The following is a 56,164-nucleotide window of genomic DNA, read 5'->3' on the forward strand; positions in this document are numbered from 1 at the left end:
GAGGTACGGGTCCGGCACGACCACAATCAGGCTCACGTCTCCATTCGTGATTTTGGAATCGGTATTCCGGAACACGCCTTTGAGAAACTGTTTACGAAGTTTTATCGGGTCGACAACTCGGATACGCGTAAAATTGGTGGGACCGGTCTTGGGTTGTCCATCTGCAAAGAAATCATCGAATCACACGGCGGTAGCATTGAAGTGGAATCGACTGTCGGAAAAGGATCGACTTTTACATTCACACTAGAATTAGCGGAGGAGATGTCATGAACGATTACGCCTTTACCGGTTTCCCTGGATTTTTAGCTGGAAAATTAATCGAGCATCTCGCGTCGTTACCTCATCAAATCGGGACGATTTATGCATTGCATCTTCCGAGTCAACAACGCGAAGCAGAAGACTTAAGGGACACCTTACTGTCCACGACGTCCCTCGAGCCTCGTCAACTCGTTTTAGTAGAGGCGGATATCACGTTGCCCGAAGTGATTCTCGATCCGATTATGCGGTCTGTCATCGAGCGCGACGTGCATTACGTCTTTCATCTGGCCGCAGCATATGACTTGAGCATTCCGTATGACACCGGGTATCGAATCAATATCCTCGGTACGAAACATGTGACTGCGTTCGCCAAACGCTCAAAACAATTGAAGCGCTATGTATACTTCAGTACAGCCTATATCGCCGGTCGTCGGCAAGGAACCGTGTACGAGAACGAACTATGGCATCGGGCTCGGTTTAAAAATCATTACGAAGCGACAAAATATGAAGCAGAAGCTCTCGTCTCGCGTGAGATGGGTGCAATGCCGATTACCATCATTCGTCCTGGCATTGTGATTGGTCATAGTCGAACAGGAGAAACGAAAAAATTTGACGGTGTCTATTTCGTATTGAAGTTAATGGAGCAATTGAAACAGATGCGACCGCTGCCTTATATCGGACGAGCGAACGTCGAAGTGAATCTCGTCCCTTATGATTACGTGGTGGAAGCGACCGCTTTCTTAGCGCACTCACCAGCCGGAGTGAAGCGAACGTTCCATTTGACGGACCCGTTCCCACACGGTGCGCGTGAAGTGTATCGCATGCTACATGAAACGATGTTTCAACGCCCTCCTCGTGGCACGGTCCCTCACGCTGTTGCGGACGTCGCATTCACGAGCTGGAAGAATGCCGCACAACTCGATGTCCCTCATGAACTGCTGGACTACTTCAAACATTCCGTCCATTTTGATACGACGCAAACGATTCGTGCGCTCGATGGGACCGGAATCGTCTGTCCAGATTTACAAGATTATCTCCCGGAGATCGCCCGTTATTTCATGACACACAAAAAGCCCTGATGCGCTCAGGGCTTGAACTATGATTAGAATCAAAGTGATAAAGCAAGTGTGCGCTGTGAACGAGCGTACACTTGCTTTTTAGATTTCATCCACGTGTCTACGAGACACTCCTTGATCGTGTAGAAGACGCTCAAGGACGAAAATATAGACCAATGCCACGAAGAGTCCCACGATACCAGGGAGAACAGCAACAATCGAATCCTTCAAATATGCTGACGGAATTAAGTAAAGGAAGAGCCATTTCACGCCATTCATCAATATCAATGAAGAGAGCAATACGAGCGTTACCGCTCGTTTCGACACGCCTCCGAAGAATGGACGTCCACTCTTCTCTCCTTTTGTTATACCTAGCCAAGATAACAAGTCAGAATCCTCCTTGATCCATTCATATGACCATTCATTCTTCAACCCATTATATACCAAATATCGAATAGGATGAAGACTATCAACTTCAATATCATAACAACCTTAACTAAAAAAGCTACATTCCTTTATCAGGAATGCAGCCCACAACACACGTTTATCCAATCAAAATCTTTTCTTTCGGATAGCGAATCTTCCGATCGGCTTGTCGCGCGACCGTAAAGAGAATCGTCAAGGATCCGACACGGCCAAGAAGCATCATGAACATGATGAACCCTTTACCGGCAGCATTCAACTCAGCGGTAATGCCCAATGATAACCCGACCGTCCCGAACGCCGACACCGTCTCAAACAAAATGGCGCTCGCTGGAATATGACCGTTCGTCAAAATGACGAGTGTCGTAATGATGAGTATAAAGAAGAAACTTGAGATGGCAACAACGTATGCTTTTTTAATTTGAAATGCATCAATCGTCCGCTCCATGATGACCGTTTCTTTTTTACCTGCAATGAACGCCCACATATCCGCGAAGATGACCGCAAGCGTCGTCACTTTAATCCCCGACCCTGTCGAAGCTGCACCGGCCCCAATATACATCAAAATCAAAATTAAGCCGATTGAGGCAGGCGCCATCATCGAGATATCAATCGTATTGAAACCAGCCGTCCTTGTCGTCACGGCTTGGAAGAACGTCACATGTAACGCTTCACCGATGGACCGTCCATACAGTGCACCTTCGCTCGATACCCACTCAAACATCATAAGCACGAACCACGCTATTCCATTGATCACCAAAAGGGACAAAATCATGATTTTCGAATGAAGGGCGAGACGTTTCCATCCTCTTACCTCTGTCGCGTCGGCGATGGTCGTGAACCCGAGACCCCCAATCATAATCATGAGGGCAATCGTCACGACAATCGCCGTGTTTTGTTCAAACGACATGAGACTGTCCGGGAACAGCGCGAAGCCCGCATTGTTAAAGGCAGAGACAGCATGGAAGAAGCCGTAATAAAGTGCCGCACCGAACGAGTAACTCTCCGTACTATACAGTTCGAACGTCAAAAACAGCATCCCGATAAATTGTACGATAACCGTCGTGAAGACGATATTTCGAACGAGACGAACCGTACCGCCTGGCCCCGCTAAGTTCAACGATTCTTGCAAGAGAATCCGTTGTTTTAATCCAATTTTCTTCCCTAATACGCTCAGGAGCATCAACGCGATCGTCATGAACCCGAGACCCCCGATTTGAATGAGGGCGACAATCACCAATTCCCCAAACAGGTTGAACGACGATCCGATGTCGACTGTCGACAATCCGGTCACTGTTCCTGCAGAAGTCGCGATGAACAAACAATCAATCCAAGAAACTGGCTCTTCTTGTGCAAATGGCATATATAAGAGTGTTGCCCCGATAAAAATCGCAAGTAAAAATCCTCCCGCGATAAAGCGAGCAGGTTTTTCAAACACGACTCGATAAAGTACCTCGATTCGCTTCAAGCGCATTTCACGCGCTGACAGTCTATGTCGCATTACGACATCCCCTTCACATCTGTTATTCTAAGCCTCATGTTACTCCTCGCTTTTCTAAATGCCAACAAGAAAATGTATCTCTAACGCTTTCCTCATTTTTTTGGTATTATGGGAGATAGACTTTAAGAATGTTGAGGAGGTTGAATGAAACCGTGGACCCTAGTACGGTAGATCATTCGATAGAGGATGTCTCGCGAAGGTTGGAGCGCCAATCACAATGTATGCCCGCTCACCTTTATTTTCAGCTAGAAGAGTTACTCAATTGGTCACTTGAGCAAGAAGTCGTGAATCAATTGTACGCATTGTTAAAAAAATACGACGTATTAACCGATATAGAGCGTGAAGAACGAAACATCAGCATTCAAATGCTGATTGATGAAAACGGCGCTTAATCATCGGGAACGCATGTTGCGGGAGACGAGTAGCGTCTCTCGCTTTTTTTGTCCTGATTTATTTCGGAAAGGTGGAAAACAAAGACATGGATGTCGTCACGTTAGTCGGGCTCATACTCGGGTTCCTCACCCTCGTTGGTGGAATGTTATTAAAAGGAGCGGGTATTGCACCGCTGATCAACCCTGCCGCAATCGTTATCATTTTCGTCGGTACAGCTGCTGCGGTCAGTATCGCCGTATCGAAAGAACAGCTTCAAAACGTACCGAAGTTATTTAAAATCTTGTTCAAAAAACAAGAACTTCCAAGTAAATCCGGATTGCTCACACAATTTGTCGACTTGTCGACGCAAGCTCGGAAAGAGGGACTCTTATCCCTAGAAACAGCACTTGAACAAGTCGAAGAACCATTTTTACGCCAAGGTATGATGATGGTCATCGACGGTCAACCTTCTGAATACATTGCGGAAGTGATGTCACGTGATATCGAAAACATGGAACAGCGCCATAAAGCGAATGCCGACATCTTCACCCAGGCCGGGACGTATGCCCCGACGCTCGGGGTACTCGGAGCCGTTATCGGATTGATCGCTGCCCTTAAAGATTTGTCAGATATCGAGAAACTCGGACACGCCATTTCGGCAGCCTTCGTCGCGACACTTTTCGGGATTTTCACCGGGTACGTGCTTTGGTTCCCGTTTGCGAATAAACTGAAGCAATATTCGAAGAGCGAAGTCATCATCAAAGAAATGATGATTGAAGGGATTTTATCGATTCAAAGCGGTGAATCTCCAAAAACGTTAGAAGATAAGCTGTCTGTGTATTTGTCTCCAAAGGAGCGAGCTGACTATGAAACGCAAAAAGAAGCATGATCATGAAGAACACATTCCAGAAGGTTGGCTCATTCCTTATGCCGACTTGTTGACACTCTTGCTCGCGCTCTTCATCGTACTGTTCGCATCGAGTAACATCGACCAAACGAAGCTCGAGAAAATGTCTCGCTCTTTCAACCAGGTGTTCTCTGGAGGCGTCAGTGTCTTCCAAGCTTCGACCGCCTCAAACAGCGACATCAGTCGGACGGATAAAACCAATACGACTGCCAACCCACGCACCTACGAGCTTGCTCAGCTTGATGAGTTGAAGGAAGATGTGAATCAGTACATTAAGAAGAATGGGTTAGAGAGTCAAATTAAAGCGACAATCAACTCGAGCGGTCTCGTCTTAACAATTCAAGATCGTGCCCTTTTCAACTTAGGAGAAGCGACACTGGATGCGGATGCTCGAAATGTCGCTCAAAACATCAGTCAAATCTTAGAGAAGGCTGGGAAGCGAGAAATCGTCGTCTCTGGTCATACCGACAACATTCCAATCAACACGGCGCGTTTCCCATCGAACTGGGAACTCAGTTCAGCACGTGCGACCGCATTCATGCGTGGTTTATTAACGAATGACGCACTGAATCCGGCTCAGTTTACACTTGCAAGCTACGGGGAATTTAAACCGATCGCCACGAATGATACCGAAGAAGGTCGCTCGAAAAACCGACGCGTCGAAGTGTTGATTAAACCGCTCGTCGACTTATCAGAAGGCGAACCGAAGATGATTGAGACGATCACATTACCGAACTAAAATCACCCACTCAAATGAGTGGGTGATTTGTGTTATTGCATCAATTTGAAATAGCGTCTTGCCAGTTCTGTAAGTGGGCTTTCGAACAAGCGTTTCCGCCAGTAGAGATCCGTCACTTTCTTCACCGCTTCACTGCGCGATGGGTAAGGATAAATCATTCGTGACAACTTCCCAATCTTATCGCCCCGTTGCATCGCATAGACGACGATTTGCATCCAGTCACCGGCCGATTCACCGACCGCATGTGCCCCGATAATCTTGCCATTTTTCTTCGTGATGACTTTGACAAAGCCGGCCTCTTGGCGTTCGGCGATGAAACGGTCCACTTCTGACAGTTTCGCTTCATACGTCTCGATGTCATCCCCGTAACGCTCACGCGCTTCTTTCTCGGTCATCCCAACGTGGAACACTTCAGGATCTGTGAACGTGATCCAAGGAAGCTTACTGTAGTCTACCTTGTTCCATAGTCCAAACAGCGCGTTCGCGACAACTGCTTTCCCTTCTTCACCTGCTGCGTGTGTGAACGGGAGCGTCTTGATCGTATCGCCAATCGCAAAGATATGCGGCTGTGACGTCCGATACGAAGAAGAGACGTCGATGTACCCTTTCGTCACTTGAACGTTCGCCCGATCGAGACGGAGCGCGTCGATGCGTGGGACGCGTCCTGTCGCCATAAGGAGTTTATCTGCCTCATATTCGACCATCTCGCCGTTTACCTCTGTCGTAACACGAATACGGCCATCGACTTCATCGACCCGATTGACTTTCACGCCAATTTTCAAGCGCATCGCCATCTCAAGCTGCGATTTTAGGTAAGTGGAGACGTCCTCGTCTTCTTTTGGTAAGAACGCATCCTGTGCCTCGAGTACGGTAACTTGCGATCCGAGTCGCACAAATGATTGTGCTAGTTCGAGTCCTACCGTCCCGGCACCGATAACAATGAGGCTCTCTGGAAGCGTCTCTTCTTCAAAGACCGTCTCGTTCGTTAAGTATGGGACTTGATCTAATCCATCGATTGGAGGGACTGTCGGTTTTGAGCCAGTTGAGATGACAAATTTTTTCCCGATCAATAAATCGTCCCCGACCTTCAATTCAGTCGGGCTTTGGAACGAAGCCTCCCCGATGTATACGTCTACACCGATCTTTTCAAAGCGCTCGGTCCCGTCATGATCTTGGATGATTGCGCGAGCCTTATCGACCCGTGCTTTCGACATTTGATAATGCTCTCCGCCATTGAACTCCGTTCCGAGAACACGTGCTGCGCGCATCATTGCATTCGCTTCTTTCGAAGCGGCAATCAATGCTTTCGATGGCACACATCCGACATGCAGACAGTCGCCACCTAAATGTTTGTTCTTTTCAACAAGCGCGACTTTCACGCCTAAGTTCGCTGCTCCTGCTGCCACTGTCATCCCGGCGGCACCGCCACCGATGACAATCAACTGATAGTCCTTCATCGAATCAACCTCCGGTATCGTTCACTCACATCTTCCATCCGCTTTCGATTCACGCCAAAGTCTGAATAGCCGACACGAGACGCAGACCGAAACTCGACTTGTTGAGTGGAATCATCAAATATAAAATTCACATCATCTTTAAAACGCATCACTTTCGAGGTCACCACATAATGAAGGCCCTCATCCGTTTCTTTAACCAGTTCAGCTCGCGGCAATTGGTTCATTGCCATCTTGATCGCTTCAATCGATTGACCACGACTACCCGCATATGGGAGTGGAGACATGCGCAATTCTTCAATCGAGGTTTGCGTCGAGACGGCGTTTGGACTTCCTTTTAACGGCTTCAATGACTGATTGGCCATAGTAAAAAACCTCCCTCATTCTACATACATCTATATGTAGCCTGAATTCGGGAGGTTTAACCCTATTAATGTAGTTCACTCGGGTCGAGTGGCAATAACACGGTCACGGTCGTCCCATGTCCGACCTCACTTTCGATGACCAGTTTTCCTTCATGTGCCTCAATCAACTCTTTTGAGATGGCGAGTCCAAGACCGCTACTTCCTTCCGTCACGTGGGCCTGATAGAACATCTCCGTAATACGCTGTAAATGCTCACGTGAGATACCAGGACCTTCATCGATAATCGAGATGAAAGCAACACGTTCCGATTGAACGAAACGGATTGTCAACGTTCCACCGTCTGGCGAGAAGCGAATCGCGTTCTCGAGGATGTTCAAGAACACTTGCTTCAACCGATTCTCATCAAACAATCCGACCGACTTTTGAGGATAACGCTCAATGAGCGTGATGTCTTTATCTTCAAGCGACTGTTTTAACTGCAATGTCACCTTTCGTAACAGTGAGACTAAATCTAGTTCCTGACGATACAACACCAATCGGCTCTCTTCGATCTTCGTATAGTCGAGAAGCTGCTCTACGAGACCAATCATGCGCTCTGTTTCGGAATGAATGATACTTAAACCAAGCTCCGTTTCCTCAGATAGCTTCTCATCGCCGCCCCGAATCGTCTCCGTCCACCCTTTAATCGAAGTGAGCGGTGTCCGCAGTTCATGGGATACGCTTGAGAGAAACTCGTTACGTGTCGACTGATGCTGTTGCACTTTAGCACCTAAATACGTGAGTGTTCGAGCCAATGCCCCAAGCTCATGTTTTTCATTCGATTCAACGGCAACGTCGAAATCACCTTGAGCCATCTCATCCGCCGTTTCGATGATTTGACGAATCGGACGGACGAAACGATCAGCGATTCGAATGACGGTATAGAGTGCAAGTAACCAGATCAGGACACCAATCATGACAACGGTCATCCAAATTTCACGGATGAGCGTATCTAAGTCTTCGAGCGGGCGTGTAAAGCTAATCGCAAACTCTGACGTATCGTTCGTCATAATCGGACTGGTCACCGCTAAGTAATGCTCCTCACCGATGTCATAGTCCTGTACGACCGACTCTCCTCGTGAAAGTTTTTCTAATTGTTCTTGTGAAAAAGATGCCTGCCTTGTCCGTTGCCCCGTCGTCTTGACGATGGAACCACTCTGGTCGACAATCGTTAAATCCGTTCCGGGATATCCGAATGTCCGGACAAGGACGGAGAAGGCGCTCGGCGTCTCAAACCCGACCTGGGCTTGAGGATATAGATATGCACTCGTGGTCGCATGACTTAGTAACGCTTCCGACTCATACTCGTAATAGTATCGATATGTCCCGTAAGACAAGACACTGACGAGTAGAAGTAAGACAATCGTCACGACGATCATCATGCGAATGACTAACTGTTGTTTCATGCTTCATGTCTCCGCCATTTATATCCGTGACCCCACAACGTTTCAATATAGATCGGGTGACTCGGGTCATCCTCGATTTTTTGACGCAACCGACGGATGTTGACGTCGACTGTCTTACGGTCACCGAAGTAGTTGACGCCCCATACCGCATCGAGTAATGCATCACGTGACAAGACGATCTCTTCATTTTGGACGAGATGACAAATCAAGTCATACTCCGTCGGCGTCAAATCGATCGATTGACCGTACTTCGTCACTTGCTTCGCCGCAAGGTCGATTGCGAACGGTCCTGACTTCAACCGTTTCGAGTCTTTTCGTTTCACTTTTTCGACGCGACGCAGCAACGCTTGAATACGCGCCACTAGTTCGCCTGGACTGAACGGCTTGGCGATATAATCGTCCGCCCCTTTTCCGAGTCCTTCGATTTTATCTTCTTCGAGCGTTCGTGCCGTCAACATGATGATTCCGACGTTCTCATCGATATCTCGAATGGCCGCACACGCCTCGAACCCGTCCATCTCTGGCATCATGACATCTAATAAGACAACGTCGAACTGTTCACGGTCAAATGCGGTGACCGCCTCTCGTCCATTCGTCGCCTCAAACACATCGAATCCGGCTCGTTTTAAATTGACAATAATGAAGCTGCGAATCGCATGCTCGTCCTCAGCTACTAAAATTCGATTCATATTTACACCTCTTCTAGAGTTCACTTCTCTACATTATAGTTACGTTTTTGCGACAAGGTTGTCAATTGACCTTAAAAAGGTTTAGGATGGAGTCATTAGATTCTGAAGGAGGACCCCCTACTACTATGAGTTACAAAATGATTGTATTGGATATGGATGATACGCTCCTCACGAGCGACCATACGATTTCCCCTAAAACAAAAGAAGCACTTCTCGATGCGCAAGAGCGCGGCTATAAAGTCGTACTTGCGAGTGGCCGCCCGACGTTTGCGATGTGGGATGCAGCCCGTGAATTGGAACTTGCGAAGTACGGTAGCTTCATTTTATCGTTCAACGGTGCCTCGGTCATCAATTGCGAAACGAATGAGGAGATTTTCTCGAGCACGCTTCAACCAGACACAGTCGCCCATCTCCATGATATCAGTGAACGGGAAGGAATCGCGATTCATACGTACGTCGGTAACGAAATCGTAACCGATCGTCCGAACCCATATACCGATATCGAAGGTGAATTGACGGGTATGTCTGTCATCCATGTCGACAACTTTAAAGACGCTGTGACAGCACCTGTCGTCAAATGCTTGATGCTTGCCGACGGTGACACGCTTGCTCCGATTGAAACGAAACTACAAGAAGAGTTGGCCGGGAAGTTGGCCGTCGCTCGTTCAAAACCGTTCTTCCTAGAATTCACGGAAGCCGGTGTCACAAAAGGAACGAGCCTCGCCTTCCTAGCGGATCAACTCGGCATCGCCCAGAAAGAAGTCATCGCTTGCGGTGATGGAAACAATGATTTGACGATGATTGAATGGGCAGGTCTTGGTGTTGCGATGGGTAACGCCAATACGACGGTCAAAGGGAAAGCGGACTTCATTACGAAGTCAAACAACGAAGACGGCATCGCTCATGTCATCGAGACATATATGGCGGACGTACTCGTCACGCAGTAAGCTTCTGATTGTAGAAAGGGAGGAAGTAAGATGAATAAAGGGTTGAAACGCGCTGGAGTCGGCTTGATTGGAACAGCGGTCGCGGGAGCGGCTTATGTGTTCCTATCACCTAAACCAGCAACACGTTTAATCAAAACTTCGTTCGCAGGGGGGAACGAGGTGGAGATGAAGGGATTCGAGGAAGTCGTTCAAAAGACGTCTGTCCGAAAAGACATCGACTACTTGTCCTCTTATGACAACGGAACGTTTGATTTGATTCGCTATGAAGGAGACGGCCGTACGGTTCCGACGATTTTTTGGGTACACGGTGGCTCATTCGTCGGTGGTGACAAATCAGACGTCCTCAAGTACGCGACATCGATTGCGAGTAACGGTTACAACGTCGTCAGCATCAACTATGCGCTTGCGCCTGATGTGACCTATCCGACACCACTTCAACAAATCGAAGAAGCATATTCGTTCATTGCTGAAAACAATGATCGATTCCGCCTCGACTTGGACCGCGTCTTTTTCGCGGGTGATTCGAATGGTGGACAGCTCGTCGCACAGTTTGTTGGCATCCAGTTGAATGACGACTACTCGCCTTCTGCCGAGGTCAGACAAGTCGTACCGAAATCATCGATCCTTGGAGCTGTCTTATTATCTGCTCCACTGGATTTGAAACGGTCTTGGCTCGAGTCATCGAAATCGGTGAATCGCTTCTTGTTCAAACGCATCGGCTGGGCTTACTTCGGCACATACAACTGGGAAACGCTCCCGGTCGTCGCTGAAGCTTCACCGCTCGTCAACGTACCTGCCACGTTTGTGCCAACATTCATCGCCGACGGAAACGATCATTCGTTTGAAGATCAGGCGAAAGAATTTGCGACAATTCTCTCAGGTCGAACAGATGTGACGACTGTGTTTTATGATCAAAACGAACACGAACTTGGTCATAACTATTACTTCGAAATGGACCGACCAGCTGCCAACTCGACGTATCGCCGTTTAATCACGTTCTTGCGTGAAACGACGAATCAATCCGTATAAAAAATAAGCGACGTTCTCTTTTAGGGAACGTCGCTTATTTTTGTTAACGCAACAGTTCGAACGCACGTCCGATCAATTCATTTCGGGATGGAGATGTGTGACGCAACGCTTCAAGGCGTTCAATCAACGCCTGCTTCAGCTCTTCGTCTTCCACTAGTTCCAAACATTCGATGTGTAACAACCACGCGTCTGGATGCTCAGATAAAATGTCTGGAACGAGATCATCAATCGACTCCCCTCGTTCACGCATGAGGTGAATGCGGTTGAACATTGGGTCATCATTCGTCCATACGCGTTCATCTCGCTCGATGATCACGGGCTTTTCAATGATCACCAATTCTTCCACTGTCGTTCCGGGGAATACCGAAGGAAGTGAATCGACGCGTACTTCGAGCGAGTCGAGTGAAATCGTCCGTCCTTCTAGCTGAATCGTCACGTCTTGGATCTTATCGGATGAACATGCTTGACGAATGGTCATCCCTTCGAGGAGATCGTCTCGATTTAGTGCGGATTCCGTATCGTGGACAATGAGAAGTCCGTGACGTTCTCGTTTCGTGAACTGACCATTTTTTACAATCGTGCATTCATCCCATTGGATGAGCGTATGTTCTTTCGACTCTGTCATATGGCGAACGATTCCGACGCGCTCAGAGCCATCTTCGAGTCGAAGCGTCGATTGACTTCCCGACGCCAATGCTTTCGAGACAGATTCAATCCCACCTTTTCGAATCGCCATTCTCCCTTCTAATTCGTCTAAGACGGAAGAGAGCGTCTCAAAGTCTGGAATGACGAACAGTTCTTTTTGCATATTCGTCACGTCTTGCTTCGTCTGTAACGCATGCTCCAAGTCAAATGGATGTTTGACGACCGCGTCGGTCAAGCAGTGACGGCTTTCGCCAACAGATGACAAGAGACCTGCGCCGTAAATCATTGGACGCTCGAGGTCGCCAATCAATCCAAATTCAACCGTCCACCAAAAGATGCGTGCAACTTGTTGCGCCTCTGAAAACCCGGTCACTTGTGCTTTCGCTTCATGGACCGCTCGTTCTGCCGCCTCGATGTCTTGTTCCGTTGAATTGGCATTCTCTTTCACGATCGTCAAGCGTTTCAACGCTGCGAATGAAGCATGCTCTTCCCGGTTCATGAACGCCTTCGCCCCTAGTTGACCGAAGCGTTTGACGATTGCCGAAAATGTCGGGTCCATCAACATCGGTGCGTGGCCTGCCGCTTCATGAATGATATCAGGTGCAGGGCTGTATAAGATATTCTCGACTTTCCGGATATCCGTCGCGACAGGCAACATTCCGTTCCCTTGGAAGTCAAAGAAGGCAACGCCAGGGATGAGTCCATCCACCGCGACCGTCGACCATCCTGCCGCACGCATTTCATCCGTCATCTGTTCGACGTTCGGCAATCGGTCTGGTCCCATTCCCGTCCGTTTTAATCCTTCGATGTAAAACGGATGCGCCTTCCCTTCTAACGTATGCAGGTTCAACCGTAAGACGAAGCGCCAGACAGCGTGATCCGTCGGTGTGTACTCATTGTAGAACTGCGGTGAAATATGTGGGGCAAGATGTGATGGAATCGATTGTGTCAACATGTGAAGTCCTCCTTTAAAGTCAAAAAAGTCCCTATCGATTGAATCGATAGGGACGACAAAGCCGCGGTACCACCCTGGTTGCTAGAGAATCTCTAGCCGCTTAATCCGATAACGGGGGACCGCTCAATCATGAGAGCTCGGGAACTGTAATTCGATTCATCTTTTGGGCGTGTTCGCAGCACCACACGCTCTCTGGGCCAGGGAAGATGTCTCTACTTCGGTTCCTTCTTCGCTTCTATTACGTATACATGTTTATCTTTTATACAGTTATGCTGTTATGCATATATGCTTTTAAGCACTAAAGTGACGTCTTGTTAGTTACTGTATCAAAGGTTTTTCGACACGTCAACAAAAAACAGCCTACGAATTTTCGTAGACTGTCAGAGACACCAATCAATCGGGGACTGACCCCACTCGTTTAGAGCATCATTCACTTGAGAAAACGGCTTTGACCCAAAAAATCCACGATGGGATGATAATGGGCTCGGATGAACGGATGTGAGCACTTTATGCTGCTCTCCGATCCACTTCATTTTTTTCTTTGCGTCATTTCCCCAGAGGATGAATACAATCGGCTCTTCACGACGCCCGAGTCGCTCAATCACCGAGTCGGTGAATTGTTCCCACCCTTTCCCACGGTGTGAGCCCGCCTTCCCTGCTTCGACCGTGAGCGCTGTATTCAAGAGGAGGACTCCCTGTTTCGCCCACTTCTCTAAATTCCCGCTCTTCGGAGTATCACAGCCAATATCATCCTTAAGTTCTTGAAAGATATTTCGTAACGACGGTGGGAATCGCACCCCATCCTGTACCGAAAAACTGAGTCCATGCGCTTGGTTCGGTCCATGATACGGATCTTGCCCTAAAATAACGCATTTCACGTCACTAAATTTCGTGTAAATAAATGCGTTCCAAATGTCTTCCCGATTTGGGTAAACGATCGTCTCTTCATACGCTTGATCGACGAATTGTTTCAACTGTTGAAAATAAGGCTGACTCATCTCATCTTGAATGATGTCTGTCCAATCCCCAAGTAATCGACTCGATAACTGTTCTCCCATTGCATACTCCCCTTTCCTTCTGTATCATACCCAAAATGTATGCATACAAAAAGACGAGTCAATCGACTCGTCTTTCGTATTATACCGTTACTGCGCCTGCAACTTCTTTCGCAAGTGCTTCTGCTTTCGCTTTCGCGTCTGCAACGATTTCTTCGATTTTGTCTGGGTATTGGTTCATCCCTTCAACTGCTACCGTCGTCACTTCAGAAACACCGACGAATGCGAGCGCTTGGCGAAGGTATGCGTCTGCAAAGTTAAGGTCTGTTCCTGTATAGATTCCACCTGTTCCTTGGATGTGGATCGCTTGTTTGTTTTCAAGCAAGCCGACAGGACCTTGCTCCGTGTAACGGAACGTTTTTCCTGCCATGAGTACGCTGTCGAGGAACATTTTCATACGTGCTGGGAAGAAGAAGTTCCACATTGGCGTTGCGAATACATAAAGGTCCGCTTCCATGAACTTCTCGAGCATGCTGCTCATTGTTCCTACTTTTTTCGCTTCTACGTCCGTAAGTGCTTCACCTGACGCGAATTTGCCCCATGCGCTAAGCACGTCTCCGTCGATTTCTTGCACATCGACATCGTAGAGTTCAATTGCTTCTACTTCGAGTGCTGAATTTTCAGCCTTGAGTGTTGATACGAATGTTTCTGCTACTTGTTTGCTGTATGAAAGTTCAGTTGGTTTCGGGTTAGCCGATACATATAATACTTTAGTCATCGTGTAATCCTCCATTTAGGTAATCTCTAATTTTTTTCAATAACAGTTAGAACTATATCATCTGTATATCTCATCGTCAATTATTTTAACTTCAAGATATTAATGAAAAAAGCAACGGGCTTTATTTGCCCGCTGCGTTATAACCGACTCGCTTCAATAACGAAATCAATTGTTCCGTCTCTTCATCACTTAACGGTCCATATATATCTTTGAAGATTTCGATGTGCTGTGGATAGACGACATCCATGAGCGCCTTTCCATCCTCCGTTAACGAGGCATATGTGACTCGACGGTCAGACGGGCAAGCGATTCGTTCAATCAGTCCACGCTTCTCCAACTTGTCGATGACGTATGTCACGCTACCACTTGTAATCAAAATCTGGTCCCCGATTTGTTGTAACGGGGTGTCTCCTCGTTTATACAGTACTGATAAAACACCGAACTCTGTTGAATTTAACTGGTGGCGTCGCAAATCTTCTTTCACACGATCGCTGATGGCATCCATCGTTCGTGCGAGAACGACCCACGCCTTCAATTCAAGGGATTCAATCATGTCGGTTTCACCTCAATTCGTTCATCATATATCACTAGTATAGCAGGACTTATGCAGTATAAGCCGGGAAAAATACTTCGTCAAGGAACTTCTTCGTTGTCGCCTATGTCGGAAACGTTTAGAATGGTAGTATTGTGATTTTAAGAAAGGGTGGACCGTATGCGTGAGTATTACGAAATTTCATTGACGATTAAACGGGAGTTTTTGCATGCTGTCATCGATTTGTTGAATCGGGAAGGCATCGCACCGGACTATGCGCTCGAAAAAGAAGGCGCGGTCTTTTTATTATTCAATCATTTACCTTGGCCAAACGTGACCCGTGAACCGCATGCCGTGGAACGTTTCTTGTTGACGTTAAAACGATCGGACTATTTATTCGTTAAAACGAAACGTAAATCACCGGTCCCTGACCATGAACCCGTCGCGTGCATGGGCGCCCTCGCCTCTCCGTTTCATGAACATCTGCGCATCGAGCTCGCTGTTGATGAGTCTGAAGCAAGTCATTTAGATATGTCCGCATTTCGTCATTATTAAACTCGATAAACGCTCAATTCCCCGTGAAGGTCAGCCCGAAAACGCTGACGGTCATGGGGATTTTTTTAGGAGTAGCCGATTTCGTAGACGGGAATAAAGGACAGTATTCGAACTGAAAAGGAGATATGCCGGAATGGACACAGTCATGTTAATCGTCAATCCATCCTCAGGAAAAGAATTGGGGGAGCAACACGCGACACATGCCGAGAAGGTGTTGCGCGAACGATATGGACACGTCGATGTCCGCTTCACCGAGAAAGAACAAGATGCAACGAATTTCGCACGAGAAGCAGCGGAAAAGCAATATAAAGCCGTCATCGCGATGGGGGGAGATGGAACGTTAAACGAAGCAGTCACTGGACTTGCCGAGGCGCCCCATCGCCCTGACTTCGGAATTATCCCACTCGGTACAGTCAACGACCTCGCCCGCGCACTCGGTGTCCCGAGTGATCCTAAAAAAGCGATTGAAGCACTTCGTGATGCTGAACCGACACCGATGGATATCGGAAAATATGAGAACGGCTATTTTATGAACGTCATCGCGATCGGGCTCATTGCCGAGGCCGTCGATGAAGTGAGTGTGGAAGAAAAGACAAAATGGGGACCGTTCGCTTATTTGATCGAAGGCGTGAAAGCGTTCCGTGAACACAGCCCATATGAGTTGGCGATTGAAAGTGAGGATGGCCAATTTGATGGTGAAGCGTACCTCGTCGTCATCGCCTTGACGAACTCGGTCGGAGGATTTGAGAATTTTGAGCCAGACGCGCGACTGAACGACGGGTTACTGCACGTCTATATTTTTGAAGAGCTCGGTTTAAAGGATGCCCTTCAATTAACGCCTGCTCTCTTCACAGGAAAGTTAAAGGAAACAGATAGCGTCACGTCATTCTGTACGAAACAGGTGAAAGTGGCCTCTCCTGAGTCTCTCCCCGTAAATGCAGATGGCGATACAGGCGGAACGTTGCCATTCACATTTGAAATTTTGCCGAGTCATTTAAACGTGTTGAAACCTGTCTAAGAGAAGGATTTTGATCAATCGAATCGAATGTTGTTAAGCGAGAAAGGAGAATGACTTATCAACATCTCGCTTGTTCCACTTACAACAGCATCCGACGAAATCGTCGACACTTTCAATCGCTGGAATAATGACCCACAGATTGTACACTTGATTCGCCCGAGTCGATCCGAAGAAGAATTGACCGCTCATTATGAAATGACGCTCGATGACTTAGAGGAACGTCTCCTGACACATGACATTTTTCTCATCTACGCAGATGACCATCTCGTCGGCGAAATGAACGTCATGTATGACCCACCCCATCTGTATCATCAAGAACCTGGTACGGCCTGGCTCGGATTTGTCATTGGGGAAGCAATCGGACGCGGGAAAGGTGTCGGCACGGAGGCCCTCCGTTTATTAGAAGAAAGACTACGAGTCCAAGGGACACCACGCATGGAACTCGGCGTATTCGCCTTTAACGATGCGGCCCACCGCCTTTATACGAAGCTCGGTTATGAAGAAATTGGACGAATCGAACAATTCACTTATTGGGACGGTCAATTTTGGTCCGACATTCGCATGGAAAAACGACTCGAGTAAAAAGCCCTTTCACGTGACGTGAAAGGGCTTTGGCTTAGTTGTTCAAGTTCTCGACTTCGACGATTCGGAAGCCTTTTTGTTCAAGCTTGGCAACGACTTTGTTCTTCATGTCTTCTTCACAATCCGGCGGTAACGTCACGAGTACCCGACGCAATACTTTACTTTTCGCATCGAGCGTCATCAAGCTCGCAATTGACGTATACTTGTTCACGATTTTTGTAATCTTCTCGAGCGCGCCCGCTTGCTCGCTCAAGGCAATCGTCAAGACGTAACTACCTGTGTCGCGACTCCACGCCTCTTCAAGCATCCCGAGCATCTTCCCGTGAGGAAGAATCCCATAAAATTCATTGCTTTCGTCTTTTAACACGGCAATGTATGGCAATTCTTTGATCGAGAAAAATACTTCGAAGAAACCATCCGATTCGTGAACATATTTTTGCGTGTTTTTAATGAGCGTCATCACATTATCGTCCATGTTTTCCCCGTTCATTCCATGACGATAAATATGCATCTTATAAATGTTACCGCGGAAAAATTTTCCCGTCTCGTCTAAAACAGGCACACAACGATATCCTGTTTCTTCAAGCGTATGAAGCGCTTCCCGCAATGTTGCCTTTTCACTGATGGTGACAACATCCTTCTTCGGGATACATAAGCTATGCACTAACATGCGTTTTCCTCCTAGCCAAAAATAAAGTGGTCTACACCCTATTCATTATTATTCCCCAAATATGATGAACATCCTGCATATTTTTTCTGAAAAGTTATGGACATGTCTCCTAATCCTCGCATTTGTCGGAATACGAAAAAGTCGTTATAGTGAAACTATCCAAACAGACAAAGGGGATGGACGATTATGACGATGAAAAAAGCATTGACGATTGCCGGTTCTGACACGAGTGGTGGCGCAGGAATTCAAGCCGACCTGAAAACGATGGAAGAACTCGGTGTGTACGGCATGACAGCCTTGACTGTCATCGTGGCACAAGATCCACATAACGCATGGAATCACGAAGTGTTCCCAATCGACACGACATTGATTGAGAAGCAAATCGATACGGTGCTCGCCGGGATTGGAGTCGATGCGGTGAAGACGGGAATGCTTCCAACACCAGAGATCATCGAACTCGCCGCTCGTAAAATCAAAGAGTATGGAATCGAAAACGCAGTCGTTGACCCGGTCATGGCATGTAAAGGTGCGGATGAGATTCTTGACCCGAACGTCGCAGTCGCGATGCGTCAACACCTCGTACCGGTCGCAAAAATCATCACACCAAACTTATTCGAGGCGCGTATGCTCGCTGGCCTCGACAAAACACCATCGACGATGGACGAAATTAAAGAAGCAGCTCGTTTAATCCATGAGCTCGGCGCTGAAATCGTCATCGTCAAAGTCGGTGGCAAACTTGGTTTCGATACAGCGTTCGATGTCTTGTACGATGGAAACGAATTCCGTCTACTTGAAAGCGAAAAAATCGAGCCTGCGTTCACGCACGGCGGTGGATGCACATTCTCTTCTGCTATTGCGGCCTCTCTCGCAAATGGCCATACGGTCGAAGAAGCGATTGAGATTGGAAAAGAATTCATCACAGAAGCAGTTCGTCACTCATTCCGTTTAAACCAGTACGTTGGACCGACGAACCATACAGGGTACCGCAAAAAATTAGCTACACAATCGTAAAAAGATGACCCGGGGCGCTTAGTTTCGGGTCATCCTTTCCATTGGAGGGACAGACGTGAAGGCGATTCAACCTGATCACATTCAGCAATATTTAGACAATCACGTCGCAACACCACTTTTTGTCCATGTTGAGACGACGAACGGTGCCTATGCGACACATAACGACCCGGATTTTCACAACGCCGGGATGTTTATCCGTAATGCCAAAATCGAATATAGCATCGGCCAAATCAAAGGAAACGGGCCTTATCGGGTCGGTTTAAAACTTGATCACGGCTGGCTCTATGTAGAAGGGTTGACCGACTACGAGGTGCATGGCGAACAGTTATTACTCGCTGGTCACGATCGACTCGGTCGCCTGGCGTGTGCGCTGCATATCGATATCAAACCGCTCCCTCAAGGAGCATCGGAGGTGGAGAATCAATGAATGGACCATTACTCGTCATTTTCCCACATCCGGACGATGAGGCGTTCAGCTCAGCCGGAACAATCATCCAACACCGTCAAAAAGGACTCCCGGTCACGTATGTCTGTTTAACACTCGGTGAGATGGGCCGCAACATGGGTTCTCCAATCTTTACGACGCGTGAAGAACTACCTAAAATTCGCAAGCATGAACTAGAAGAAGCTTGTCGCATGATGGGCATCGAAGACCTGCGCATGTGGGGACTTCGCGATAAAACAGTCGAATTTGAGGACGAAGCCGAGCTCGCAGGCCGCTTCCGCGCATTGATTGACGAAGTAAAGCCGGAAACGGTCATCTCGTTCTATCCGGGATATGCCGTTCACCCGGACCATGAAGCAACTGCTCGTGCCGTCGTACGAGCGCTTCAAGAGATGGGGGAGTCACGTCCTGCGTTTTTAGGTGTCGCCTTCGACCGCCGGACAGAAGAAGAACTTGGACAACCTCATGTCATCGTCGATGTAACGAAAGAAAGTGAACAGAAAAAGGATGCTCTATTCGCCCACCGTTCTCAGACAGAAGGGTTGCTTCGTGCGATCGATAACGCAGAAAACGCCCACGTCATGGAGTTACTCCAACGTGAGCGCTTCTATCATTATCCGTTCTCATGATTCATAGGCTAGGCGGGTCATGTAAAGCAAGGCCCCAACGGTCCCAAGACCGATTAACGTTCCGAATACTACAACGATTTGTCCCATAATGTCACCTCTTCTTCAATTTACGGACGTTCTAAATATTTGGTTTCAAACACGTGCGCTTTGCACGTGTTTTTTTTAGAAATATAAAACGTAAATGACGATGGCCAATACGATCCGATAGACCGCGAACGGCATCAATTTCACTTTGTTGATCAGCTTCAAAAAGAATTTGATGGAGAGGAGTGCGAAGAGAAACGCACTCATAAAGCCGACGACAAACACCGGTAACGTCTCGATCGTGAAGTACGTCCACTTGCTATAAAGCGATAACGCACTCGCTCCGAACATGATCGGTACCGCCATGATGAACGTAAAATCCGCCGCTGCCCGATGACTCATCCCAAGGAGGACGCCACCTGAAATCGTCGAACCCGACCTTGAGAATCCTGGCCATAGCGAGAAACATTGAATTAGTCCGACGCCGAGCGCTTGCTTATACGTGATGTCATCGAGCGTGGCGGTCGTTTGGCGTTTTACGCCTGATAAATCTGCCGCAATCATAAAGAAAGCTCCAATCACTAAACCGATCAATACCGTCTTGACCGAGAAGAGGTGTGTATCGATGTAATCTTCGAACATGACACCGAGTAGACCCGCGGGTAGTAACCCGATCAAAATATGTATCAGATTGAATTGTCGCGTTGCCCCGCTCTGTCTGAGTGTGAGTAACGACTTCGGATTCAGTAACGATTTGAACCGTTCTCGAAAGACGACAACGACCGCTAAAATCGAGCCTAATTGAATGACGATTTTAAACGTGTTCGCTACTTCCTGACCTAAAAACTGACTCGAGTTCAACCAAAGCCCGTCCACGAGAATCATATGCCCCGTCGACGAGACCGGAGCAAATTCCGTCAGTCCCTCAACGACACCCAACAAAAAACCTACGAATAACTCATACCATTCCACAATGTTTCTCCTATATTTCTTCTAGATTGTTCTCATCATACACTTCTCATCATCATCTTTCGTCCGTCTTAAGACGTAAAAACAGGCATGGCTTATGGCCCATGCCTGTAGTGATTACGGGTGAGTCGCATGAACGATCCAAACAACGACCCCAATGATTGAAAACGCCAAAAATAGTGACCCTGTCGTCCCTATGATAAAGACAACCCCAAATAAGAGGATACCGAGATGCCATAACATCGACACGGATGATTCTGTCGTCGCTCGAATGGATGAAGGGACCTGATGGTGCAACAGACCGTAATAGAGTGGCTCCATCGTCCCATAGAGAAGAGCCAACAGCCCCATCACACCAATCCCGATTGGATTCGGGAATAGCCCGATGACAAGAAATCCACCACCCATCATCCAACCGAATCGTTTCAACCAACGTTCTGATGGTGCAAAACGTGCGATGGTTCCTGCGAACAGTTGCCCAGGCAACTGAATCAAGAGTAATCCGCTTGAAATGACACCGAACCAATAAATCGGAACGGACACATCGCGTGCGTATAGTTGCCAAAACTCATCGATAAAGTTGAAGGCGGATACCGCCGCCAAAAAGCTGATTGTGACATGCCGAAGTGATTTGTTCGACCAAACGAATTGAAACCCTTTGAACAAATGCCGCCACGTCAAACGCTCTTCCATCTCTCGTTGCGTCGGTTCGACGAGAAATTGGCTACAGACGGTCGCAATCAATAGACTTACGATGGAGAGCTTGTAGTTCCAGTCCAAAGGAAGGTACTGAGCCAACACACTTCCGCTCAATGCCGCTGTAACAGCTGACAAGATTCCAATCGCGTTCAACCTTCCAAGTACCTGTTCGAATGACGAAGCGTCATGACTTTCCTGTAACGATTCATACAGCAAAGCATTCTCTGCCCCACTTCGAATGACTGACCCAACGGCTGAACAACTGATGGCGACAAAGAAACCGGTGAACGTGAACGAATACAAGATGACGACAAACGACAGCCACTCTAATCCGACACCGATTTGGACGAGTCGACGCCGTGCCGTATGGTCCGCCCATACGCCAGTCGGTACTTCTAGCAGTACGATGATGAGCGCATACACCATCTCTAAATAGACGACTTCCTGAATGGTGATTCCTCGTGATTCCCAAAATAGACGTTCAATTACGTAAGCAGGAATCAACCCTTCAAACCAACGAACCCACCCTAATCGGACAACGTTTCGACGAACTTAACTTGGAGAACGTGCTCGTTTTCGCATTTGAATCTCCTCCTTACCTTTCTATTCCCGAAAACACAAAAAAACCACGAGATTCATCCCGTGGTTGACGTGTTATTTCAATAAGTTGAGAATCTCGCGATTGAACGCCGGGATATCGTCCGGTTGACGGCTCGTCACGAGTTGGTTCTGACAGACGACGACTTCTTTGTCCGCATACTTGGCCCCAGCATACTCCATATCGACTTTAATCGATTTGTAGCCGGTCGCGTCACGACCTTCTAGCGTCTTCGCCGTAATCAACAGCTGTGGTCCGTGACAGATGGCAAACACAGGTTTCTTCGCGTCCATGAATGCTTTGGCGAACGAGACGAAACGCTCGTCTTCTCGCAATAAGTCAGGTGAGAACCCACCCGGTAAGAGAAGGGCATCGAAATCTTCTGGCGATACGTCATCAATCGATTGATCGATGTTCACTTTCGCCTCGCCTTGCTTCCCTTCTACCGTGTTGCCTGCTTTCTTCTCGATTGTCACGACGTCATGCCCCGCATCCACTAATGCGTCACGAGGTCCCGTGAATTCTACATCCTCAAACATATCTGTAATGAGCGTTGCTACTTTTGCCATTTCAAAAACACTCCCTCTGTTTGTTTTATGCACATAGGGACTGTTCCACTGGCATGAATCACTTAAACATCACTGCATGCATTCAACGGAACTTCGAGACGTACGGATTGTCGCGTTCAAAAAAACGATACGGGTAGTCACGCGCCTCGCCTGTATTCGGAATGCCGACGCGAGGACCCGCCTCGACAACGATTCCTGTCTCACCTTCAGCGATGTAGAGCGGGTCTTGTTGGAACGAATGTCCGTATAAATCCATCGTGATTCCTAACGCTTTCGTCAACTTACCAGGTCCGTTCGTCTGGTCATATCGCTTCACCCCAGGACGATTCACCGCAATGGAAGTCTGCCCTTGAATCGGCTCAACGGCTCGAATCAAGACGGCTTCCGGTGTGCCCACCGGACCACTGACAACGTTCAGGAGCGTGTGTGTATGCATTTGATACGTGTACACATGCCCGGGTTTTCCGAACATGACTTCTGTCCGCTTCGTTCGACGTCCTCCGAAACTATGTGCCGCTCGGTCGATGGCACCGAGATAAGCCTCTGTCTCGACAATCTTCGCGATGATATCACCTTCCGGATGTCGCCTCACCAAATATTGTCCGAGCAAGGCACGTGCCAAATCGAGTGTCGGTTGTTCATAAAATGCCAAATCGAGCCGCTTCATGGTTCCACCTCCGTTTTTCCTATTTTCTCAAAAGTCATATGGTGCATACAAAAAAGATGCCCTGCATAGCAGGACACCTTGACATTATGATGCGATTTTAAGTGATTCACGTTGCTTCCCCAATCGGATGTATCCCAAGATGACAGAGAAGACCGGGCTGAGCCAGAGGAAGAACGCAAATGGTGCGTACTCCAATACAGGTACACCGAGTGTCGCTGCGAAGAATGCTCCGGAGACACCCCATGGAATGAGCGGGTTGATCACAGTCCCGCCATCCTCAAGTGCCCGTGACAAATAGCGTGGGTCAATCCCACGATCGATAAAGCCTTGTTTGAACGCCTGACCTGGCAAGAGAATCGACAAGTACTGTTCTCCTGCGAGCAAGTTGACACCGATCGAGCTGAGGACGACCGAGAGAACCGAGCTTCCTGGTGATTTCAAACGCTCGAGCAACGATTCAACGATTGCTTGGAACACACCGAGTTCACGTAACAAGCCACCGAATGCGAGGGCGATCAAGACGAGACTGACCGACCAGAGCATCGACTCAAGACCACCACGATCGAGCACCGTCGCAATTGTCTCATTCTCTACACCTGACTTGAATCCAGACTGCATGACACCGAGCCAGTTCGAGATGCTCCAGTTGCCCTGAACGAAACCAGCCGTCAACACACCGGCAAACATTCCGACGAGCATCGTCGGCAAGACCGGCATCCGGCGGAACGCGAGCACTGCGACAAGGACAGGAGCGATCAATGTGAGCCACGAGAGGTTGAAACGTCCACTTAATGCGGCTTGCGCCTCTGCGATTTGTGTCGTGTCAGCACTTTGACCGCTTCGACCGAGGAACGTGAATAAAATCAGTGTGATGATGAACGCTGGAATCGTTGTCCCCATCATGAAGCGAATGTGATCGAACAATTTGACGCCCGCCACTGCTGGCGCAAAGTTTGTCGTGTCCGACAATGGGCTCATCTTGTCTCCGAAGAGGGCCCCCGAGACGATGGCACCTGCAGCGAGCGCTGGCGAGATTCCTAGTGCCGTCCCGATTCCGAACAAGGCGACACCGACCGTTCCGACTGTTGTAAACGCACTTCCTGTGAATGTCGATACGATCATCGTAATCAATAAGACACTCGGTAAGAACCATTCAGCGGAAATTGTATTTAAACCGATAGAGAGGATCGTCGCGACCGTCCCGGACATTTGCCATACTCCGATGAGCATCCCTATCAACAACAAAATCAACACCGGCATGATGGCTTCACGAATCCCGTTGATCATCGCCGTTTCAATCTGTTTGAAGTCGCGTGAACGATAATACGCGTATCCACCTACCATTACCATTGTGCCAAAAATCGCCATATGTGGCGTCGCTTTGGCCAAAAACATCAGTGCGAGCAAGGTGATCCCGCTCATCAACACGACGAATACAGCTTCTTTTCCTTTCATCTGCATCGACGTCCCCTCCTTTCGTTATATCCTGATTATTTATTATTTCGCCTAACCGCTTAAACGCTTTTATGCACAAAAGCATGTCAGTGATGTTTTTTACTATACTCGCTTCCTTTCTCCCTGTCAAACGCCTTTTTATGATAAATTATATGCTTGAGGGTGACCTCCGGAGTTCGTAACCTCCTCCGACATCAAAACTAGCGAAAAGGAAGTGTGCTTCATGCAACACGAAAAAGCATTGGTCGTCTTTAGTGGTGGCCAAGATTCAACGACTTGTCTATTTTGGGCAAAACAACAATTCTCCCATGTGGAGGCGGTGACGTTCGCATATGGTCAACGCCATGATGCGGAAATCGAAGTCGCAAAAGAAATCGCGGCAGAACTCGATGTCCCACACCACATCCTCGACTTGTCCCTACTCGGACAACTCACATCAAACGCGCTCACGAGACACGATCTCGACATCGACAATGCGGACGTCCCAAATACGTTCGTCGATGGACGCAACCATCTCTTTTTATCATTTGCGGCCGTCATGGCCAAACAACTCGGTATGCATCACATCGTGACCGGTGTATGTGAAACGGACTTTTCAGGTTACCCGGATTGCCGAGACCAATTCATTAAATCACTCAACGTGACACTCAACTTAGCGATGGACTATCCATTTGTCATCGACACACCGCTCATGTGGCTCGATAAAAAAGAGACGTGGGCACTCGCCGACGAGCTCGGTGCATTTGACTACGTCAAAGAACGCACGCTCACTTGCTACAACGGTGTCATCGGTTCAGGCTGTGGTGAATGTCCAGCGTGTAAGCTTCGCCAAAACGGACTCACAGCTTATGAGGAGGTGCGCGTATGAAACATGCTCCGTTCCTCGCCCCAACCAGTGTCGAATCGAAACAAGAAGGGTCGCTCATCTATTGCCCGCATCGCGTTCAAATCGTCAAAGAAGTGACGTTCGATGCGGCGCACCATCTTTTTGATTATGACGGCAAATGTCGTGCCCTCCATGGTCATACGTATAAGCTCCAGATGGGTGTCAGCGGCTTTCTCGACAATCGCGGCATGACACTCGACTTTGGTGACTTGAAAAAGATCTTCAAAGAAGAGCTTGAGCCTTATCTCGATCATCGCTATTTGAACGAGTCACTCCCTTATATGAATACGACTGCAGAAAACATGTGCTATTGGATTTTTGAACAGCTGGCGACGCATTTACCGAATGAACGAGACGTCCGTGTCGAGTTCGTGCGTCTATATGAAACGCCGACGTCGTACGCAGAGTTCCGCCGTGAATGGTTGGTGGAATCGTGAAAATCCCAGTTTTAGAAGTGTTCGGACCGACCTTCCAAGGAGAAGGACGTGCCATCGGGCAGAAGACGATGTTCGTCCGGACCGCCGGTTGCGATTATCGCTGTTCGTGGTGCGATTCCGCCTTCACATGGGACGGTTCAGAAAAACCGGACATGTTGACGGCCGACGAGGTGATTGCACGCCTTGACGCACTTGGCATGTACGATTACGTCACCATTTCCGGTGGTAACCCGCTCCTGATTGCGGCCATGGAAGACCTCGTCGTGAAGTTGAAAGAACGTGGCGTCACACTCGCCGTCGAGACACAGGGCAGTCGTTATCAGGACTGGCTTACACAAATCGACGACGTGACCCTCAGTCCGAAACCCCCATCATCCGGTATGAAGACGAATTGGGAACAACTGGACGACATCGTCAATCGATTGCGCCCGGAACAGACGACATTTAAAGTCGCCGTCTTCGATGAAGTGGATCTCGCCTATGCGAAAGACGTGCAGCAACGCTATTCACCGGACGTCATGTATTTGTCTGCCGGTAACCCGGAGCCCGGGGCTGATGGAGACATCACCGATGCCCAGCTCCGTCGTTTAAAACAACTATGGGAAGACGTCGCACGCGACCCATCGTGGCAAAGCGTCCGCGTCCTGCCACAACTACACACATTACTGTACGCCAACGAACGTGGCGTGTAAGGAGAATAATCATGAGACCAGAAGACTTACAAGACCTCTCGCTCCTAGGACAGAAGAGCGTCCCTTATATTTTTGAATACACACCAGACGTCCTCGAGGCGTTCCCGAACCGTCACCCGGAGAACGACTACTTCGTCAAATTCAACGCACCGGAATTTACGTCCCTGTGCCCGATCACGAACCAACCGGACTTCGCAACCATCTACATCTCGTATATCCCGGATGAGAAACTCGTCGAGTCGAAGTCGTTGAAGTTGTATTTGTTCAGCTTCCGAAACCACGGTGACTTCCACGAGAACTGCATCAACGTCATCGGGAAAGATCTCGTGAAATTGATGGAACCGCGCTATCTTGAAGTGTGGGGGAAATTCACACCACGTGGCGGTATCTCAATCGACCCGTACTACAACTACGGAAAACCGGGTACGAAGTACGAAAAAATGGCAGAACATCGCCTGTTCAACCATGACCTCTACCCTGAGACGGTCGACAACCGTTAATCGAAAAGTAGGCGCTCCAAACGGAGTCGCCTACTTTTTTTGATAGCGATGAATCTGTCGTTTGATCGGTTCACGGAACACGGTCGCGATGAGCGTCAGCACGAGCATGATTCCGAACGCCAATGCAATCAGCGTCCAATCTCCGCTCGCGATGCTGCTTCCGAGAAAATTGTTCGCGAACGCCCCAGGAATCATACCGACGACGGTCGCAAACAGATAAGCTGGTACTTTCACTTTTGCCAACCCGGAAGCATAGCTGACCAAATCGAAATTGACGAGTGGGATGAGACGTAAGATGAGTACATAAAAGAATCCGTCCTCTTCGATTTTGTGCTGAATGGCTTCATAGTTCTTCGATTCGAAGTGATGCAAGAAACGATCGCCGAAATAGATGGCCACGTAATACGCGACGAGAGCACTCAGTGTCGCCCCGATGACGGTATAGACGACACCCGGTAAGATCCCGAACGCCAAACCGCCGGCGACCGATAAGACGGACGTCGGAAACAGGATGAGCGGACGCACGGTGAACAAGAGGATGTAAATTAAAGGAGCTAACCAACCGAATCGAATGATATAGTCCCGGATATCGCCTGGACTGACATCAATCCACTGGTAAAGGAACGTCGCCGTCCCGAACAGGAGTAGGACGAGTGCAATCATCCATTGTGCTTTCCATTTCTTCATCGTCCCTCCTCCTTTCTATTTTGTTTTATTCCCGCAATCTGAGATGTCATCCATCTTTTTTCAGTCACCTTGATATGGTACGGTTAGAGAAAGCAGAAGGAGGAAATCGATATGAACCTTGCAGATGCCCTAACGTTAAAACAGTTGCTCCATGAGCAAATCGATACATTGACCGAAGAGATTGAACACGTGGCATTCATCTCGCTTCAAGCGAATGAGTCTATTCCGACGATTCAGTCCCGTTCGCTCCAAGACATCGAGATGGAACTTGAACACATCCGGTTAGACTTACGTCAACTCGACCGCTTGATTCAAGAGGCGAACGTCCGAGCCGTCGTCGAAACGCATGACGGTCCACTCCCGCTCGTAGAGGCCATCGAACTCGCCATTCAGTTGCGTGTCCAGGCGAAGCTTTATGAAAAACTGTCACTTCGTCCGAAGAAAGAATATGTGCATGGGGTTACCGTGATTAAACACGCCTTATACGATCCAGAGCTTTATCGCTTGAAGGCACGCGATATTAAAAAGCGCGCTATTCGAATCGAAAGTGCCATTCAGGCCGTACGCTATCAGACCGACATTGACTTTGATGCTTCACGATATATGTAAAAAAGCGAAGGAATCCCTTCGCTTTTTTACATATGGTCATGGTGGTTGTGGTGGATATCATGATGACTCGATGAAGAAGAACGTCGACGTGGCGGTGCTTCGTCAGCAAATTTTTCCCCATCTAAAATGCCGAGACGCTTGTATTGGCGATCAACCCGCTCTTTCGTCTCTTCGCGAACGGATCTCGACTCCATCACCAATTGATAGCACCCGAGCGCGACACGGAACGGTTCCATCCGTGTCCGTTCAATGGAGAAGGAATCAACACTCTGTAAATAGTCTGCCAATCGCTCGGCCGTGTCATCGTCTGGATCATCGGCGAGCTGCGAGGCGAATCGTTGCAAGTCTTTCAACGTGCTCGATGTTTTAGAATGATGAAAAATCGTTTTAACGAACGCAAAAATAATGAGACCGAAGATAACCATGAACACGATGGGAAACACAGCGAACACTCCGGTAAAGAATGAGTCCCCCATGGAGTCACTAAACGGATCTCCTCCAAATCCAAAAACTGTCATTTCAAATTCCCCCTTTTTCTTTATGTACGTTCATTCAGTCGAATCGGTTTCACCAAAAAACCGCGATCATTCGACCGCGGCATCCATTCAACTGTTCAATTGTTTCTCCATCATGATGCGTGGCTCGCCATCTTCTGTGTAGGCGCCCATGATGTCATATCCGCAAAGGAGGTTCAAGATGATGACCCCTTTGTTCGTATTGCGCGCTTTCGTCCGAATCGAATGGAACCCTTGCGCTTCGACCCATTCGAGTTGCGTGTCCATCAGCTTGCGACCGATGCCATGCTTTTGAAAGTCTGAGTGTACCCCACCCGCCCAGCTATAAAATCGATAAGGCTCTGCCTCATAACCGATTTTAAAACCGACCAATTGCTCTTCTGAGAAAGCTAAGAGCACTAACGGGTTAGCGTGTCGATACAGGCGTTCTTTGAAACGCAACTGATCGAGATCGCCATACAGCGTGCGATACAGTCGGAAGAAATCCTCTTCAAAATCTTTAAAGTTGTTCGTCACATCTTTTACGATAAATGAACTCGTCGTACTCATCGTGCCATCCCCTTTCAGTTTCTGGACAAAGATTCCGTACGTCTGTTCTTTTCGCCGTTCATTCCGAATTTCCTGTCTCCCGTTCGAAAGCCGTGACACCTTTTTGTTTATAAAGCCCGAGCGTACGCTTCGGTAAACTCTTGACCATCCAATCTTTGAAGATGCGCGCTTGATCCTCGACAGGCAGTTCATAGCCATCCGTCACGATATGGCGTGACCGTGTCGTAACATCATATAAGGAGATCGCAGCGGCGACTGAGATGTTCAAACTTTGTACGTATCCTTGCATCGGAATGACAAAGTTTCCGTCCGCCTTGTTGAGCGCCGCCTCCGAAACGCCGCTATGTTCATTCCCAAATAGAAGAACCGTCGGCTTCGACACATCCACCTCTTCGAGCGGGATTGCCTCTTCGCTTAATGCCGTCGCATACACTTGATAGCCGTCTTGTTTTAAAGCATCAATCGCTTCTTCAATCGACCCGTGTTCCACGACGTCCACCCAACGGTCGGCACTTTTTGCGATAATCGAGTTCGGTTTGAACTTCGCTCGCCCTTCGACGACGTGTAAGGTTTGTACCCCGAACGCATCGGCCGAACGCAACACGGCGGATTGGTTGTGCGGATCGTCCACACCTTCCGTCAAAATCGTGATATGGTTCGTTCGTGTATTCAACACTTCATACATCCGTTTGATACGGTCTGGCATGAGCATCTCATATAGAGGAAGATCGTCTTCCTTCAACACGCCCTTCTGTAATAACTCTTCTTTTAATTCAATCTGCTCATCCTTCGTCAAAGCAGATGTAGTCTGTCTCCAACCCATCTTTCTCGCTCCCTTCAACCTATCATATTGTAGCTAGATTCGATTCGGCTGACAAGTTCGCCTCATACATGTTGTTTCCCATCAAAGAATGAAAACAAATGAAAATAGGGAAAACGGTTGCATGAATTTATGCAATCGATTACAATCATTTATGCAAGCGATTGCACTATTGGTAAACACAAAAATAGATAAAACTCCCTCACAGGAAGGAAGCGTATAGCATGAAACAATTGATCTCATTCGATTTCTGGCAAAAACTCGGTAAGGCCTTGATGGTCGTCATCGCCGTTATGCCAGCTGCCGGTTTAATGATTTCCATCGGTAAATTGATTGGAATGTCAGCCGGAGATGTCGGTATTTTATTAACAACAGCTCGCATTATTGAAGATTTAGGTTGGGGCATCATCGTCAACTTACATATCCTCTTCGCAGTCGCGATTGGTGGTTCGTGGGCAAAAGATCGTGCAGGCGGTGCGTTCGCAGCACTTCTCGCCTTCATCTTGATTAACCGTGTCACAGGTGCCATCTTCGGTGTCAACGGTGCCATGCTTCAAGATCCGGAAGCGACAATCGAGTCACTCTTCGGTGCAAACCTTGTCGTCGCTGACTACTTCACATCTGTACTCGGCTCACCAGCCCTCAACATGGGTGTGTTCGTCGGGATCATCGCCGGTTTCCTTGGTGGTGCACTATACAACCGTTTCTACAACTTCAACAAGTTACCGAACGCCCTCTCGTTCTTCAACGGAAAGCGCTTCGTACCATTTGTCGTCATCCTTGGCTCAGTCGTTGCTGCCATCGTTCTATCGATTGTATGGCCAACAATCCAAGGTGCGCTCAACAGCTTTGGTGAGTGGATCGCCACATCACGTAACACGGCACCAGTCCTCGCCCCGTTCATTTACGGCGCGCTCGAACGTCTCCTCTTGCCGTTCGGTTTACACCACATGCTCACGGTTCCAATGAACTACACGGAGCTCGGTGGAACATATACGATTTTAACAGGCGCAACAGCAGGGTCGGTCGTTGCCGGGCAAGACCCGCTCTGGTTGGCATGGGTGACGGATCTCGTTAACTTGCGTGCTGCTGGTGATACAGCTGCATACAATGCTCTTCTCGCTGATGTCGTTCCTGCCCGCTTCAAAGTCGGTCAAGTCATCTTGTCATTCGCTGCTTTGATTGGTGCCGCGTATGCGATGTACCGTAACGTCGATGCTGAGAAGAAAGCACAATACAAGCCGATGTTCTTGTCAGCTGGACTCGCTGTCTTCTTGACAGGTGTCACGGAACCAATCGAGTTCATGTTCATGTTCGTGGCTCCAGTACTTTACGTCGTTTACGCACTCATGGCAGGTGCCGCTTTCGCATTGGCAGACATCATTGACCTACGCGTCCATGCTTTCGGTGCGATCGAACTATTGACGCGCATCCCGATGATCGTCAAAGCGGGACTTCTTCAAGACTTGATCAACTTCGTTCTCGTCTCTGTAGCGTTCTTCTTCCTCAACTTCGGTGTGTTCAACTTCTTCATCAAGAAGATGAACTTGCCGACACCAGGACGTAACGGAAACTACATGGAAGAGACGACAGAGAAGTCATCTGTGACAGGTAACGAACAAGTCATGGGGATTATCGCACTTCTCGGTGGGGAAGAAAACATTGAAGATGTCGATGCATGTATGACTCGCCTTCGCGTGACTGTCAAAGACGTCACACTCGTCTCTGACGAACAAGAATGGAAGAAAAATGGCGCCATGGGTCTCATTGTGAAAGACCGTGGAGTCCAAGCCATCTATGGCCCGAAAGCCGACGTATTGAAATCAGACATTCAAGACGTCATCGGTGCATAATCTACTGGCCAACTCGCTCGAGAGTTGGCCTTTTTTCTAAAGGAGGACTATCGTGAATATCTTAACGCTCAATTGTCACGCCTGGTTAGAAGACCGTCAACAAGAGAAAATCGATGCCATCGTCGAACGCATTGCGAGTGAAGAGTACGATCTCATTGCGCTTCAAGAAGTCAATCAACATAAAGAGGCCCCCCTCATCTATGGGAATATCCGCGAGAACAACTTTGCACACGTCCTCGTCGAACGTCTGAAAGAGTTGGACGTCCACTACCATATGACATGGGATTTTGCCCATTACGGATATGATATTTATGAGGAAGGCGTCGCCATCCTGTCACGTAAACCGTTCCTATCAACAGAATCGTTCTTCGTATCAAAGACGACGGACCCAGACAATTACAAGTCCCGCAAGATTGTCAAAGCCGTCATCGAAGGAGCAGATGCTCCGACGACCGTCTACTCGTGTCACCTCGGGTGGTGGCATGACGAAGAAGAACCGGTGAAACATCAACTCGATGAACTGCTGCGTCGCGTCGAGCATGACGACCATGCGCTTCTACTCGGCGACTTCAATAACGATGCTTTCCTCCGAGGAGAAGGATACGATTATTTGATGGAGAACGGACTCCAAGATTTGTTCCATCTTGCGACCGAACGCGAAGGTGATGCGACCGTTCAGGGGAAGATCGCCGGATGGGATGAAAACAAGAAATCGCTCCGCATCGACTTGATGCTGACGAACGCCCCAATTCACGTTTCACGCCATGCCGTCGTCTTTGACGGAGAGAACGGTCCTATCGTTTCTGACCACGCCGGTGTCGAAGCGACCGTGTTTTGGCGCTAATTCACCTTTTTCTTCCTAGTTGGGAGAAAAGGGTTTTTCTTTTGGAGAAAATCTTGTAACGTGATAGAAGACTGATGTCTAACTACTAATGAATGAACTAGAAAGAAGTGTTTGATTATGAAGACAAGCTCGCTCAGTCGAAGCGACTGGACTTTAGTTTTATCCTTATCCTTATTAACCTTCGTTCTCGGAACGAGTGAATTTGTCATTGTCGGAATTTTGCCTGACATCGCAACCGGTTTAGCCATCTCGATTGCGACGGCCGGTAGTCTCGTATCGGCATTCGCCATCAGTTTTGCCATCGGCACGCCAATTATGATGTCATTGACGAGCCATCTTCCGAAACGTAAATTGATGCTTGGTCTGACCATTTTGTTCACTGTCCTGAACTTACTGAGCAGCCTGGCACCGATATATGAGTGGCTACTCATCTTACGCATGTTGACGGCCGTCGTCACTGGCGTGTTGATCTCGCTTGCCATGCTCGTTGCCAGTGAGAGTGTCCCTCCGGCGAAGCGTGGTGTCGCGGTGTCCTTTATTTTTGGTGGGTTCACGATGGCCAACGTGTTCGGTGTTCCAATTGGGACGTTTATCGGTCAACAGGCAGGCTGGGAGTCAACGTTTTGGTTGACGACCACACTCGGTGCAGTCGCTTGGATCGCGATTTATCGTGTCTTGCCGAATCAACTGTCTCAAGAAAAAGCATCACTTCGCGAACAATTGGCATTGCTGACGAACCCTCGCATCTTGATTGCCTTCTTGATTCCGGCGTTCGGTTTCGGGGCAACGTATGTCGTGTACACGTATCTCGTACCGATTTTAAAAGATGTACTGGGCGTACCGGTCGCCTGGGTCAGTCCGATCCTATTCGCATACGGATTCATTTCGATCTTCAGTAACATTGCTGCTGGAAAGATTGCTAGTCACAATCCAATCGGACGCTTACGGTTCGTCTTTCTCGTCCAAGCGTTCGTATTAGCCGCATTATTTGTGACGACGTCGAATGTGATGCTAGGTCTTCTCAACATCGCGCTCATGTCGTTCATGGCCATTTTATTGACGACATCAACTCAAATTTATTTGATTGATTTGGCGGAGAAGTTCAACCCGAACGCCAAAGGTCTCGCCTCGTCACTTATGCCCGTGGCGAGTAACGTCGGAATTGGACTCGGTTCCGCTCTCGGTGGTGTCGTCTATGCGACGAGCCCTATCATGACACTCGCGCTCGTCGGCGGCTTGGTCGCCCTCGTCACAGCCGGGTTGACCGCAGTCAGTTATTCGCTCGACCAACGCTAAAACGTGCGCACCTCGATGCAGGTGCGCACGTTTTTTCATAACCATTCAAGAATCGCTGAAAGGACTTCATCTAATTGTTCTTTCGATGTGAGCGGACTTTCCTGATCTCCTTTTTGTGGACCATACATCCCGAAGTTCGCATGGTTCCCGCCTTCGATTTGCACGAATTGACTATCTTCAGGAAGATCACTTCGACTTGCCTCGATATCTTCTGGTACAGCTAGCCCATCCAATTCACCCGAGATCGATAATACGCGTAAGTCGCTGTCGACCATCGAACTGATCGGATACGAGGCGAGGAAAATGACACCCTCCACCAACTCTTGATGCTCAAGTGCATACCCCGATGCCGCCGAACCTCCGAGGGAATGACCGGCCACGATCCAGCGTTCGATCTCCGGATGTGCCTCGATGATCGGGGCCGCCGCGTCGATATCTAAAATGCCTAAGTTGAGACGAAGCGACGGAATCGCAACGAAGACTCCTTCTTCCGCTAATCGTGTACCGTAATAAGCATATGCCTCCTTCTCGACTTTTGCTCCTGGATAAAGAATGATGCCGATTTCACTCGTCGTATCTCCAAACTCGAGACGGTTGTCGACCACTTTTCCTTCTTCCGCATACTGTGTCGCTTCATCGGTCGGTCCGTACGTGAACTGTGTCCAAATCAAAAAGCCGGCGATTGCGACGACAAGCAATCCTAATACAATCAGTCCTGTCCACTTGAAGAATTTCTTCATTATATAGCCTCCATTTGCATCCACTTCATCATAACGTTACACTAATAAGAAAAAGCATGATCAGGGGGACACCATGACCAGAAGTAATGTAACCACGACGATTCAGTGGTTTATTTTTATTTTAGCTACAAATATTGTACCACCACTCTCCATCGCCGCATTATTTGAACTGTCACCAGATGAGACGATGACCTTCATATCCCGCTCACTCTTCATTTTCGCACTCTTTAGCATCGTCCAAACGTTGCTCGGACACCGCCTCCCGATACTCGAAGGTCCTGCCGGCATTTGGTGGGGCGTCTTCACCTTATACGCATCCATCGGTCCAGCCCTATACGGAAGTCAGCAAGAGACGTTGCAGGCACTCGGATTTATGTTGTTCTTGAGTGGGATCCTTGGTGTGTTGTTGACCGTCACCGGTATTTTAAGACGAATGCTTTCCCTGTTTACACCACAAGTGCTCGGCGTCTATATGATTTTACTCGTCCTCCAGTTATCAGGGGCCGTCATTAAAGGGGGCTTCGGGGTGACGGAAGACGGAATCAACATCGTCCAAGCCGTCGCGACGGCTGGTCTAGTCTTGTTCGCGCTCACCCTCGAGCAAAGTCGCTTCAAACAATACGGACTCGTCATGACGCTATTTGTTGGATTCGGTCTGTTTCATTTACTCGACCTCGGAAACCCAATCGTTCGTTCAGAATCCTTCTTCCTCGTCCCTGAACTTCTTCCGTTCGGAAACTGGGTATGGGATTGGAACTTGTTGCCGACGGCTTTCGTCATCACCTTGCTTCTCATGACGAATGTACTCGCGAACATCAAATTAATTGAACGGATTGTCAGCTCTCGTGAAAAACGAGAAATCAAAGGGAACGTTCCTGCGTCTGGTGTCGCCAGTGGAATCAGTCAAATCGTGGCCGGTCTGTTCGGTACACCGGGTCCTGTCGCCATCTCAGGGACGGCCGGTTTCCTCTCTTCGACGGAGAGCGTCCAGCGTGCGCCTCACTTGATCGCCCACACCCTCATGATGGGGTTGGCACTCATCGGTCCATTCGTCTCGTTAATCGCGAGCATTCCAGCCGCTGTCGGCTATGCGATCGTGACACCACTTATCGCGACGATGATCATCATCGGAATCAATGAGGCCGCCTTCGAATTAAAACAATCGACGGCTTCTCTCACGGTCGGGCTTCCGCTCGTGATCGGTGCCGGAGCGATGCTCTTGCCACCCGGTTCGATGAATGATTTACCGCCGCTCCTTGCGACCGTCTTTTCAAACGGACTCGTCCTCGGCACAATCGTCGCTTTGACGACGGCCATTTTAAGTAAAATCAAGGATTGAAAAAAGAACTGACCCAATCGGTCAGTTCTTTTCACGTACATACATATGGTAACGGGCATCGTGCGGTAACACGGCGCCTTCTTCTTGTTCAAAATGCTCACGGTCTTTCCAGTACCGAACCGCTGACAACGTATCTCGATATAAGGCGCGCTGTAGCGCCTGTTTCGCCGTGACATCGGTGCCGTCGTCATTTTTTAACTCGAGTCCCATCAGTTTATAACCGATCGTTTGTCCACCTCGACGCATTTGACAGGCTTCCATCGCGTACGTCAGCAAGGTTGGTGTGACGACCGCATGCACAAACTCACTCTTCACTTTCTTGCGCACGAGTTGTTCCACACCAACGCTGACGATACCTGCGATCACACTATCGATCAGGACCGCTTTCGTTCGTTTCTTCGTCAATGGGTTCATCGGCTCATCCTCTGCATCATCCCCGACGTCAATACTTCGATGCCTTCACCTTCTTCAGACGCCATGATCAACGCACGCGCAACATGCAGCGCTTGAATCGGTGCGACTTCCGGTGCCTTTTCCACCAACAGCGACTGGAACGGCCGACTGACGACCTCGGCCGCTTTCTCACCGAGTCGGAATGAATCACGCTCTCCCAGTAACAACGACGGACGCGCGATAATGAGATGATGGAAGTTGAAGATGCGCAATCCGTTTTCGAGCTCCCCTTTTACCCGGTTGTAAAAGAAAGACGAACGTAACGATGCGCCTTGTGCCGATACGACCGCATAGCGTGTCGCACCGTGTGCTTTGGCGACACGAGCGACTTCAAGCGGCAACTCCAAATCAACTTGTTTGAACGCCTCTTGCGAGCCGGCGACCGCAATCGTCGTACCGAGTGCACAGTATACGTCATCGATGTGTGGAAGTGCCGCATCCATCTCCTCGAAGCCGACGACCTCGTGTAACTTCGGATGACTCCAACGCTTCGAGCGACGGACGACAATCCAGACCGCCTCATAACGGTCACTTTCTAACAACTGTTCTACCAATTCGCGGCCAATCAAGCCGGTCGCGCCTACGACAAGTGCAGTTTTCCCCATTCATGACTCCTCCTAGACTACTATTTCCTTCAGTCTAGCTGACTTGCCGTTCCTCGGCAATAATCGTCGTGGGACGGAAACGGTCCATCATGCGGAAGAAACCGTTCAAGAGGAGCGCTGTGAACGAACCTGCTACGATGGCGCTATCTGTGAACAATTGAAGCCATTCCGGCATGTTCGCGACGATAGCCGGGTTTGCCGTAATGCCGAGCCCGACGCCAATCGAGAGTGCGATCGTAATCAAGTTCTCATTTTTTGCAAAATCAACCTGACTGAGAATACGAATACCGGAAGCAGCAACTGTTCCGAACATGACGAGCATCGCTCCGCCTAAAACGGGTTTTGGAATCAACGTTGTGAACGTGGCCACTTTCGGGAGGAATCCGAGCAAGATAAGTAATCCGCCTGTCCAGAAGATGACGCGACGAGATTTCACACCCGACAATTGGACCAATCCAACGTTTTGACTGAACGTCGTGTATGGGAAGCTGTTGAAAATTCCTCCGAGAATCGTCGCGACGCCTTCCGCACGATACCCTTTCGTCAATTCTTTTGCACCGATTGGCTTTTTCGTGATGTCACTGAGCGCCAAGAACACACCAGTCGATTCAATCATCGAGATGATGGCGACGAGCGTCATGACGAGGATGGCGGACACATCGAATGTCGGCATCCCAAAGTAGAACGGTTGAACCATTTGGAACCAACTGGCTTCACGGACAGGACTGAAGTCCACGAGACCAAGCGAAGCGGCGACCCCCGTTCCGATGAGTACGGCAAAGAGGACAGCAGCGGCACGTGTGAAGACAGTACCGACACGGTTCAAGATGAGAATGAGTAAAATCGTCAAACCACCTAATCCGAGATTTTGCATGGATGCGAATCCAGGTTCCCCTGGCATCCCGCCACCAATATCGTTGATAGCGACCGGGATCAGCGATAGACCGATAATGGTCACGACCGAACCGAGAACGACCGGTGGGAAGAAGCGTGCCAACTTCCCGACAAAGCCAGAAATGAGGATGACAATCAATCCGCTCGCAATCAATGCGCCGTAAATGGCTGTAATTCCATTTGCGCTTCCAATCGCAATCATCGGACCGACCGCCGTGAACGTACATCCGAGGACGACCGGTAATCCGACACCCGTGAAGCGTGTCGTCCATACTTGTAACAACGTCGCCACCCCACACATGAATAAATCAATCGCTACGAGATAAGCGAGCTCGGTCGGCCCAAGACCGATGGCGCCTCCAACGATGAGCGGTACAATCGCTGCTCCCGTATACATGGCGAGTAGATGTTGAAACCCTAAACTTGCCGTCTTGAATGTATTCATCGCGCGACCTCCACGAATGTGATATGGTCTTTCTCTAATTTTGCGATACGTGCCAACGATTCGACGTGATAGCCACGCTCGATCAATTTATCACGTCCTGGTTGGAACGACTTTTCGATGACGATACCAACACCCGCGACCTTCGCACCTGCCGCCTCCACGAGTTGTGTCAATCCGAGTGCCGCCTCGCCATTGGCGAGGAAATCGTCGATGACGAGGACGCGTTCACCTGGTAAGACGAAGCGTCGGCTCAAGCTGATACGGTTCGTCTCTTGTTTTGTAAAGGAATATACGTCCGCTTCGACGAGGTCGTCTTGTAGTGTCAGCGATTTCCGTTTACGAGCGAATACGAACGGGATTCCCATCTCGAGCGCCGTCATCATCGCCGGAGCGATTCCGCTCGATTCGAGGGTGACGATTCGGTCGATGTTAGCGTCTTTAAAACGCTCCGCAAACTCTTTGCCGATGGCTTGCATGAGTACGGGATCGACTTGATGATTCAAGAAGGCGTCGACCTTCAGTACTTGGTCAGATAGCGCCCGACCCTCTTCACGGATTTTGTCTTCTAATTGCTTCATTGTTTTCCCTCCATAAAAAAATGCGATTCGTCACCCCTCATCGGGAGGCAACGAACCGCATGGAAATCAACGACAGCATACGACAAGCGCCACCCGTAGTCGAACCATTTACGGTAGTTCGGTAGAGACTTGCGGACCATATTTCCGCTGATATACGAGTGCGAATCTATTTATATAAGATAAACTTTATTGTAGACGAGCTGACGAGAATTGCAATAGGTTGGAATCAAACGGTGAAATGTTCGATTTTTCTGAAACTGCTGTATACTGTATGTATTGGATATGAGAGAGGAGCCCTGCCCTTATGAAGTTATTCGTATTAGGCGCAACCGGTCGGACCGGACATCAATTCATCGATCAAGCCATCGAGCACGGTCATGACGTCACCGCGTTCGTACGTGAACAGAAAAAGCTGATTCGGACCCCACAACTCGAAATCATCGAAGGCGACTTATATAACATCGATGCGTTAACGGAAGCGATGCATGGTCATGATGCGGTCGTCAGTTGCCTCGGAACGGACTTGAGCGACCCAGACTTTTTAGCGAGTGTCACGGACAAACTCGTCCCAGCGATGAAGGCGAATGGCATCTCACGCGTCATCTATTTGGCTTCAGCGGGTATCGACAATGAGATTCCGGGACTTGCGGGGAAAGCCATCACGTTCATGCTCCGGAAACCGCTCCGCGATCATCGGGCAGCCGTGGACTTATGGCGCAACTCGTCATTCGATTATACGATTGTGCGACCGATGCAATTGACAGACGGTCCGCGTACTTCAACGTACCGCACGGCCATCGATGAGGTGCCAGAGAACGGGAAGCACATCTCACGGGCAGATGTCGCCCAGTTCATGCTTCACGCCATCGAAGAGGATGAACATATAAGGGAGTCAGTCGGACTGGCGTACTAATTTGATTGGATTCATGCTACAATATCGGGTAGTTTACTTTGAAAGGAACGAAAACGAATTATGAGTATATTAACGGTACAAAACTTAAGCCACGGCTTTGGTGACCGCGCTATTTTGAACGATGTCTCTTTCCGTCTCTTAAAAGGAGAGCACATCGGTCTCGTCGGAGCGAACGGTGAGGGAAAATCGACGTTCATGAACATCATCACACGCAAACTGCAACCGGATGAGGGGAAAATCGAGTGGGCAAAAAATGTCCGTGTCGGCTACCTCGACCAACACGCGGTACTTGAGCGTGGGATGACAATTCGTGACGTCTTGAAAGGTGCTTTCCAATACTTGATCGACATGGAGACGCGCATCGGCGAACTCTACATGGAGATGGGAGATGCGACACCTGAACAGATGGAAGACATGCTCGCTGAGGTCGGTGAACTTCAAGAGACGCTCGACTCGAACGACTTTTATATCATCGATGCGAAAGTAGAGGAAGTCGCACGTGGTCTTGGTATTTTAGACGTCGGTCTCGACCGTGACGTCACAGATTTGTCAGGCGGACAGCGTACGAAAGTATTGCTCGCGAAGTTGCTTCTCGAGAAGCCAGATATCTTGCTCCTCGATGAGCCGACCAACTATTTGGATGAAGTACACATCGAGTGGTTGAAGCGCTATCTCCAAAACTATGACAATGCCTTCATCTTGATTTCACACGATATCCCATTCTTAAATAGTGTCATCAACTTGGTCTACCATATGGAGAACCAAGAGTTGAATCGCTACGTCGGAGACTATGACAAGTTCATGGAAGTATACGAGATGAAACGCTCACAGCTTGAAGCAGCTTATAAGCGTCAACAAGCCGAGATTGCCGACTTGAAAGACTTCGTCGCCCGAAACAAAGCGCGCGTCTCGACACGGAACATGGCGATGTCGCGTCAGAAGAAGCTCGATAAGATGGATGTCATCGAATTGAGCGCGGAGCGTCCGAAACCGGAATTCCGCTTCTTGCAGGCCCGTACGTCAGGACGTCTCATCTTTGATGCGAAAGGTCTCGTCATCGGTTACGACGAGCCGCTCTCACGCCCGCTCGACCTTCAAATGGAGCGCGGTCAAAAGATTGCCCTCGTCGGAGCGAACGGAATCGGGAAGACGACACTCTTGAAGAGTTTACTCGGCTTAATCAACCCACTTGAAGGAACAGTCGAACGCGGCGAGTTTCTTGAAATGGGGTACTTCGAACAAGAAGCGGCAACGAGCAACAACACGTGTATCGAAGAGATTTGGAGCGAGTTCCCGTCACTCAACCAACAACAAGTACGCGCGATGCTTGCGAAGTGTGGACTCATGACGAAGCACATCGAAAGTAAGATTTCCGTCCTCAGTGGTGGGGAAAAGGCGAAAGTTCGTCTTTGCAAACTCCTCAACAACGAGACAAACCTTCTCTTACTCGATGAGCCGACGAACCACTTGGACGTCGATGCGAAGGAAGAGTTGAAGCGTGCGTTGAAAGAGTACAAGGGTAGTGTCCTCCTCATCAGTCACGAGCCAGAATTCTATGAAGATATCGTCACAGACGTCTGGAACTGTGAGTCGTGGACGACGAAAGTATTCTAATTCAGTAAAGGACGTGTCGTATGGCTGGCCCAATTCAAACGAATGAACGGATTATCTTGTATGACATTATCCGAGGGTTTGCCCTCTGCGGCATTTTCCTCGTCAATATCCCGAGTATGCTCGGGAGCGACTGGATGTTCGGTCGCCCCGACTATTATGGGAGCGACTTGTTCGTCCGCACCCTCTTCGACTTGTTCGTGCAGACGAAGTTTTATACGATTTTCTCCCTCTTATTTGGGATCGGCTTTTCGATTTTCCTCGAGCGTTCTTACGCCCGAGGCGAATCGGTCAGTCGTTACATACGCCGGATTTTGATTCTCTTCTTGTTCGGTCTGGCACACTTGGCGATTTGGTCAGGTGATATCCTACATACATATGCGATGTGGGGCTTGCTGCTTCCTCTTTTCTATAAGTTGAGTAACCGTGCCATTCTGACATGGGCTTGGGGATTACTGATTGGAAGTATCCTTCTATTGTACGGAACTTCCGCGCTGAATGAATGGAGCATGGGCGGAAGCTATTATGGTGGTATCCCGTTCCCAGATGTGTATAACCAAGGGTTTGGTGCCTGGTTCGATTATCGGTATTCTGTTGAAATCTTTAACGCCTTCTCCAACTCGTTCGTTGTCGGCTTCGAGATTCTCAGTCTATTCTTATTCGGACTGTATATTGGACGTGAACGAAAACTCCTGACATGGCGTCTAGAAGGGTTAACACGAACGGCCATCATCTGTGCTATCCTTGCCCTCCCGTTCTTCGGCGTAATCATTTGGCATCATTATGGTGAAGGGTATCCTTATTTCTGGTTAAACTTGTTCGCCGTCTTGATTTCCGGGAAGTTACTCGCCACGACATATGTCTGCCTATTTACGATAGCCGTTCGAAAGGGTCGCACGTTCGCCCCACTTCAAGCGCTCGGACGGATGGCGCTTACGAACTATTTGACACATACGCTCATCGTCTTCGTCCCTGTGATTGCGCTCGGAGCATACGGTACGCTCTCTTTGACCGAAGGATTGTTCCTAAGCATCGCTATTTTAATTGTCCAATCCATCTTCTCGATGTGGTGGCTAAAAAATCACCGTTACGGACCGTTTGAGAAGCTATGGCGCTTAGGGACGTACGGAAGACAAACAAAATCATCTTAAGATCGGACTTCAGTGTCCGGTCTTTTTTATGATGAATAAATGAATTAAAATAAAAAACTGCAGACGTATGAACGTCTGCAGTTTCGCTCGAGGCTAATGCTTCGAGTTTTTATTTTGTCGCCGCTTCCGTTAAGAATGGCACGATTTGCTTCTTACGCGAAACGACGCCCGGAAGTGTCGCCAATCCGTTTTGAAGCGTCACGTTGAACGCTTGTTCGAAGAGTTCTGGCTTTGGTCCGACGACGATTGCTTCTGAATCGTTCGTCAAAATGTTCGTGATGGCAAAGACGAACAAGTCTAAGTTTTTCGCTGCAACCGTATTAGCGATGGCTGCATCGACTTCCTCTTTACGGTTCAAGACATCGCTCGCATCGACCGTGTTCACTTGTGCGATTTCGACGCGATAGTCGCCCATCGCAAATTCTTTCGCATCGAGTGAGATGAGCTCTTCAATCGTTTTTTGGCTAAGGTCCGCACCGGCTTTGAGCATCTCAAGTCCGTATGCTTCCACATCGACGCCAGCGATTTCTGCAAGTTCTTTCGCTGCTTTGATGTCCTCGTCCGTGCATGTCGGTGATTTGAAGAGAAGCGAATCTGAGATGATTGCTGAAAGCATCAAACCGGCCATATCCGCTGCAATCTCAACGCCGTGCTCTTTATACAATTTCAACAAAATTGTCGCTGTGCATCCGACTGGCTCTGCACGATAGTAGAGCGGGTCTGCCGTTTGGAAGTTCGCGATGCGGTGGTGGTCGATGACTTCAAGGATTCGCACGTCTTCGATGCCGTCCGCACTTTGCTGGAACTCGTTGTGGTCGACTAAGATGACTTCTTCGGCCTCACCTTTCACACTTTCAATCAAACGTGGTGCTTTCACGCGGAAGTGATCGAGTGCATATTGTGTTTCCCCGTTCACTTCACCGAGACGGACTGCCTCTGCGTCCATCCCTAATTTCTTTTTCAACTCGGCATAGGCGAGCGCTGATGTGATCGTGTCGGTATCTGGATTTTTATGTCCGAAGACTAGTACTGTACTCATATCTCATTCTCCTCACTAAATAGTTTTCCCTTATCCATTATAACGCCCACGGCATTTCTTTCAATTCCCAAACAAAAAGAGCCGTGTCGGCTCTTATGATTGTTCATCTTCATCTGTCTCTTCGAGGTCGGAATGATCTCCTTTTGAATCCTCTTCGTGGGAGATGTCCGGTTGATCTCGTTTCAACTTCTCTTTTTCTTCTTGTTCACGCTTTTCATTGTCTGACATATCGTGTCATCCTTTCGAAAATCCGACTTGTCGTAATCTGTTCCCCAAGCCAGATTTCGTCAAACGACATTTCATCAAACGTAAACAAACTGAAACGTCAGGCTTGAACGAAGACGATTTCTTCTCCGCGAAGTTCGACTTTCACGTCTTGTCCTTGGAACAACCACTCATCTTGTTCCGCCACAACGAAACGAATGCCGTCTTCTTCGGTCTCAACAGCCGCATTGTTCACGTCTTCTGTGATGACTCCCACGGAAAAACCGTGCGTTAAGTCTGTCGAACCCCCGTATTTTGCGAATAAACGTACCGTTTGACCCGCTTCGACTTCCATTTCTTCTTTAAACCATTGGAGCGCTTCTTCTGTTACTTGAATCTTCATAACATTTCCTCCTCTCGACTACTTCTTTCATTCTAAACGTTTCAAAAGAGTCGAGCGAGGATGTTGCCTAAAGTGTCGTCCCGATTTGATAGCTCACCGTCATTCCACGTGTTTCAGGTTGAGCCCCGTTCATCTCAGCGAGCGTCGTTTCAAACAGATGGCGACCAATCTGTTCATTCGGAGAAAGCATCGTCGATAACCCAAACGCCCGACCAATCGGATGCCCGTCAAATCCAAGCATGGCGACTTCCTCAGGAATGGCGACTTGCCGCCGTTGCATCTCCCCTAAAAATCCAAGAGCGACATAATCAGACGAGAAAAAGAGCGCTCGAGGACGCTCTTTTTGAGAGAGGAACGTTTCTGCTAACCGAATGCCGTCCTCACTCGTCAAATAACCGGTCCAAATCCATTGCTCACGCGCATGCGCTACTTCATCGAAATAGGCTTGCTGACGCGCAAGGGAGCTCGGACTGTGGCTTCTTGACAAGATGATTCCAATCTCTTCATATCCATGCTCCTGTAGCACATGAATACCTGACACGAACGACGCATAATGGTCGACATGGATGGATGAGATTGTCTCCGGTGCGCCTACGGTCGCCACGGCAATCGGTCCGTAAGCGCGATACGTCTCCATTTCCTTAAAGGACATTTCGTGCGACAAGACGATCGCCCCATCGACTTCGCGATGCTTCAATAAATCGAGTGCTTGTCGCTCCTCACTCAACTTATACTCCGTCTGCCACATGACGAGGCGGTAATCGTGCTCGAGGGCCGCTTTCGCAAGCCCGTTGACGAAGAGACCGTAATACGGATGATCCATATAAGGTAAGATGACGACGACACGTTGTGTTTTCCCCGTCGACAACGTCAACGCCTGTTGATTTCGCAAATACCCGAGCTCTTTCATCGCCGCATGGACACGGGTCCGTTTTTCCTTCGATACGTACGGATGCTCGTTTAAGACGCGCGAGACCGTCGTCACCGAAACGTCAGCGTGCTTTGCGATATCTCGAATGTTTGCCATTCGTCTCACCTCAACTTGTCAGTCTTTGCATATAGTGTACCCACTCTGCTTGCTGACTGTCACCTCTTTCGACGACTTGACTTCGAATCGCCTGAACGAGGCGGAAGCGCTCTTCTAACGGCAAATGAAGAAACTCTTCACGGAAACGGCTACACAACATTTTCCCGAACGGCGTATACAACTGATTGATGACGAGCTCGTATACAATTCCACTGCACCATGTCTTCCACGTTGTCGGTTTCATATCGGTTCCCCTCCCTTTGTCTATACCGTATCTTCTGAAACGCGTTTCAGAGCAAGCATATTTTGTAAAAAAGTTAATTTCCGAACATTTTTTATCCCACCTAATCATTTTTGATGTTTTTTACTCAAAACAATTGACGTGAATCAAACATTTTTGTATAGTCATCAAGTTGATAACGTTAATTTGATCATTATTTTCAATTATTGTTCGGAAATAGACCGAAATAAGGAGTTTTATCGATGAATATTTTTCAATTGAAACAACATGGAACGAATGTTAAACAGGAAGTCACTGCAGGGATTACAACGTTCGTGACGATGGCATATATCTCTGTCGTCAACCCGGCCATCCTATCTGATGCCGGAATCCCTTTCGCTCAAGCTTTCACGGCGACAATCATCGCGATTCTCATCGGGACAGGCTTGATGGCGTTTTATGCGAACTTGCCGATCGCTGTGGCACCTGGTATGGGGCTCAACGCCTTCTTCGCGTACACACTCGTCGCCCAAGAACAAATCGCACCATCCGCTGCTCTCGGCGTCGTCTTCGTCTCGTCCGTCTTCTTTTTAATCCTGTCGCTTTCTCCGATTCGGACGAAACTGATTCAAGCGATCCCGACTTCGCTGAAACATGCGATCACGACCGGAATCGGTCTCTTCATCGCTTCGCTCGGATTGAAGTTATCGGGATTGATTGTCGCAGATGAGGCGAACTTGGTGCGTCTCGGTGACGTATCCTCACCAGAAGTATTACTCGTACTCGGTGGTTTAATCGTCTCGGCACTTCTCTTCTCGCGCAATGTCCCAGGGTCACTATTGATTGGGATGCTGCTCACTGGAATCGCGGCTTACTTCATGGACATCTTACAAATCAACGGTGTCACGGCAATGCCGACACTTCCAGAAGGACTTATGGTCAACCCGGTGACAGCATTTAGTGATGTCATTCAATATGGATTATTCGGTGCCGTCCTCTCGTTCTTCCTCGTCACATTGTTCGATACGACAGGTACACTTGTCGGTGTCGGGAAACAAGCCGGTCTTTTAAAGGAAGATGGCACGATTGAAAATGGTCACCGTGCACTCTTTGCCGACTCGCTTGCCACAATGGGTGGTTCACTCGTCGGAACGAGTCCTTCGACTGCATACATCGAGTCTGCAGCCGGTGTCGCACAAGGTGGACGTACCGGTCTCACAACGGCTGTCGTTGCCAGCTTGTTCGGACTGACGCTCTTCTTTAGCCCGCTCATCGGTGCCATCTCCGGCGTTGCAGCGATTACAGCTCCTGCACTCATCATCGTCGGGGCTCTCATGTTGACGAACGTCCGTTATATCGACTGGAGCGACTTTAGCGAATACTTCCCGGCGTTCATGACGATTTTGATCATGCCGCTTTCAGGAAGCATCGAACGCGGAATCGCGTTCGGGTTCATCTTGTATCCGATCTTCAAAGCGATGAACAAAGAGACGGTCCATCCGCTCATCTATTTGTTCGGCGCACTTTTCATCTTGGAAATGTTCTTCCTATAATTTAGATGCAAGATCCTCGCCATATGACGAGGATCTTTTTCTGTTATACGTGCTTCCTTCCTGTTTTATATCAGAAAATAGATGAATGTCTGTTCAGTGAGATACGTTATCAATTAGACAGGATTTTACAAATAAATCAGTTTTTCTCCCCATTTTTCTGTCACTTTCCTACTCTTTATGAAATAATGACGTTGAAATCGCTATCATGAGAAGAAAGAAGGAATGGCTATGCCGAATGTAGCTTTATTCGTCACTTGTTTATCAGATACGTTGTTTCCATCCGTCGGACAAGCGACAGTCGAACTGCTTGAACATTTAGGGTGCGAGGTGACCTTCCCATTTGAACAGACGTGCTGTGGGCAACCCGCCTATAACAGCGGTTACCATGAGGAGACGAAGAAAATCGCCAAGCACATGATTGAAACGTTCGAACAGGCCGATGCGGAGTATATTGTCGGACCATCGGGGTCATGTGTCATGATGATGCGTGACTATCCACATTTATTCCAAGATGATCCGGTATGGGGTCCTCGTGCAGAAGCGCATGCCGCCAAAACGTTCGAACTGACACAGTTCATCGTCGACGTGCTCGAAGTCACAGACGTCGGCGCCAAGTTTCCCGCTACAGCGACTTATCATGCGTCCTGTCATATGACCCGCCTCCTCGGAATCGAAGCCGCGCCAGGGAAATTGCTCGGAAACGTCGATGGCTTGACGATGGTTCCTCTCGCAAATGTACATAACTGTTGCGGGTTCGGAGGGACGTTCTCCGTCAAAATGCCAGACGTGTCGGTCCAGATGGTAGATGAGAAAGTCGAATCGATTTTACAGTCCGGTGCAGACGTTTTGATCGGGGCGGATGCGTCTTGTCTCATGAACATCGGCGGACGTCTTCATAAGCAAGGGCATCCGATCAAAGTGATGCACATTGCCGAAGTCTTGAACGAAGGAGTGAAGCAAGCATGAGCATGGGGATTCGGTTAGATGAGAAGTTTCAAGACCGTCGGAAGGACGGAATTGAGGATACGTTCATGCGTCAAGCCGTCAGTTCGGCTCAAAATCGGCTGCGGGATGGACGGTTGGATGCTGCAGGTGAACTTGGAGACTGGGAAGCGTTTCGTGATCATTCGGAAGAGATTCGTCAACACGTGCTCGAACATCTCGATTATTACTTGTATCAATTGAGCGAGAACGTCTCAAAACGAGGCGGGAGCGTCTTTTTTGCAGAAACGCCAGAAGAAGCGAACCGCTATATTCGAGAAGTCGTTCGTTCAAAACAAGCAAAACATGTCGTGAAATCAAAATCGATGGTCACAGAAGAGATCGGATTGAACGAGGCACTTCAGGAAGAAGGATGTACCGTCGTCGAGTCCGACCTTGGGGAATGGATTTTACAACTCGACGAAGATCCACCGTCTCACATCGTCGCCCCTGCCCTACACAAAGACCGCGACGCTGTCCACGAGACGTTCACTGCTCACGGATATACCGGTTCGAACGATCCGACCGAGCTCGGACGCTACGCACGACAAGAACTCCGGAAAGACTTTTTGAAGGCAGAAGTCGGCATCACCGGTTGTAATTTCGCCATCGCAGAGAGTGGAGCCGTCGGGCTTGTGACCAATGAAGGAAACGGACGCATGGTGACGTCACTTCCTGATACGGTCATCTCTGTCATGGGGATGGAACGCGTCGTCCCATCTTATGAAGAGTTCGAGGTACTCGTCAATATGCTTTGTCGAAGCGCGGTCGGTCAACGCCTCACGTCATACATCACGACATTCGCCGGGACGCGCGCGGTCGGTGAAGTCGATGGTCCGGAAGAATTCCATCTCGTCATCGTCGACAATAAACGTTCTGGCATTCTCGGTACACAGTTCCAATCGGTCCTGCAATGCATCCGTTGCGCGGCATGCATCAATGTCTGTCCGGTCTATCGCCATATCGGCGGGCATGCGTACGGGTCAATTTATCCTGGTCCAATCGGTGCCGTGTTGGCCCCACTCCTTGATGGATACGAAAACTACAAAGAGCTCCCTTACGCGTCAAGTCTATGCGGTGCCTGTACAGAGGCATGCCCTGTGAAGATTCCGCTACACGAGCTATTGATTGAACACCGTCGTGTCATCGTAGAAGAAAAGAGACAATCACCATTCGTGGAGCGGATTGCGATGAAAGGATTTGCCGTCACGGCATCGAGTCCTTTCTTATTCGAAGCCGCGGAACACGTCGCACCGTTTGCGACATCACCGTTCGCCACATCTGGTCAGATTGAAAAAGGGTTACCTGCTTGGACGGACTCCAAAGACTTGCCGCAACCGAACAAACAGACCGTCCGAGATTGGTTTAAGAAACGGGGGAACGTCGAATGAATCCTGGCACAATCACAAACCGTGAAGACTTTTTACAACGAATCGCCAAACAGCTCGGTCGTGAGGTCGACCTCACCCCACCGAAACGTGACTATAAATATCGCCCACAAGACGACGTGTTAAAAGATGCGAGCGAAGAGGAATTGCTCGAAACGTTTCGTATGGTCGCGACCCGAATTCATACCGATTTGGTCGAATGCGAATCCTCGCATCTTAATGATACGCTCCGTCTCTTGATTGGCCGTTATGACGGAACAAGGATTCTTGCGGAGAACGATGAACGAATTTCCGCTTGGGCACCCACAACGAGTGAGACGTTCGCTTGGTGGGATTCGTCACAACCGAAAGCGAGTCGAGAGCTGGCCGCCCGTGCCGACATCGGCATTACGATTGCGGATGCGGCGTTTGCGGAAAGTGCAACGATCGTTCAATATGCGAAGCCTGGAAAATCACGAACGATCAGTCTGTTACCGCAAGACCATATCGCAATCATCCCGAAATCTGTCCTTGTTCCACGTATGACGCAAACGGCACAACAACTTGCCGAACTCGACCAAGATGACCTCCGTTCCCCGAACGGTGTCAATTTCATCTCCGGTCCGTCGAACTCGGCCGACATTGAGATGAACCTGATCGTTGGTGTCCATGGACCCGTTCGAGTCGCCTATATCTTAGTGCATGACTTATAAGTATAGCCCCTCCATCGATTGATGGAGGGGCTATGTTGATCATGATACCGTGACACTTCCGTTCGAGCTTGTTAATTTCACATCAATCGATCCTTCACCGAACACGCACTCTTTCGACCGTTCTCCGAATACATTGACTTTTCCGTTCCGCGACTTCGCCCGAATCGTCACATCTTCTGGACGCTCCTCAACGTGCAAGTCAATCTTCCCATTGTTTGTCTTCAATCGAATCGGTGATTGAATCGATTGAACGATACAGTCAATTCGACCGTTTGACGTTTTGGCATCAATTGCCCCCATGACGTGATCGACATCGATTCGACCATTCGAGGAATGGATGTTGATCCGTTCTAGTTGAGAATGTTTTGCTTCCACGCGACCGTTTGAGGAATGGAGCTCCCAATCGTGACCGTGACAACTCGACGCGAGCACCTGTCCGTTCAATGTACGAAGCACACCTTGGCGTGCCTGAATATGATGCGCGATGACTCGACCGTTCTCACTCTCCACGTGTAACCGTTCCGCTTGAAGATCTTGTACATCACTCGAACCGTGGCGGTTTTTCAATTGAATCTGATGATAGGCGTGATGCGGCAGCTCGACTCGAAGCACCGGTGCTTTCGACCCGAACCACGAGAAGAGGTCAGAGAGACCGAAACGACGTTCGGATTCAATCCGAATCTCAAGCGTGTCCCCGACGATGTCCATCACAACCCCATGGTCGGTCTCCGTTTCGAGCTTCGCATACGCATAGCCGTCTTGTGATGGCGTGACGAACACCTGTGCATGCTGTACTTGGATGAGGACACTTTGAAAGGCTACGGTCGAGCTTTTGACAACCGCAGGCGGTCGTGTCGATTCCGATACTTCAAAATCGACAGAAGCGAGTAGTTCCGAGGCGAGTACGCTCGGTTCCCCTAACTCGCGTGCCATCTCCTCATCACTTCTACCCTCTAATCGACCGCTCGTGAAATATTCAGACACGTCTCGTAAAATATCGAGGCGATCCTTCACCTTCACGTTCATCAATAACTGCTCAAGCTCTGACAAGTACTGTTCTTCATTCATCTGTCGTCTCCCCCTCGGATTAAGTCATTGACGCCGTTCGTGAATACATCCCATTCCGCTCGCAACTCAGCCAAATGTGTTTTTCCTTGTTCCGTGATCTGATAATACTTTCGCGGAGGTCCTTCCCCAGACTCGGTTAAATACGTTGTGAAATAGCCCTCTGTCGTCAGTCGACGTAACAATGGATAGACGGCACCCTCTGAAATGGCAACTTTGGCTGAAATCGCTTGGACGAGTTCATAGCCATAGCGGTCTTGTTCCGCCACAAGCGCCAGTACACAAAGGTTGAGTACGCCCTTTTTGAATTGAGGATTCATGATCCCACCTCCTACTATACATAGAACAATAGCATATCATTCACTACTGTTCAATATATAATAGTATCCATTCCCCTGATTTCTCAATATATAGCATCTAAACGTTTGAATCTGTACAATGAAAGAACGACACTCGTAGGATATTAGTCACAGTCGGAATGTTCATCATTCTAGAAAGGAACGGTCTTTATGAAGTCATGGATTGACCAGCGGATCGGAAGACAATTTTTGTTCGTCTTCTACTTATTCATCGGACTGATCCTCCTCACGTCACTTGCCGTATATGTGTATACGGAAAACCAAATCGAACAGACGACGTCATCGCTCGAGAACATTAGTGAACGGCGCACGAATGCGACCGAATTGTTCGAGACATGGCAGTCGATGCAATATGAAATGCGCGGCTATGTACTCCTCGGAGACGATGCGATGCTAGAGCGCGTACAAGATAAACAAGTCTTGATTGACGAACAGACGACCTGGTTCGAACAGAACGCCGTGACCGATAAGGAAAAAACGTATGCGAGCGATGCGCGTACGCTGTTTGTCGCTTATCAGGAACGCGTCATGCCAAGCCTTAAACGTTATGTAGAAGGAAAGCGGAGCGGAAGCGTGACCGAACCCTTCTTAAAAATGCCAACGCTCGGGAAAGTAAACCCTCAAAAAGAGCCGCCGGCGGATCGAAAATTTAAAATCAACTCGAAAAGTGCCGCGGATATGAGCGCGAGCATCGTCGATATGGAGAGCGTCTTCACGGAATATCGGAACTCACTGAACGCAGAAGAGGATGCGCTCCGTGCTCAACTTGCGACACATACGAAATGGGCACAGGCCCTCTGGCTCCTCTCCTTACTCGGAGTCCTCTTCATTCTCTTCATCGTCGCCCGCCCTTACGTCCGACGCTTGACCGGTCAACTCCAAGAGTTAATTGAAAACAGTAAGCGTCTTGCCGGAGAGAAGCAACCGGTCACGCCAATCACGGTTCAATCTAAAAACGAGGTCGGTCAATTGACGACATCATTCCGTCAGATGGCGACTTCGCTTACGCATCAGCGTTATCGGATTGAGGAAGAGCGTGAAAAGACAGCTCGCCTTCTCCACTCGATTCGAGATGCTGTCATCTATGTCGAGCACGCGACAAGCGAAAAAGTGGCGAACCAAGCGTTGTTCGTCTTATTCAATCAACCGATCACAAAACGAAATGAAGTCGATTTATATCGTTTAGATGCTAGTCTTGAAGAACTCGGGCTGCAGGTCGACCAAAAGGATGCCTTTTTTGCATTCATGGAACGTTCATTCGATGGACAGTGTAAAGAAGAGAGCGTCACGTTCTCGATGAATCAGGAAGAGCGCTTCATTCAAATGTATGCGGAGAAAATTTATTTGAGAGGGACACGCCACGGCACGATGCTCGTCTTCCGTGATGTGACGCATGAGACTGAGGTCGATCGTTTGAAAACCGAACTCGTTTCGACCGTCTCCCATGAACTCCGCACGCCGCTCACGAGTATCATCGGATTCACCGAACTTCTTCGTTTCCGACAACTGTCTCCCGAACGTTCGGAGAAATATTTAGGGATGATCCATCAGGAAACGTTACGTCTCGAGGATTTGATTTCCAACTTGCTCGATGTTCAGCGAATGGAATCAGGACAACAGACGTACCACAATGAGACGGAGCGCCTATCGGAAATCCTAAAACAGGCCATCGCCATTCATCAAGGTGCCAGTCAACATCATCGCATCACGTTTGATTGTCAAGAAGACGTCTATGTATATGGAGATCGGACACGACTCGGACAACTCTTCACGAACTTGCTTCATAATGCCGTGAAGTACTCTCCAAGTGGTGGAGACATCCATGTACGTGTCGCATGTGAACGACCGGATTGGATTGATATTTCGATTGAGGACCATGGAATCGGGATTCCACAAGCCGCGCTGTCGAAGTTGTTTGATAAGTTCTATCGCGTCGACAATTCAGCCAGCCGTAAAATCGGAGGTACAGGCCTTGGCCTCGCGATTTGTAAAGAAATCGCAGAAGGTCATGGTGGCACGATCCACGCCGCATCGAATATCGGAAAAGGTTCCATTTTCACAGTCAGCCTTCCAAAAATGGATGTATCAAATCAAATGAGTAGTTAACGAGAAGAAGCCATCGCCTTTATGGGCGATGGCTTCTTTATATTGACAAAGTATTAGTTATGAAAAGGGTTGAAGAATAGGAAAGGCCCGAGAGATATCATCGTTGGCATCTTCCGAACTTATATCTCTCCGTTTACGCGGAAAAGCTGCGCCGCCAAGAATGATACAATAATCGCTGAATGACGTGAACTTAAAGATACGAAATGGAATTCAAGGTTTCCATGAGTTCCTGTCTGCGCTCTTCATCGTAAACATCTGGATGTGCTTCAGCAAACTGCTCACGATCATTATCGTAATATTTTCCTGACGCACCTTCAAATTCATCTAAAGTAGCGGCATCACGCAAGACTTTCGCTCCAATCATCAAATCATGACCATCGATTCCATAAGCACTTTTCACCATTTTACTACCCAACAAGGATTTTGGATTGACCGCTACGAAAGTCTGAGGGTATTTTTTTGATAACTCATATGTCCACATCGTAATTGCCAGTTTGCTTTGTGCATATGCGTCACCGTCCGTGATAGGTGAATGACCTCGTAACGCCCCGTAGTCTAATCGTGCCTGGGCAGCAGATGACACGTTGACGACTCGTCCTGTTACAGGAAGTAACGGCAACAGTCTCTTAGTCAAAACATAAGGTGTTATCGCATTCACAATGAAGCGAAGATCCCATCCGTTCTCCCCAAGTCGTGGCTGTGCCTCATAAATTCCAGCATTATGAATCAGGACATCAATCGAATTATGTTCTTTTAGTAGTCGGTCAGCGAATAACATGACGTCCTCTGACTTCGAAAGATCGGCAATATATGAAGTGACATGACTAGAGTCTAATTCTCGCACGACGGCCGCTAGTTTTTGCTCGTCTCGACCATGAACCAAAACCTCATGACCTTCCTCAATCAAAAGTTTGGAGGTCGCTAGTCCGATTCCGTCTGTGGCACCGGTAACGAGAATCTTCATCACACTTCCTCAATGATTTCAGCTAAATCAAGACGTGATTTTGGTAAGTCTGCATTGAAATCAGATTCCGAACGATATCCGAGTGATACGACAACACAAGAAGTGAAGCCTTTTTCCCGTAATGAGAACTCCTCGTCTAACATTTTCATATCTAATCCTTCCATTGGGATCGCATCAATTCCCAATGACGCGACACCAAGTAAAAACGAACCTAAATTCAGATAGACTTGTTTTTCAGTCCAATGAGATAAGTCTTTGTAATCGTATTTATGCATATCGACAAAAATCTTTCGCCCTGCGTGGTTAGCATGCTTGAATTCCTGTTCCGCAAAACGCCCATCCTCATCTTCCTTGTCCGTCACATGTTGAAGATACTCTTCTGTGATTTCCGTTTTAGATGCAAATACAACGACGGCAGATGCATTTGTCACTTTCGATTCATTAAAACTATAGAATCCATTCGCTGCTTTTGCGACACGCGCTTTTCCTTCTTCAGTTGTCGCAAGCACAAAATGCCATGGCTGAACATTCGTTGATGATGGAGAAAGTTGGAGTAGCGACTTGATTGACTCCATGTCCGCTTCAGAAATTTGCTTGGATACATCAAATTCTTTTGTTGAGTATCGATTGTTTAATGTCTTAACCAGTTGCATATCTACACTTCCTTTTTCGATTTTTAAAACTTGATATGCGCCTAGTATAGGACTCATATTACCCGCCTACAAGTACGGACTTCTTTATCCGTACGGACACTTTTGTACAGACT

64 protein-coding genes, 1 riboswitch and 1 other annotated feature (1 of these 66 running past the window's edge) are annotated in these 56,164 nt (G+C 48.6%); of the genes, 30 read left to right on the forward strand and 34 right to left on the reverse strand.

What is annotated here, in order from left to right; genetic code table 11:
* On the forward strand, positions 1–270 hold the 3' end of the coding sequence (locus KNO91_RS10750) for a PAS domain-containing sensor histidine kinase (protein ID WP_214796106.1). Its footprint begins 1,905 nt before the window's first position; only the last 270 of its 2,175 coding nucleotides appear in the window; the start codon falls outside the window, past its left edge; it ends in the stop codon at positions 268–270.
* A complete protein-coding gene (locus KNO91_RS10755) occupies positions 267–1,337 on the forward strand; it encodes an SDR family oxidoreductase (RefSeq protein WP_214817902.1) in 1,071 nt (356 codons plus the stop codon). Before KNO91_RS10750 ends, KNO91_RS10755 begins: the two co-directional genes overlap by 4 nt.
* 78 nt (positions 1,338–1,415) lie before the next feature.
* Here the strand turns inward: KNO91_RS10755 and KNO91_RS10760 are convergent, their stop codons facing one another.
* Positions 1,416–1,700 (reverse strand): hypothetical protein, encoded by a 285-nt coding sequence (locus KNO91_RS10760; RefSeq protein WP_214790351.1) that lies wholly within the window; start codon positions 1,698–1,700, stop codon positions 1,416–1,418.
* 157 nt (positions 1,701–1,857) lie between these two features.
* Positions 1,858–3,237: a TrkH family potassium uptake protein gene (locus tag KNO91_RS10765; RefSeq protein WP_214796103.1), complete on the reverse strand. Its 1,380-nt coding sequence runs from the start codon at positions 3,235–3,237 to the stop codon at positions 1,858–1,860.
* 200 nt (positions 3,238–3,437) lie between these two features.
* On the opposite strand from KNO91_RS10765, the gene KNO91_RS10770 reads away from it, so the two are divergent.
* The 3 genes from KNO91_RS10770 (at position 3,438) to KNO91_RS10780 (ending at position 5,255) form a co-directional block, all read left to right on the forward strand.
* Positions 3,438–3,629 (forward strand): hypothetical protein, encoded by a 192-nt coding sequence (locus KNO91_RS10770; RefSeq protein ID WP_224862903.1) that lies wholly within the window; start codon positions 3,438–3,440, stop codon positions 3,627–3,629.
* Positions 3,630–3,715: 86 nt separating this feature from the next.
* Positions 3,716–4,498 (forward strand): flagellar motor stator protein MotA, encoded by a 783-nt coding sequence (gene motA / locus KNO91_RS10775; RefSeq protein WP_214790347.1) that lies wholly within the window; start codon positions 3,716–3,718, stop codon positions 4,496–4,498.
* Complete coding sequence (locus KNO91_RS10780; protein ID WP_074034256.1) at positions 4,476–5,255, forward strand: flagellar motor protein MotB; 780 nt, start codon at positions 4,476–4,478, stop codon at positions 5,253–5,255. Before motA ends, KNO91_RS10780 begins: the two co-directional genes overlap by 23 nt.
* Positions 5,256–5,287: 32 nt before the next feature.
* Here the strand turns inward: KNO91_RS10780 and KNO91_RS10785 are convergent, their stop codons facing one another.
* The 4 genes from KNO91_RS10785 to KNO91_RS10800 form a co-directional block, all read right to left on the reverse strand.
* Positions 5,288–6,712, reverse strand: coding sequence for a dihydrolipoyl dehydrogenase family protein (locus KNO91_RS10785; RefSeq protein WP_214817903.1), 1,425 nt, complete (start codon positions 6,710–6,712; stop codon positions 5,288–5,290).
* Positions 6,709–7,074: a DUF1499 domain-containing protein gene (locus tag KNO91_RS10790; protein ID WP_214796099.1), complete on the reverse strand. Its 366-nt coding sequence runs from the start codon at positions 7,072–7,074 to the stop codon at positions 6,709–6,711. The genes KNO91_RS10785 and KNO91_RS10790 overlap by 4 nt, the downstream gene beginning before the upstream one ends.
* 65 nt (positions 7,075–7,139) lie before the next feature.
* Positions 7,140–8,519: a sensor histidine kinase gene (locus KNO91_RS10795; protein ID WP_214790341.1), complete on the reverse strand. Its 1,380-nt coding sequence runs from the start codon at positions 8,517–8,519 to the stop codon at positions 7,140–7,142.
* Positions 8,516–9,208 (reverse strand): response regulator transcription factor, encoded by a 693-nt coding sequence (locus KNO91_RS10800; RefSeq protein ID WP_214817905.1) that lies wholly within the window; start codon positions 9,206–9,208, stop codon positions 8,516–8,518. Before KNO91_RS10800 ends, KNO91_RS10795 begins: the two co-directional genes overlap by 4 nt.
* 125 nt (positions 9,209–9,333) lie before the next feature.
* Here KNO91_RS10800 and KNO91_RS10805 point away from each other — a divergent pair, with 125 nt between their 5' ends.
* A complete protein-coding gene (locus tag KNO91_RS10805) occupies positions 9,334–10,155 on the forward strand; it encodes a Cof-type HAD-IIB family hydrolase (protein ID WP_214817907.1) in 822 nt (273 codons plus the stop codon).
* Positions 10,156–10,185: 30 nt separating this feature from the next.
* Positions 10,186–11,184, forward strand: coding sequence for an alpha/beta hydrolase (locus KNO91_RS10810; RefSeq protein ID WP_214796095.1), 999 nt, complete (start codon positions 10,186–10,188; stop codon positions 11,182–11,184).
* Between the two features lie 43 nt (positions 11,185–11,227).
* Here KNO91_RS10810 and KNO91_RS10815 read toward each other — a convergent pair whose 3' ends face one another.
* The 4 genes from KNO91_RS10815 to KNO91_RS10830 form a co-directional block, all read right to left on the reverse strand.
* Entirely contained in the window at positions 11,228–12,784 is a 1,557-nt protein-coding gene (locus KNO91_RS10815; RefSeq protein ID WP_214817909.1) for an aromatic amino acid hydroxylase, read from the reverse strand.
* A gap of 45 nt (positions 12,785–12,829) precedes the next feature.
* Positions 12,830–13,023 (reverse strand) — a binding site (T-box leader).
* Between the two features lie 141 nt (positions 13,024–13,164).
* A complete protein-coding gene (locus tag KNO91_RS10820) occupies positions 13,165–13,842 on the reverse strand; it encodes a uracil-DNA glycosylase (protein ID WP_214790333.1) in 678 nt (225 codons plus the stop codon).
* A gap of 79 nt (positions 13,843–13,921) precedes the next feature.
* Positions 13,922–14,557 (reverse strand): FMN-dependent NADH-azoreductase, encoded by a 636-nt coding sequence (locus KNO91_RS10825; protein ID WP_214790331.1) that lies wholly within the window; start codon positions 14,555–14,557, stop codon positions 13,922–13,924.
* 121 nt (positions 14,558–14,678) lie between these two features.
* Positions 14,679–15,110, reverse strand: coding sequence for a MarR family winged helix-turn-helix transcriptional regulator (locus KNO91_RS10830; RefSeq protein ID WP_214746962.1), 432 nt, complete (start codon positions 15,108–15,110; stop codon positions 14,679–14,681).
* A 159-nt stretch (positions 15,111–15,269) separates the two neighbouring features.
* On the opposite strand from KNO91_RS10830, the gene KNO91_RS10835 reads away from it, so the two are divergent.
* The 3 genes from KNO91_RS10835 to KNO91_RS10845 all read left to right on the forward strand — a co-directional run bounded on the left by KNO91_RS10835 (position 15,270) and on the right by KNO91_RS10845 (position 17,244).
* A complete protein-coding gene (locus KNO91_RS10835; RefSeq protein ID WP_214790329.1) occupies positions 15,270–15,644 on the forward strand; it encodes a hypothetical protein in 375 nt (124 codons plus the stop codon).
* Positions 15,645–15,777: 133 nt separating this feature from the next.
* Positions 15,778–16,662 carry a diacylglycerol/lipid kinase family protein gene (locus KNO91_RS10840; protein WP_214796089.1) on the forward strand — a complete coding sequence of 295 codons (885 nt, stop codon included), beginning with the start codon at positions 15,778–15,780 and terminating at the stop codon, positions 16,660–16,662.
* Between the two features lie 99 nt (positions 16,663–16,761).
* Positions 16,762–17,244 (forward strand): GNAT family N-acetyltransferase, encoded by a 483-nt coding sequence (locus KNO91_RS10845; protein ID WP_371816665.1) that lies wholly within the window; start codon positions 16,762–16,764, stop codon positions 17,242–17,244.
* A 34-nt stretch (positions 17,245–17,278) separates the two neighbouring features.
* On the opposite strand, the gene cbpA is transcribed toward KNO91_RS10845, so the two are convergent.
* On the reverse strand, positions 17,279–17,914 hold the full coding sequence (gene cbpA / locus KNO91_RS10850) for a cyclic di-AMP binding protein CbpA (protein WP_214695898.1): 636 nt from the start codon (positions 17,912–17,914) through the stop codon (positions 17,279–17,281).
* Positions 17,915–18,100: 186 nt separating this feature from the next.
* On the opposite strand from cbpA, the gene pdxK reads away from it, so the two are divergent.
* From pdxK to bshB2, 3 genes are read left to right on the forward strand one after another with little or no spacing between them, the layout of a single operon-like run.
* Positions 18,101–18,925: a pyridoxine/pyridoxal/pyridoxamine kinase gene (gene pdxK, locus KNO91_RS10855; RefSeq protein WP_214790321.1), complete on the forward strand. Its 825-nt coding sequence runs from the start codon at positions 18,101–18,103 to the stop codon at positions 18,923–18,925.
* 55 nt (positions 18,926–18,980) lie between these two features.
* The gene (locus KNO91_RS10860; RefSeq protein WP_214695888.1) at positions 18,981–19,352 is read left to right on the forward strand and encodes a YojF family protein; all 372 of its coding nucleotides are present in this window, start codon (positions 18,981–18,983) and stop codon (positions 19,350–19,352) included.
* A complete protein-coding gene (bshB2, locus tag KNO91_RS10865) occupies positions 19,349–19,999 on the forward strand; it encodes a bacillithiol biosynthesis deacetylase BshB2 (protein ID WP_214817911.1) in 651 nt (216 codons plus the stop codon). Before KNO91_RS10860 ends, bshB2 begins: the two co-directional genes overlap by 4 nt.
* A 162-nt stretch (positions 20,000–20,161) precedes the next feature.
* On the opposite strand, the gene KNO91_RS10870 is transcribed toward bshB2, so the two are convergent.
* The 5 genes from KNO91_RS10870 to nhaC form a co-directional block, all read right to left on the reverse strand.
* A complete protein-coding gene (locus tag KNO91_RS10870; RefSeq protein ID WP_214796087.1) occupies positions 20,162–20,995 on the reverse strand; it encodes an undecaprenyl-diphosphate phosphatase in 834 nt (277 codons plus the stop codon).
* A 114-nt stretch (positions 20,996–21,109) separates the two neighbouring features.
* Entirely contained in the window at positions 21,110–22,195 is a 1,086-nt protein-coding gene (locus KNO91_RS10875) for an MFS transporter (protein WP_251126633.1), read from the reverse strand.
* Positions 22,196–22,345: 150 nt separating this feature from the next.
* The gene (locus KNO91_RS10880; RefSeq protein WP_026824537.1) at positions 22,346–22,858 is read right to left on the reverse strand and encodes a type 1 glutamine amidotransferase domain-containing protein; all 513 of its coding nucleotides are present in this window, start codon (positions 22,856–22,858) and stop codon (positions 22,346–22,348) included.
* An 82-nt stretch (positions 22,859–22,940) separates the two neighbouring features.
* A complete protein-coding gene (locus KNO91_RS10885) occupies positions 22,941–23,525 on the reverse strand; it encodes a DNA-3-methyladenine glycosylase (protein WP_214817913.1) in 585 nt (194 codons plus the stop codon).
* 84 nt (positions 23,526–23,609) lie between these two features.
* A complete protein-coding gene (nhaC, locus tag KNO91_RS10890; RefSeq protein WP_214817915.1) occupies positions 23,610–24,986 on the reverse strand; it encodes a Na+/H+ antiporter NhaC in 1,377 nt (458 codons plus the stop codon).
* A 217-nt stretch (positions 24,987–25,203) separates the two neighbouring features.
* Here nhaC and queC point away from each other — a divergent pair, with 217 nt between their 5' ends.
* From queC to queF, 4 genes are read left to right on the forward strand one after another with little or no spacing between them, the layout of a single operon-like run.
* On the forward strand, positions 25,204–25,848 hold the full coding sequence (gene queC / locus KNO91_RS10895; RefSeq protein ID WP_015880476.1) for a 7-cyano-7-deazaguanine synthase QueC: 645 nt from the start codon (positions 25,204–25,206) through the stop codon (positions 25,846–25,848).
* Positions 25,845–26,303 carry a 6-carboxytetrahydropterin synthase QueD gene (gene queD / locus KNO91_RS10900; protein ID WP_015880475.1) on the forward strand — a complete coding sequence of 153 codons (459 nt, stop codon included), beginning with the start codon at positions 25,845–25,847 and terminating at the stop codon, positions 26,301–26,303. Before queC ends, queD begins: the two co-directional genes overlap by 4 nt.
* The gene (queE, locus tag KNO91_RS10905) at positions 26,285–26,995 is read left to right on the forward strand and encodes a 7-carboxy-7-deazaguanine synthase QueE (protein WP_214817917.1); all 711 of its coding nucleotides are present in this window, start codon (positions 26,285–26,287) and stop codon (positions 26,993–26,995) included. Before queD ends, queE begins: the two co-directional genes overlap by 19 nt.
* Positions 26,996–27,006: 11 nt before the next feature.
* On the forward strand, positions 27,007–27,495 hold the full coding sequence (gene queF, locus KNO91_RS10910; RefSeq protein WP_015880473.1) for a preQ(1) synthase: 489 nt from the start codon (positions 27,007–27,009) through the stop codon (positions 27,493–27,495).
* Positions 27,496–27,525: 30 nt separating this feature from the next.
* Here queF and KNO91_RS10915 read toward each other — a convergent pair whose 3' ends face one another.
* A complete protein-coding gene (locus tag KNO91_RS10915) occupies positions 27,526–28,182 on the reverse strand; it encodes a TVP38/TMEM64 family protein (protein WP_214796073.1) in 657 nt (218 codons plus the stop codon).
* A 111-nt stretch (positions 28,183–28,293) separates the two neighbouring features.
* Between KNO91_RS10915 and KNO91_RS10920 the strand changes: the two genes are divergently transcribed.
* On the forward strand, positions 28,294–28,791 hold the full coding sequence (locus KNO91_RS10920; RefSeq protein WP_214796071.1) for a hypothetical protein: 498 nt from the start codon (positions 28,294–28,296) through the stop codon (positions 28,789–28,791).
* Positions 28,792–28,817: 26 nt separating this feature from the next.
* On the opposite strand, the gene KNO91_RS10925 is transcribed toward KNO91_RS10920, so the two are convergent.
* The 3 genes from KNO91_RS10925 to KNO91_RS10935 all read right to left on the reverse strand — a co-directional run bounded on the left by KNO91_RS10925 (position 28,818) and on the right by KNO91_RS10935 (position 30,678).
* A complete protein-coding gene (locus tag KNO91_RS10925) occupies positions 28,818–29,309 on the reverse strand; it encodes a hypothetical protein (RefSeq protein ID WP_214796069.1) in 492 nt (163 codons plus the stop codon).
* An 87-nt stretch (positions 29,310–29,396) separates the two neighbouring features.
* Complete coding sequence (locus KNO91_RS10930; protein WP_353047464.1) at positions 29,397–29,855, reverse strand: GNAT family N-acetyltransferase; 459 nt, start codon at positions 29,853–29,855, stop codon at positions 29,397–29,399.
* A gap of 58 nt (positions 29,856–29,913) precedes the next feature.
* Positions 29,914–30,678 carry a TrmH family RNA methyltransferase gene (locus tag KNO91_RS10935; RefSeq protein WP_214796065.1) on the reverse strand — a complete coding sequence of 255 codons (765 nt, stop codon included), beginning with the start codon at positions 30,676–30,678 and terminating at the stop codon, positions 29,914–29,916.
* Positions 30,679–30,899: 221 nt separating this feature from the next.
* Between KNO91_RS10935 and KNO91_RS10940 the strand changes: the two genes are divergently transcribed.
* The 3 genes from KNO91_RS10940 (at position 30,900) to KNO91_RS10950 (ending at position 34,668) form a co-directional block, all read left to right on the forward strand.
* A complete protein-coding gene (locus tag KNO91_RS10940; RefSeq protein ID WP_214817919.1) occupies positions 30,900–32,528 on the forward strand; it encodes a PTS transporter subunit IIBC in 1,629 nt (542 codons plus the stop codon).
* 52 nt (positions 32,529–32,580) lie between these two features.
* A complete protein-coding gene (locus KNO91_RS10945; protein WP_214796061.1) occupies positions 32,581–33,372 on the forward strand; it encodes an endonuclease/exonuclease/phosphatase family protein in 792 nt (263 codons plus the stop codon).
* Positions 33,373–33,489: 117 nt separating this feature from the next.
* Positions 33,490–34,668, forward strand: a complete 1,179-nt coding sequence (locus tag KNO91_RS10950; protein WP_214817920.1) for an MFS transporter — start codon at positions 33,490–33,492, stop codon at positions 34,666–34,668.
* Positions 34,669–34,703: 35 nt separating this feature from the next.
* Here the strand turns inward: KNO91_RS10950 and KNO91_RS10955 are convergent, their stop codons facing one another.
* Complete coding sequence (locus KNO91_RS10955) at positions 34,704–35,408, reverse strand: alpha/beta hydrolase (RefSeq protein ID WP_214790292.1); 705 nt, start codon at positions 35,406–35,408, stop codon at positions 34,704–34,706.
* A 73-nt stretch (positions 35,409–35,481) separates the two neighbouring features.
* Between KNO91_RS10955 and KNO91_RS10960 the strand changes: the two genes are divergently transcribed.
* The gene (locus KNO91_RS10960; RefSeq protein WP_214790290.1) at positions 35,482–36,747 is read left to right on the forward strand and encodes a purine/pyrimidine permease; all 1,266 of its coding nucleotides are present in this window, start codon (positions 35,482–35,484) and stop codon (positions 36,745–36,747) included.
* 21 nt (positions 36,748–36,768) lie between these two features.
* Here KNO91_RS10960 and KNO91_RS10965 read toward each other — a convergent pair whose 3' ends face one another.
* Genes KNO91_RS10965 through KNO91_RS10980 form a run of 4 tightly spaced genes read right to left on the reverse strand, consistent with a single transcriptional unit; the run spans position 36,769 to position 39,722 of the window.
* Positions 36,769–37,161 (reverse strand): RDD family protein, encoded by a 393-nt coding sequence (locus KNO91_RS10965; RefSeq protein ID WP_214817921.1) that lies wholly within the window; start codon positions 37,159–37,161, stop codon positions 36,769–36,771.
* Entirely contained in the window at positions 37,158–37,805 is a 648-nt protein-coding gene (locus KNO91_RS10970) for an NAD(P)H-binding protein (RefSeq protein WP_214790286.1), read from the reverse strand. The genes KNO91_RS10965 and KNO91_RS10970 overlap by 4 nt, the downstream gene beginning before the upstream one ends.
* A 34-nt stretch (positions 37,806–37,839) precedes the next feature.
* Entirely contained in the window at positions 37,840–39,144 is a 1,305-nt protein-coding gene (locus KNO91_RS10975) for a nucleobase:cation symporter-2 family protein (protein WP_214817922.1), read from the reverse strand.
* Positions 39,141–39,722 (reverse strand): xanthine phosphoribosyltransferase, encoded by a 582-nt coding sequence (locus KNO91_RS10980; RefSeq protein ID WP_214817924.1) that lies wholly within the window; start codon positions 39,720–39,722, stop codon positions 39,141–39,143. Before KNO91_RS10980 ends, KNO91_RS10975 begins: the two co-directional genes overlap by 4 nt.
* 76 nt (positions 39,723–39,798) lie before the next feature.
* A riboswitch (purine riboswitch) is annotated at positions 39,799–39,900 on the reverse strand.
* A gap of 126 nt (positions 39,901–40,026) precedes the next feature.
* Between KNO91_RS10980 and KNO91_RS10985 the strand changes: the two genes are divergently transcribed.
* From KNO91_RS10985 to KNO91_RS10995, 3 genes are read left to right on the forward strand one after another with little or no spacing between them, the layout of a single operon-like run.
* Entirely contained in the window at positions 40,027–40,635 is a 609-nt protein-coding gene (locus KNO91_RS10985) for an NAD(P)-dependent oxidoreductase (protein WP_214817925.1), read from the forward strand.
* Between the two features lie 60 nt (positions 40,636–40,695).
* Complete coding sequence (locus KNO91_RS10990) at positions 40,696–42,249, forward strand: ABC-F family ATP-binding cassette domain-containing protein (RefSeq protein ID WP_074034179.1); 1,554 nt, start codon at positions 40,696–40,698, stop codon at positions 42,247–42,249.
* A 20-nt stretch (positions 42,250–42,269) separates the two neighbouring features.
* Entirely contained in the window at positions 42,270–43,397 is a 1,128-nt protein-coding gene (locus KNO91_RS10995; RefSeq protein WP_214796047.1) for a DUF418 domain-containing protein, read from the forward strand.
* 109 nt (positions 43,398–43,506) lie between these two features.
* Here KNO91_RS10995 and KNO91_RS11000 read toward each other — a convergent pair whose 3' ends face one another.
* The 5 genes from KNO91_RS11000 to KNO91_RS11015 form a co-directional block, all read right to left on the reverse strand.
* Entirely contained in the window at positions 43,507–44,436 is a 930-nt protein-coding gene (locus KNO91_RS11000; RefSeq protein WP_214790278.1) for a manganese-dependent inorganic pyrophosphatase, read from the reverse strand.
* 93 nt (positions 44,437–44,529) lie between these two features.
* Positions 44,530–44,664: a hypothetical protein gene (locus KNO91_RS15410; RefSeq protein ID WP_256441831.1), complete on the reverse strand. Its 135-nt coding sequence runs from the start codon at positions 44,662–44,664 to the stop codon at positions 44,530–44,532.
* Between the two features lie 97 nt (positions 44,665–44,761).
* The gene (locus KNO91_RS11005) at positions 44,762–45,043 is read right to left on the reverse strand and encodes a HesB/YadR/YfhF family protein (protein ID WP_074034990.1); all 282 of its coding nucleotides are present in this window, start codon (positions 45,041–45,043) and stop codon (positions 44,762–44,764) included.
* 67 nt (positions 45,044–45,110) lie between these two features.
* Positions 45,111–46,070 carry a LacI family DNA-binding transcriptional regulator gene (locus KNO91_RS11010; protein ID WP_214817927.1) on the reverse strand — a complete coding sequence of 320 codons (960 nt, stop codon included), beginning with the start codon at positions 46,068–46,070 and terminating at the stop codon, positions 45,111–45,113.
* Positions 46,071–46,080: 10 nt separating this feature from the next.
* On the reverse strand, positions 46,081–46,314 hold the full coding sequence (locus tag KNO91_RS11015; protein ID WP_214790272.1) for a hypothetical protein: 234 nt from the start codon (positions 46,312–46,314) through the stop codon (positions 46,081–46,083).
* Positions 46,315–46,559: 245 nt separating this feature from the next.
* On the opposite strand from KNO91_RS11015, the gene KNO91_RS11020 reads away from it, so the two are divergent.
* The 4 genes from KNO91_RS11020 (at position 46,560) to KNO91_RS11035 (ending at position 50,904) form a co-directional block, all read left to right on the forward strand.
* Complete coding sequence (locus KNO91_RS11020; protein ID WP_214796199.1) at positions 46,560–47,843, forward strand: NCS2 family permease; 1,284 nt, start codon at positions 46,560–46,562, stop codon at positions 47,841–47,843.
* 228 nt (positions 47,844–48,071) lie between these two features.
* The gene (locus KNO91_RS11025; protein WP_214790270.1) at positions 48,072–48,809 is read left to right on the forward strand and encodes a (Fe-S)-binding protein; all 738 of its coding nucleotides are present in this window, start codon (positions 48,072–48,074) and stop codon (positions 48,807–48,809) included.
* A 2-nt stretch (positions 48,810–48,811) separates the two neighbouring features.
* Positions 48,812–50,215 carry a LutB/LldF family L-lactate oxidation iron-sulfur protein gene (locus KNO91_RS11030; protein ID WP_305798187.1) on the forward strand — a complete coding sequence of 468 codons (1,404 nt, stop codon included), beginning with the start codon at positions 48,812–48,814 and terminating at the stop codon, positions 50,213–50,215.
* Positions 50,212–50,904 (forward strand): LutC/YkgG family protein, encoded by a 693-nt coding sequence (locus KNO91_RS11035; RefSeq protein ID WP_214817932.1) that lies wholly within the window; start codon positions 50,212–50,214, stop codon positions 50,902–50,904. The genes KNO91_RS11030 and KNO91_RS11035 overlap by 4 nt, the downstream gene beginning before the upstream one ends.
* A 39-nt stretch (positions 50,905–50,943) precedes the next feature.
* Here the strand turns inward: KNO91_RS11035 and KNO91_RS11040 are convergent, their stop codons facing one another.
* Together KNO91_RS11040 and KNO91_RS11045 are read right to left on the reverse strand one after the other, a co-directional pair.
* Complete coding sequence (locus tag KNO91_RS11040) at positions 50,944–51,972, reverse strand: DUF4097 family beta strand repeat-containing protein (protein WP_214817935.1); 1,029 nt, start codon at positions 51,970–51,972, stop codon at positions 50,944–50,946.
* A complete protein-coding gene (locus tag KNO91_RS11045; RefSeq protein ID WP_214790262.1) occupies positions 51,969–52,289 on the reverse strand; it encodes a PadR family transcriptional regulator in 321 nt (106 codons plus the stop codon). The genes KNO91_RS11040 and KNO91_RS11045 overlap by 4 nt, the downstream gene beginning before the upstream one ends.
* Before the next feature lie 189 nt (positions 52,290–52,478).
* Between KNO91_RS11045 and KNO91_RS11050 the strand changes: the two genes are divergently transcribed.
* Positions 52,479–54,434, forward strand: coding sequence for an ATP-binding protein (locus tag KNO91_RS11050; RefSeq protein WP_214817938.1), 1,956 nt, complete (start codon positions 52,479–52,481; stop codon positions 54,432–54,434).
* A gap of 190 nt (positions 54,435–54,624) precedes the next feature.
* Here KNO91_RS11050 and KNO91_RS11055 read toward each other — a convergent pair whose 3' ends face one another.
* Together KNO91_RS11055 and nfsB are read right to left on the reverse strand one after the other, a co-directional pair.
* The gene (locus KNO91_RS11055) at positions 54,625–55,398 is read right to left on the reverse strand and encodes an SDR family NAD(P)-dependent oxidoreductase (protein WP_214817940.1); all 774 of its coding nucleotides are present in this window, start codon (positions 55,396–55,398) and stop codon (positions 54,625–54,627) included.
* Positions 55,398–56,051 carry an oxygen-insensitive NAD(P)H nitroreductase gene (gene nfsB, locus KNO91_RS11060; RefSeq protein WP_214790254.1) on the reverse strand — a complete coding sequence of 218 codons (654 nt, stop codon included), beginning with the start codon at positions 56,049–56,051 and terminating at the stop codon, positions 55,398–55,400. The genes KNO91_RS11055 and nfsB overlap by 1 nt, the downstream gene beginning before the upstream one ends.
* Between the last annotated feature and the right edge of the window lie 113 nt (positions 56,052–56,164).

The sequence above is a fragment of the Exiguobacterium sp. s59 genome (assembly GCF_018617475.1).
Taxonomy (GTDB): Bacteria; Bacillota; Bacilli; order Exiguobacteriales; family Exiguobacteriaceae; genus Exiguobacterium; species Exiguobacterium aestuarii.

Coding starts and splice junctions, on each gene's coding strand:
- KNO91_RS10795 (WP_214790341.1), bottom strand. CDS start 8,519: ATGAAACAACAGTTAGTCATTCGCATGATGATCGTCGTGACGATTGTC.
- KNO91_RS10930 (WP_353047464.1), bottom strand. CDS start 29,855: ATGAGTACGACGAGTTCATTTATCGTAAAAGATGTGACGAACAACTTT.
- KNO91_RS10965 (WP_214817921.1), bottom strand. CDS start 37,161: ATGAACCCATTGACGAAGAAACGAACGAAAGCGGTCCTGATCGATAGT.
- KNO91_RS10785 (WP_214817903.1), bottom strand. CDS start 6,712: ATGAAGGACTATCAGTTGATTGTCATCGGTGGCGGTGCCGCCGGGATG.
- KNO91_RS15410 (WP_256441831.1), bottom strand. CDS start 44,664: ATGTCAGACAATGAAAAGCGTGAACAAGAAGAAAAAGAGAAGTTGAAA.
- KNO91_RS11000 (WP_214790278.1), bottom strand. CDS start 44,436: ATGAGTACAGTACTAGTCTTCGGACATAAAAATCCAGATACCGACACG.
- KNO91_RS11005 (WP_074034990.1), bottom strand. CDS start 45,043: ATGAAGATTCAAGTAACAGAAGAAGCGCTCCAATGGTTTAAAGAAGAA.
- KNO91_RS10885 (WP_214817913.1), bottom strand. CDS start 23,525: ATGAAGCGGCTCGATTTGGCATTTTATGAACAACCGACACTCGATTTG.
- queD (WP_015880475.1), top strand. CDS start 25,845: ATGAAACATGCTCCGTTCCTCGCCCCAACCAGTGTCGAATCGAAACAA.
- KNO91_RS10980 (WP_214817924.1), bottom strand. CDS start 39,722: ATGAAGCAATTAGAAGACAAAATCCGTGAAGAGGGTCGGGCGCTATCT.
- KNO91_RS10990 (WP_074034179.1), top strand. CDS start 40,696: ATGAGTATATTAACGGTACAAAACTTAAGCCACGGCTTTGGTGACCGC.
- KNO91_RS10880 (WP_026824537.1), bottom strand. CDS start 22,858: ATGGCAAAAGTAGCAACGCTCATTACAGATATGTTTGAGGATGTAGAA.
- KNO91_RS10840 (WP_214796089.1), top strand. CDS start 15,778: ATGGACACAGTCATGTTAATCGTCAATCCATCCTCAGGAAAAGAATTG.
- KNO91_RS11025 (WP_214790270.1), top strand. CDS start 48,072: ATGCCGAATGTAGCTTTATTCGTCACTTGTTTATCAGATACGTTGTTT.
- KNO91_RS10920 (WP_214796071.1), top strand. CDS start 28,294: ATGAACCTTGCAGATGCCCTAACGTTAAAACAGTTGCTCCATGAGCAA.
- pdxK (WP_214790321.1), top strand. CDS start 18,101: ATGACGATGAAAAAAGCATTGACGATTGCCGGTTCTGACACGAGTGGT.
- KNO91_RS11045 (WP_214790262.1), bottom strand. CDS start 52,289: ATGAATCCTCAATTCAAAAAGGGCGTACTCAACCTTTGTGTACTGGCG.
- KNO91_RS10950 (WP_214817920.1), top strand. CDS start 33,490: ATGAAGACAAGCTCGCTCAGTCGAAGCGACTGGACTTTAGTTTTATCC.
- KNO91_RS11010 (WP_214817927.1), bottom strand. CDS start 46,070: ATGGCAAACATTCGAGATATCGCAAAGCACGCTGACGTTTCGGTGACG.
- KNO91_RS10805 (WP_214817907.1), top strand. CDS start 9,334: ATGAGTTACAAAATGATTGTATTGGATATGGATGATACGCTCCTCACG.
- KNO91_RS10825 (WP_214790331.1), bottom strand. CDS start 14,557: ATGACTAAAGTATTATATGTATCGGCTAACCCGAAACCAACTGAACTT.
- KNO91_RS10830 (WP_214746962.1), bottom strand. CDS start 15,110: ATGATTGAATCCCTTGAATTGAAGGCGTGGGTCGTTCTCGCACGAACG.
- KNO91_RS11040 (WP_214817935.1), bottom strand. CDS start 51,972: ATGAATGAAGAACAGTACTTGTCAGAGCTTGAGCAGTTATTGATGAAC.
- KNO91_RS10975 (WP_214817922.1), bottom strand. CDS start 39,144: ATGAATACATTCAAGACGGCAAGTTTAGGGTTTCAACATCTACTCGCC.
- queC (WP_015880476.1), top strand. CDS start 25,204: ATGCAACACGAAAAAGCATTGGTCGTCTTTAGTGGTGGCCAAGATTCA.
- queF (WP_015880473.1), top strand. CDS start 27,007: ATGAGACCAGAAGACTTACAAGACCTCTCGCTCCTAGGACAGAAGAGC.
- cbpA (WP_214695898.1), bottom strand. CDS start 17,914: ATGTTAGTGCATAGCTTATGTATCCCGAAGAAGGATGTTGTCACCATC.
- KNO91_RS10970 (WP_214790286.1), bottom strand. CDS start 37,805: ATGGGGAAAACTGCACTTGTCGTAGGCGCGACCGGCTTGATTGGCCGC.
- KNO91_RS10940 (WP_214817919.1), top strand. CDS start 30,900: ATGAAACAATTGATCTCATTCGATTTCTGGCAAAAACTCGGTAAGGCC.
- KNO91_RS10800 (WP_214817905.1), bottom strand. CDS start 9,208: ATGAATCGAATTTTAGTAGCTGAGGACGAGCATGCGATTCGCAGCTTC.
- KNO91_RS10925 (WP_214796069.1), bottom strand. CDS start 29,309: ATGACAGTTTTTGGATTTGGAGGAGATCCGTTTAGTGACTCCATGGGG.
- KNO91_RS10835 (WP_214790329.1), top strand. CDS start 15,270: ATGCGTGAGTATTACGAAATTTCATTGACGATTAAACGGGAGTTTTTG.
- KNO91_RS10820 (WP_214790333.1), bottom strand. CDS start 13,842: ATGGGAGAACAGTTATCGAGTCGATTACTTGGGGATTGGACAGACATC.
- KNO91_RS10815 (WP_214817909.1), bottom strand. CDS start 12,784: ATGTTGACACAATCGATTCCATCACATCTTGCCCCACATATTTCACCG.
- KNO91_RS11030 (WP_305798187.1), top strand. CDS start 48,812: ATGGGGATTCGGTTAGATGAGAAGTTTCAAGACCGTCGGAAGGACGGA.
- KNO91_RS10915 (WP_214796073.1), bottom strand. CDS start 28,182: ATGAAGAAATGGAAAGCACAATGGATGATTGCACTCGTCCTACTCCTG.
- KNO91_RS10995 (WP_214796047.1), top strand. CDS start 42,270: ATGGCTGGCCCAATTCAAACGAATGAACGGATTATCTTGTATGACATT.
- KNO91_RS11050 (WP_214817938.1), top strand. CDS start 52,479: ATGAAGTCATGGATTGACCAGCGGATCGGAAGACAATTTTTGTTCGTC.
- KNO91_RS10810 (WP_214796095.1), top strand. CDS start 10,186: ATGAATAAAGGGTTGAAACGCGCTGGAGTCGGCTTGATTGGAACAGCG.
- KNO91_RS11035 (WP_214817932.1), top strand. CDS start 50,212: ATGAATCCTGGCACAATCACAAACCGTGAAGACTTTTTACAACGAATC.
- KNO91_RS11015 (WP_214790272.1), bottom strand. CDS start 46,314: ATGAAACCGACAACGTGGAAGACATGGTGCAGTGGAATTGTATACGAG.
- KNO91_RS10960 (WP_214790290.1), top strand. CDS start 35,482: ATGACCAGAAGTAATGTAACCACGACGATTCAGTGGTTTATTTTTATT.
- queE (WP_214817917.1), top strand. CDS start 26,285: ATGGTTGGTGGAATCGTGAAAATCCCAGTTTTAGAAGTGTTCGGACCG.
- KNO91_RS10790 (WP_214796099.1), bottom strand. CDS start 7,074: ATGGCCAATCAGTCATTGAAGCCGTTAAAAGGAAGTCCAAACGCCGTC.
- nhaC (WP_214817915.1), bottom strand. CDS start 24,986: ATGCAGATGAAAGGAAAAGAAGCTGTATTCGTCGTGTTGATGAGCGGG.
- KNO91_RS10935 (WP_214796065.1), bottom strand. CDS start 30,678: ATGGGTTGGAGACAGACTACATCTGCTTTGACGAAGGATGAGCAGATT.
- bshB2 (WP_214817911.1), top strand. CDS start 19,349: ATGAATGGACCATTACTCGTCATTTTCCCACATCCGGACGATGAGGCG.
- KNO91_RS11055 (WP_214817940.1), bottom strand. CDS start 55,398: ATGAAGATTCTCGTTACCGGTGCCACAGACGGAATCGGACTAGCGACC.
- KNO91_RS10765 (WP_214796103.1), bottom strand. CDS start 3,237: ATGCGACATAGACTGTCAGCGCGTGAAATGCGCTTGAAGCGAATCGAG.
- KNO91_RS10985 (WP_214817925.1), top strand. CDS start 40,027: ATGAAGTTATTCGTATTAGGCGCAACCGGTCGGACCGGACATCAATTC.
- motA (WP_214790347.1), top strand. CDS start 3,716: ATGGATGTCGTCACGTTAGTCGGGCTCATACTCGGGTTCCTCACCCTC.
- nfsB (WP_214790254.1), bottom strand. CDS start 56,051: ATGCAACTGGTTAAGACATTAAACAATCGATACTCAACAAAAGAATTT.
- KNO91_RS10755 (WP_214817902.1), top strand. CDS start 267: ATGAACGATTACGCCTTTACCGGTTTCCCTGGATTTTTAGCTGGAAAA.
- KNO91_RS10780 (WP_074034256.1), top strand. CDS start 4,476: ATGAAACGCAAAAAGAAGCATGATCATGAAGAACACATTCCAGAAGGT.
- KNO91_RS10955 (WP_214790292.1), bottom strand. CDS start 35,408: ATGAAGAAATTCTTCAAGTGGACAGGACTGATTGTATTAGGATTGCTT.